The 57,671-nt window shown below is 36.3% G+C and carries 51 protein-coding genes, 1 tRNA gene and 1 riboswitch (1 of these 53 cut by a window edge); of the genes, 21 read left to right on the plus strand and 31 right to left on the minus strand.

Annotated elements, in window-relative coordinates; genetic code table 11:
- The 3 genes from CQ022_RS19355 to CQ022_RS23360 form a co-directional block, all read right to left on the minus strand.
- Window positions 1-872 carry the 5' end (the start) of a hypothetical protein gene (locus tag CQ022_RS19355; protein ID WP_105683931.1) on the minus strand. It extends 883 nt beyond the left edge of the window, so the window shows 872 of its 1,755 coding nt (coding positions 1-872); the start codon lies at window positions 870-872; its stop codon lies beyond the left edge, outside the window.
- 243 nt (window positions 873-1,115) lie between these two features.
- Window positions 1,116-1,227: transfer RNA gene (locus CQ022_RS23040), tRNA-OTHER, on the minus strand.
- A 106-nt stretch (window positions 1,228-1,333) separates the two neighbouring features.
- Window positions 1,334-2,134: an RtcB family protein gene (locus CQ022_RS23360; RefSeq protein WP_410492647.1), complete on the minus strand. Its 801-nt coding sequence runs from the start codon at window positions 2,132-2,134 to the stop codon at window positions 1,334-1,336.
- 740 nt (window positions 2,135-2,874) lie between these two features.
- Here CQ022_RS23360 and CQ022_RS19365 point away from each other — a divergent pair.
- The 3 genes from CQ022_RS19365 to CQ022_RS23045 all read left to right on the plus strand — a co-directional run bounded on the left by CQ022_RS19365 (window position 2,875) and on the right by CQ022_RS23045 (window position 4,492).
- Window positions 2,875-3,210: a HopJ type III effector protein gene (locus CQ022_RS19365; RefSeq protein ID WP_105683933.1), complete on the plus strand. Its 336-nt coding sequence runs from the start codon at window positions 2,875-2,877 to the stop codon at window positions 3,208-3,210.
- Between the two features lie 58 nt (window positions 3,211-3,268).
- The gene (locus CQ022_RS19370; RefSeq protein ID WP_105683934.1) at window positions 3,269-4,288 is read left to right on the plus strand and encodes a helix-turn-helix transcriptional regulator; all 1,020 of its coding nucleotides are present in this window, start codon (window positions 3,269-3,271) and stop codon (window positions 4,286-4,288) included.
- 66 nt (window positions 4,289-4,354) lie between these two features.
- Window positions 4,355-4,492 carry a hypothetical protein gene (locus CQ022_RS23045; RefSeq protein WP_165791691.1) on the plus strand — a complete coding sequence of 46 codons (138 nt, stop codon included), beginning with the start codon at window positions 4,355-4,357 and terminating at the stop codon, window positions 4,490-4,492.
- A 401-nt stretch (window positions 4,493-4,893) separates the two neighbouring features.
- Here CQ022_RS23045 and CQ022_RS19375 read toward each other — a convergent pair whose 3' ends face one another.
- Both CQ022_RS19375 and CQ022_RS19380 read right to left on the minus strand, forming a co-directional pair.
- Window positions 4,894-6,084: a DUF1501 domain-containing protein gene (locus CQ022_RS19375; RefSeq protein ID WP_105683935.1), complete on the minus strand. Its 1,191-nt coding sequence runs from the start codon at window positions 6,082-6,084 to the stop codon at window positions 4,894-4,896.
- Between the two features lie 186 nt (window positions 6,085-6,270).
- Window positions 6,271-7,653: a DUF1800 family protein gene (locus CQ022_RS19380; protein ID WP_105683936.1), complete on the minus strand. Its 1,383-nt coding sequence runs from the start codon at window positions 7,651-7,653 to the stop codon at window positions 6,271-6,273.
- A 362-nt stretch (window positions 7,654-8,015) separates the two neighbouring features.
- Between CQ022_RS19380 and CQ022_RS19385 the strand changes: the two genes are divergently transcribed.
- From CQ022_RS19385 to CQ022_RS19410, 6 genes are all read left to right on the plus strand, one after another.
- Window positions 8,016-8,579 carry a hypothetical protein gene (locus CQ022_RS19385; protein ID WP_105683937.1) on the plus strand — a complete coding sequence of 188 codons (564 nt, stop codon included), beginning with the start codon at window positions 8,016-8,018 and terminating at the stop codon, window positions 8,577-8,579.
- Window positions 8,580-8,695: 116 nt separating this feature from the next.
- A complete protein-coding gene (locus tag CQ022_RS19390) occupies window positions 8,696-9,745 on the plus strand; it encodes a glucokinase (protein WP_105684012.1) in 1,050 nt (349 codons plus the stop codon).
- 142 nt (window positions 9,746-9,887) lie between these two features.
- Window positions 9,888-10,454 carry a YceI family protein gene (locus tag CQ022_RS19395; RefSeq protein WP_047377096.1) on the plus strand — a complete coding sequence of 189 codons (567 nt, stop codon included), beginning with the start codon at window positions 9,888-9,890 and terminating at the stop codon, window positions 10,452-10,454.
- 78 nt (window positions 10,455-10,532) lie between these two features.
- Window positions 10,533-11,159 carry a YceI family protein gene (locus tag CQ022_RS19400; RefSeq protein WP_105683938.1) on the plus strand — a complete coding sequence of 209 codons (627 nt, stop codon included), beginning with the start codon at window positions 10,533-10,535 and terminating at the stop codon, window positions 11,157-11,159.
- A gap of 98 nt (window positions 11,160-11,257) precedes the next feature.
- The gene (locus CQ022_RS19405) at window positions 11,258-11,899 is read left to right on the plus strand and encodes an alpha/beta hydrolase (protein ID WP_105683939.1); all 642 of its coding nucleotides are present in this window, start codon (window positions 11,258-11,260) and stop codon (window positions 11,897-11,899) included.
- A 109-nt stretch (window positions 11,900-12,008) separates the two neighbouring features.
- Complete coding sequence (locus CQ022_RS19410) at window positions 12,009-13,352, plus strand: ammonium transporter (RefSeq protein ID WP_105683940.1); 1,344 nt, start codon at window positions 12,009-12,011, stop codon at window positions 13,350-13,352.
- 68 nt (window positions 13,353-13,420) lie between these two features.
- Here the strand turns inward: CQ022_RS19410 and CQ022_RS19415 are convergent, their stop codons facing one another.
- Together CQ022_RS19415 and CQ022_RS19420 are read right to left on the minus strand one after the other, a co-directional pair.
- A complete protein-coding gene (locus CQ022_RS19415; RefSeq protein ID WP_105683941.1) occupies window positions 13,421-14,044 on the minus strand; it encodes an FMN-dependent NADH-azoreductase in 624 nt (207 codons plus the stop codon).
- A 59-nt stretch (window positions 14,045-14,103) separates the two neighbouring features.
- Window positions 14,104-14,682, minus strand: coding sequence for a Crp/Fnr family transcriptional regulator (locus tag CQ022_RS19420; RefSeq protein ID WP_105683942.1), 579 nt, complete (start codon window positions 14,680-14,682; stop codon window positions 14,104-14,106).
- A 180-nt stretch (window positions 14,683-14,862) separates the two neighbouring features.
- Between CQ022_RS19420 and CQ022_RS19425 the strand changes: the two genes are divergently transcribed.
- Complete coding sequence (locus CQ022_RS19425) at window positions 14,863-16,281, plus strand: L-serine ammonia-lyase (protein ID WP_105683943.1); 1,419 nt, start codon at window positions 14,863-14,865, stop codon at window positions 16,279-16,281.
- 111 nt (window positions 16,282-16,392) lie between these two features.
- Here the strand turns inward: CQ022_RS19425 and CQ022_RS19430 are convergent, their stop codons facing one another.
- The 6 genes from CQ022_RS19430 to CQ022_RS19455 all read right to left on the minus strand — a co-directional run bounded on the left by CQ022_RS19430 (window position 16,393) and on the right by CQ022_RS19455 (window position 23,748).
- Window positions 16,393-17,235: a prephenate dehydrogenase gene (locus CQ022_RS19430; RefSeq protein WP_105683944.1), complete on the minus strand. Its 843-nt coding sequence runs from the start codon at window positions 17,233-17,235 to the stop codon at window positions 16,393-16,395.
- Between the two features lie 247 nt (window positions 17,236-17,482).
- Entirely contained in the window at window positions 17,483-18,037 is a 555-nt protein-coding gene (locus CQ022_RS19435; RefSeq protein ID WP_105683945.1) for a hypothetical protein, read from the minus strand.
- Between the two features lie 12 nt (window positions 18,038-18,049).
- On the minus strand, window positions 18,050-19,198 hold the full coding sequence (locus CQ022_RS19440; protein WP_123864459.1) for an SH3 domain-containing protein: 1,149 nt from the start codon (window positions 19,196-19,198) through the stop codon (window positions 18,050-18,052).
- A gap of 10 nt (window positions 19,199-19,208) precedes the next feature.
- The gene (locus tag CQ022_RS19445) at window positions 19,209-21,869 is read right to left on the minus strand and encodes a glycoside hydrolase family 19 protein (RefSeq protein WP_105683947.1); all 2,661 of its coding nucleotides are present in this window, start codon (window positions 21,867-21,869) and stop codon (window positions 19,209-19,211) included.
- 3 nt (window positions 21,870-21,872) lie between these two features.
- The gene (locus CQ022_RS19450; protein ID WP_105683948.1) at window positions 21,873-22,724 is read right to left on the minus strand and encodes a PAAR-like protein; all 852 of its coding nucleotides are present in this window, start codon (window positions 22,722-22,724) and stop codon (window positions 21,873-21,875) included.
- Window position 22,725: 1 nt separating this feature from the next.
- Window positions 22,726-23,748, minus strand: coding sequence for a LysM peptidoglycan-binding domain-containing protein (locus CQ022_RS19455; protein ID WP_105683949.1), 1,023 nt, complete (start codon window positions 23,746-23,748; stop codon window positions 22,726-22,728).
- 297 nt (window positions 23,749-24,045) lie between these two features.
- Between CQ022_RS19455 and CQ022_RS19460 the strand changes: the two genes are divergently transcribed.
- Window positions 24,046-24,693, plus strand: coding sequence for a hypothetical protein (locus tag CQ022_RS19460; RefSeq protein WP_105683950.1), 648 nt, complete (start codon window positions 24,046-24,048; stop codon window positions 24,691-24,693).
- A gap of 7 nt (window positions 24,694-24,700) precedes the next feature.
- Here CQ022_RS19460 and CQ022_RS19465 read toward each other — a convergent pair whose 3' ends face one another.
- The 8 genes from CQ022_RS19465 to tsaE all read right to left on the minus strand — a co-directional run bounded on the left by CQ022_RS19465 (window position 24,701) and on the right by tsaE (window position 31,932).
- A complete protein-coding gene (locus CQ022_RS19465; protein ID WP_317046957.1) occupies window positions 24,701-25,228 on the minus strand; it encodes a hypothetical protein in 528 nt (175 codons plus the stop codon).
- A 42-nt stretch (window positions 25,229-25,270) separates the two neighbouring features.
- Window positions 25,271-25,762 (minus strand): hypothetical protein, encoded by a 492-nt coding sequence (locus CQ022_RS19470; protein WP_105683952.1) that lies wholly within the window; start codon window positions 25,760-25,762, stop codon window positions 25,271-25,273.
- A 103-nt stretch (window positions 25,763-25,865) separates the two neighbouring features.
- Window positions 25,866-28,145 carry a cation:proton antiporter gene (locus tag CQ022_RS19475; RefSeq protein ID WP_228421811.1) on the minus strand — a complete coding sequence of 760 codons (2,280 nt, stop codon included), beginning with the start codon at window positions 28,143-28,145 and terminating at the stop codon, window positions 25,866-25,868.
- Window positions 28,146-28,417: 272 nt separating this feature from the next.
- On the minus strand, window positions 28,418-29,128 hold the full coding sequence (locus CQ022_RS19480; RefSeq protein WP_105683953.1) for a LytR/AlgR family response regulator transcription factor: 711 nt from the start codon (window positions 29,126-29,128) through the stop codon (window positions 28,418-28,420).
- Window positions 29,103-29,876 carry a histidine kinase gene (locus tag CQ022_RS19485; RefSeq protein ID WP_105683954.1) on the minus strand — a complete coding sequence of 258 codons (774 nt, stop codon included), beginning with the start codon at window positions 29,874-29,876 and terminating at the stop codon, window positions 29,103-29,105. The genes CQ022_RS19480 and CQ022_RS19485 overlap by 26 nt, the downstream gene beginning before the upstream one ends.
- 19 nt (window positions 29,877-29,895) lie before the next feature.
- Window positions 29,896-30,267: a DUF4258 domain-containing protein gene (locus tag CQ022_RS19490; protein ID WP_105683955.1), complete on the minus strand. Its 372-nt coding sequence runs from the start codon at window positions 30,265-30,267 to the stop codon at window positions 29,896-29,898.
- A complete protein-coding gene (locus CQ022_RS19495; protein ID WP_105683956.1) occupies window positions 30,267-31,457 on the minus strand; it encodes an alanine dehydrogenase in 1,191 nt (396 codons plus the stop codon). Before CQ022_RS19495 ends, CQ022_RS19490 begins: the two co-directional genes overlap by 1 nt.
- A 67-nt stretch (window positions 31,458-31,524) precedes the next feature.
- Window positions 31,525-31,932 (minus strand): tRNA (adenosine(37)-N6)-threonylcarbamoyltransferase complex ATPase subunit type 1 TsaE, encoded by a 408-nt coding sequence (tsaE, locus tag CQ022_RS19500; RefSeq protein WP_105683957.1) that lies wholly within the window; start codon window positions 31,930-31,932, stop codon window positions 31,525-31,527.
- 238 nt (window positions 31,933-32,170) lie between these two features.
- Here tsaE and dnaG point away from each other — a divergent pair, with 238 nt between their 5' ends.
- Both dnaG and clpP read left to right on the plus strand, forming a co-directional pair.
- Complete coding sequence (gene dnaG / locus CQ022_RS19505; RefSeq protein ID WP_105683958.1) at window positions 32,171-34,159, plus strand: DNA primase; 1,989 nt, start codon at window positions 32,171-32,173, stop codon at window positions 34,157-34,159.
- A gap of 110 nt (window positions 34,160-34,269) precedes the next feature.
- Entirely contained in the window at window positions 34,270-34,956 is a 687-nt protein-coding gene (clpP, locus tag CQ022_RS19510; RefSeq protein ID WP_105683959.1) for an ATP-dependent Clp endopeptidase proteolytic subunit ClpP, read from the plus strand.
- A gap of 232 nt (window positions 34,957-35,188) precedes the next feature.
- On the opposite strand, the gene CQ022_RS19515 is transcribed toward clpP, so the two are convergent.
- The gene (locus CQ022_RS19515) at window positions 35,189-36,259 is read right to left on the minus strand and encodes a T9SS type A sorting domain-containing protein (RefSeq protein WP_165791692.1); all 1,071 of its coding nucleotides are present in this window, start codon (window positions 36,257-36,259) and stop codon (window positions 35,189-35,191) included.
- A gap of 98 nt (window positions 36,260-36,357) precedes the next feature.
- Window positions 36,358-36,548: riboswitch (cobalamin riboswitch) on the minus strand.
- Window positions 36,549-36,781: 233 nt separating this feature from the next.
- Between CQ022_RS19515 and CQ022_RS19520 the strand changes: the two genes are divergently transcribed.
- On the plus strand, window positions 36,782-38,050 hold the full coding sequence (locus CQ022_RS19520; RefSeq protein WP_105683961.1) for an esterase-like activity of phytase family protein: 1,269 nt from the start codon (window positions 36,782-36,784) through the stop codon (window positions 38,048-38,050).
- Between the two features lie 548 nt (window positions 38,051-38,598).
- Here CQ022_RS19520 and CQ022_RS19530 read toward each other — a convergent pair.
- The 6 genes from CQ022_RS19530 to CQ022_RS19555 form a co-directional block, all read right to left on the minus strand.
- On the minus strand, window positions 38,599-39,162 hold the full coding sequence (locus CQ022_RS19530; protein WP_105683963.1) for a DUF6705 family protein: 564 nt from the start codon (window positions 39,160-39,162) through the stop codon (window positions 38,599-38,601).
- Between the two features lie 11 nt (window positions 39,163-39,173).
- Window positions 39,174-40,481 (minus strand): hypothetical protein, encoded by a 1,308-nt coding sequence (locus CQ022_RS19535; RefSeq protein WP_105683964.1) that lies wholly within the window; start codon window positions 40,479-40,481, stop codon window positions 39,174-39,176.
- A gap of 838 nt (window positions 40,482-41,319) precedes the next feature.
- Entirely contained in the window at window positions 41,320-42,078 is a 759-nt protein-coding gene (gene tpiA, locus CQ022_RS19540; RefSeq protein WP_105683965.1) for a triose-phosphate isomerase, read from the minus strand.
- Between the two features lie 37 nt (window positions 42,079-42,115).
- The gene (locus CQ022_RS19545) at window positions 42,116-42,463 is read right to left on the minus strand and encodes a TerB family tellurite resistance protein (RefSeq protein ID WP_105683966.1); all 348 of its coding nucleotides are present in this window, start codon (window positions 42,461-42,463) and stop codon (window positions 42,116-42,118) included.
- A gap of 122 nt (window positions 42,464-42,585) precedes the next feature.
- Window positions 42,586-43,695 (minus strand): BT_3928 family protein, encoded by a 1,110-nt coding sequence (locus tag CQ022_RS19550; RefSeq protein ID WP_105683967.1) that lies wholly within the window; start codon window positions 43,693-43,695, stop codon window positions 42,586-42,588.
- A 1-nt stretch (window position 43,696) separates the two neighbouring features.
- The gene (locus CQ022_RS19555; RefSeq protein ID WP_105683968.1) at window positions 43,697-44,263 is read right to left on the minus strand and encodes a DUF1599 domain-containing protein; all 567 of its coding nucleotides are present in this window, start codon (window positions 44,261-44,263) and stop codon (window positions 43,697-43,699) included.
- 418 nt (window positions 44,264-44,681) lie between these two features.
- Here CQ022_RS19555 and folP point away from each other — a divergent pair, with 418 nt between their 5' ends.
- From folP to ilvA, 7 genes are all read left to right on the plus strand, one after another.
- The gene (folP, locus tag CQ022_RS19560; protein ID WP_185126830.1) at window positions 44,682-45,452 is read left to right on the plus strand and encodes a dihydropteroate synthase; all 771 of its coding nucleotides are present in this window, start codon (window positions 44,682-44,684) and stop codon (window positions 45,450-45,452) included.
- A 369-nt stretch (window positions 45,453-45,821) separates the two neighbouring features.
- A complete protein-coding gene (gene ilvE / locus CQ022_RS19565; protein ID WP_105683970.1) occupies window positions 45,822-46,694 on the plus strand; it encodes a branched-chain-amino-acid transaminase in 873 nt (290 codons plus the stop codon).
- A 179-nt stretch (window positions 46,695-46,873) separates the two neighbouring features.
- Window positions 46,874-48,556, plus strand: a complete 1,683-nt coding sequence (gene ilvD, locus CQ022_RS19570) for a dihydroxy-acid dehydratase (RefSeq protein WP_228421797.1) — start codon at window positions 46,874-46,876, stop codon at window positions 48,554-48,556.
- A 6-nt stretch (window positions 48,557-48,562) separates the two neighbouring features.
- Window positions 48,563-50,287 carry a biosynthetic-type acetolactate synthase large subunit gene (ilvB, locus tag CQ022_RS19575; RefSeq protein ID WP_105683972.1) on the plus strand — a complete coding sequence of 575 codons (1,725 nt, stop codon included), beginning with the start codon at window positions 48,563-48,565 and terminating at the stop codon, window positions 50,285-50,287.
- A 10-nt stretch (window positions 50,288-50,297) separates the two neighbouring features.
- Window positions 50,298-50,579, plus strand: coding sequence for a hypothetical protein (locus tag CQ022_RS19580; RefSeq protein WP_062671248.1), 282 nt, complete (start codon window positions 50,298-50,300; stop codon window positions 50,577-50,579).
- A gap of 46 nt (window positions 50,580-50,625) precedes the next feature.
- Window positions 50,626-51,672, plus strand: coding sequence for a ketol-acid reductoisomerase (ilvC, locus tag CQ022_RS19585; protein WP_105683973.1), 1,047 nt, complete (start codon window positions 50,626-50,628; stop codon window positions 51,670-51,672).
- Window positions 51,673-51,683: 11 nt separating this feature from the next.
- Window positions 51,684-52,946, plus strand: a complete 1,263-nt coding sequence (gene ilvA, locus CQ022_RS19590; RefSeq protein ID WP_105683974.1) for a threonine ammonia-lyase — start codon at window positions 51,684-51,686, stop codon at window positions 52,944-52,946.
- 383 nt (window positions 52,947-53,329) lie between these two features.
- Here ilvA and CQ022_RS19595 read toward each other — a convergent pair whose 3' ends face one another.
- From CQ022_RS19595 to CQ022_RS19605, 3 genes are all read right to left on the minus strand, one after another.
- The gene (locus CQ022_RS19595) at window positions 53,330-54,799 is read right to left on the minus strand and encodes a M20/M25/M40 family metallo-hydrolase (RefSeq protein WP_105683975.1); all 1,470 of its coding nucleotides are present in this window, start codon (window positions 54,797-54,799) and stop codon (window positions 53,330-53,332) included.
- A gap of 8 nt (window positions 54,800-54,807) precedes the next feature.
- Complete coding sequence (locus CQ022_RS19600) at window positions 54,808-55,044, minus strand: hypothetical protein (RefSeq protein WP_105683976.1); 237 nt, start codon at window positions 55,042-55,044, stop codon at window positions 54,808-54,810.
- Window positions 55,045-55,119: 75 nt separating this feature from the next.
- A complete protein-coding gene (locus tag CQ022_RS19605; protein ID WP_228421799.1) occupies window positions 55,120-57,447 on the minus strand; it encodes a hypothetical protein in 2,328 nt (775 codons plus the stop codon).
- Window positions 57,448-57,671 lie beyond the last annotated feature (224 nt).

The raw sequence follows: 57,671 nt of genomic DNA on the forward strand, positions 1-57,671 counted from the left end.
AATAACGCAAAAGGTGTTGCATTTTCCAGCCAATGCCAATCACTGTTTTCCAGTAATGTATTGGTCGCATCATTCAATGGGTTTGAAATAAGTGGTTTATGATATGTTTTAGATAGCTTCGAAATTTTATTAATGGCTTTCGGAGCTCTGTTTTTATAAGCAAGGAATAAAGGCTTAAATCTATTGAAAATTTCCGCCATTTTCTCCTGCCCAAAACTTTCAAATAAATACGCTGGATTGAACTTACTTTGCTTGATTAAATCAATCAGTTCATCATTTTTAATTAAAAGCGTAGTATTCGTTGTTTTATAAATCACATAACGGAAAAACTCAACCGGATTTTCGGGATAGACATCATAGAGATCTGCTATTTTTATAACCGCTTCTTTGTTTCTGATGTTTTCTTTTCCTGTAAAATCGTATTCAAGTTCTGTATGTAAAATAGAAAGCAAGTCGTCAACGGTTTCTTCTTTCAAAGCAATTCCTGATCTCAAAAGAGAAAGGCATTTTTCCTGCATTTCTTCCACAGTATAAGCCTTGATGACTTTAAAAATCAACTTTGTACCAGGAACATTCAATATTTCTTCAGGAATATACATTTCACTTTGGAAATTACTTCCATATGTTGAAATATAATGGGTGAACTGTTCAAACAATAAGTCTATTCTGGATGTGTTTTTTATTTTCGCCCAGGACTTATGAAATGTTTTATTCAAATCATTTCCATTTAATTTTTCCTTTGCATAATAGGAGATGATTTCATTTTTTGCCCATAGAGCATCAGACTCAATGATAAAACCATCATCAGAAATAAATGGCTTTTCATCTGATTTTCTAGCCAATACAGCATTGAATAATTGTAGTGTTTTCATTGTTTTAAGTTTAAAAAATAAGTGAGGAGTATATTCATTAAAAGTGAAGGGTATAGGAACTCCTTTTACCTATAGTTTATAAAAGCGGGGAGTAGTTTATCAAAAAATATATAGGAACTCCCGTTGCTTAATAATGAGTGAAAAAGCGGAAAGTAGGTCCAAAATATAGGAACTTTCTTTGCCTTTAATTTTTTAACATATGAAAATGACTGATAGGTGAATATACACATTTTCATTGTTTTGAGGAGCAGACAGGACTCGAACCTGTGACCCACAAACCTGGTGATTTATAGGAACTTTATGTGCCTGCAGCGAAAAGTAATTCTTGTTGCTCTACCATCTGAGCTACTGCCCCTGCCGTTATGAAAAAAGTTTTCATGAACCTTACGGGCTTTTATACCCATAAGGTTTGGTTATTAGTTTTTTTGAAAACCTTTGAGGTTTATTAATTAAATTAAGAATTATGCTTTTCTAAATTTTTTCTTTCTTTTCCATGGAGCATTTTTCTCAACATCTCCGGCCATAATACATCCGTAAGGCATCACTTCATCAAGAACTTCGCAAAGTCCATATTCCTCAATCTGTGCTCTCACATTATTAGCACTTTTATAAGCGCTTGGAAGCTCAGAAATATCAACTTCATTAGAGTAGAAACGGATATCTAATCCTTCTGTTTCTTCATTGAAGATTTCCTCAGTTGTTTTATGAGCCAAAGATCTTTTATGCTGGCTTCTGCTGAAGTTTCTTCCCGCTCCGTGAGGCGCAAAACCCAGGTTTCTTTCATTAGTTTTTCCCTGAACAATCAATACCGGTTCTGCCATATTCAACGGAATCAGTCTTGGTCCCGTAATATCAGGCATGAATTTATCATCCAGTGGAGTGGCTCCTTTTGCATGATAGAAAAGATCTCCATCCTTGAAAACGAAGTTATGTTCATTCCAATATCTGTTTTCCTTTTCCATTTCCAGCTTATTCAGCACGGCATCATGAAGAGAAGTATGGTTTTCTTTTGTCCATTGTCTTATTAGCTGAAGGGCTTCCCAATAGGATTTACCTTCTTCAGTATCATAAGGGATCCAGGCATTTTCTTTCAATGTTTCAGGGGATATTTCCTGTCTGAAACGGTTGGCGACCTTCATTCCTTTATCGTATAAAGCAGCTCCTGGAGCTCTTGATCCATGGTGTGTCACCATCATGGTATTTCCAGTGTTTTTAGAAATCCCCACGAAAAGGAAATGATTTCCGTCTCCCTGAGTTCCCATATGAGAACGGGCAATGCTGATCAGTTTTTCATCATTTAAGAATTCATTTTCTCTGAAAGCGTCCATCAGTTCCTGAGACATCGGCATCTGTTCACCTCTTGGTCTTCCTCCATATCCGAAGTGGGTGATAGCATGTGCTGCATCCAGTACCTTTTTAGGATTTGTTTTTCCAAAATCGGTCAGCATCACAGAACAACAGATATCTGCACTATGGAATCCCGGGTGAATGGCATTTTGTGCTACTACCACACCTCCTACGGGAATATGACCTTCAGGACCTGTTGGGCAGGCATCAGGCATTAAAGCTCCGCCAACCAGAGTAGGGGTTTTCATCAGAACTTTCATCGTTTTGATTACTTTTTCCACATTATCATTTTCACTTTCATGCTCCGCTCGTATGTTGATCATAAAATCTTTAGCTGTTTCATGAAGCGGAATAATATCCGGCTGTTTGAACTGTACCAGATATTCTGCGATCTGATGTTCATCCAGATTATTCTCGTTGATATAGCTAATGGCATCTTTAAACCATTTTGCGGGTCTATATCCTAATTCGATTAAATGATTTCCATTAAATTCCATGTTGTTTCATTTTGATGATGCAAAGTAATATCATTATTGCGCAATAGTTTTGCGCAGATAAAGAAATTTTAATTATTTTTACAAAAAGTTTAATAACAAGACGAAAAGCAGCTTTGCAGATTCGTAAAAATACTCTATAACTTAAAAAAACAAGGCTCATGGTATTATTAGAACAATTAAAACATTTCCCGGAAACAATCCAGTTTAATGATGTTATCGCTCATATTGATGAACATTATGAATTTACTCCTACCGCTTTTCAGAACGGTGATACAACCAATCAGGCAGGGCAGAACAACGGTTCGTGTAAAGTGTTCAGCTTCGCAAGTATTCAGGATCTGACAAAAGAGGAGACCCTTTGGCTTTTTGGTGAGTATTACAGAGATGATGTTTTGAAACATCCTGATGGAACTGATCACCAGAATATCCGAAACTTCATGAAATCTGGCTGGGAAGGAATTACTTTTGACGAAAATGCTTTAAAAGAGAAGTAATTTTTAAGAAAAAAGTAAATTTCTTATTTAAAAACACCACATCATTAAACACTAAGGTATGTCATCCAATAAAAATGCTCTGATCCGGTATAAAACATTAGATAAATGTCTTAAAAACAAATACAGGAAATATACGCTGGAAGATCTCATTGATGAATGTTCAGAAGCATTATTTGAATTTGAGGGAAAAGAGTCCTATGTAAGTAAAAGAACCGTTCAGCTTGATCTTCAGAATATGCGGAGTGAAAAATTCGGATATGAAGCTCCTATTGAAGTCTACGAAAGAAAATACTACCGTTACAGTGATCCGGAATACAGTATTCATAATATCTCTGTGAATGAAAGTGACCTGAAGGCCATGAATAATGCGGTTCAGATTCTGAAACAGTTCAAGGATTTTTCTATGTTCAAAGAAATGAACGGTGTTATTCAGAAACTGGAAGACTCTATCCATGCTACCAACCAAAAATCTATCATTCATTTAGATAAAAATGAACAGTTAAAAGGGTTGGAACATATTGATATTCTGTATGAAAGTATTGCCAATAAAAAAGTCCTGAAGATTCTTTACAAAAGTTTTACGGCCAGAGAATCCAATATCTTTACGGTACATCCACAGCTGTTGAAGGAATTCAACAACCGTTGGTTTCTGATCTGCCTTTACAAGCAGAAAATGTACAATCTGGCGCTGGACAGAATGGAGCGTATTGAAACAGATGACAGCCTTCAGTATATTGATAAAGATCTGGATGGAGATGAATACTTTAAAGACATTGTAGGAGTTACCGTTTCAGAATCAATGGATCCGAGGAATGTGATTTTCTGGGTAGATGCAGGAAATGCACCCTATGTGAAAACAAAGCCGCTGCATAAAAGTCAGGAGATTATTAAGGAAGACGATGAAGGTACCCTCTTTAAAATTTGTGTTCAGATTAATTTTGAACTGGAAAGATTACTGCTTGGATTTGGGGATAGTCTGATTGTTCATAAACCCCGAAAATTAAGAGTGAAGATGGAAAAAAAATTCAGTGCCGGAAGTAAAAACTACCAGAGCCTGATTGTTCCGGATGAAAACTAAACTTTTTGTCCATTTTTATCTTGGCTTGGAAATTGTATTAATAACGTAACAATACCTAATAATATTATGAAATCAAGAATATTTAAAGCATTAATTGCCATCATAGCACCTATAGCAATAGAATATATTGTTAAAAAAATATCTGAGAAATTAGATAAAAAACAAGAAGAAAAAGAGAGCGAGAAAAAGCAGATTACAGCTTAAACGTACAAGTAGTTAAAATTTAAAATTATTGAAAAGAGATTGTCATCAAGATGTACAGTCTCTTTTTTTGTGGATGATGGAGAGGGATGATGTTTCGTGACCACCCGTCAAAAATTCTTTGAATTTTCGCCACCCCTCCAGAGAATGCGAATGATTACTTTTTCAACTCAAACATGTTTATGGATATAGCTTCGATACTTTTTTGATAGATAACATGGGCTAGATTCCTACGGAATGACAAACTGTACGGATAAACTATGATTACCATTGGGGCATTCCGTAGGAATCTAAACCCTTTTATTATAGTTTTAAGCTAAAAACTTAAGCGCAGTTCTTAAGCATTTAGTAGTTACTTTAAATAAACTCAAGCATTTAAATACTTTGTGACTTTTGTGGTTCAATTACGGTTTCACAAAATCGTAGACTCCATCTTTCCATCCCAATACTTTGGAGGAATCAGCTTTAAGCCAGTTTTTCAAAATGGTAGCATATACTTTTCTGAAATCTTCTTTATAAATAAGATCGCCTTCATTCAGGTTCTGTAAATCAGGAAGTGAATTCAACAGTCCTTTCTTGTTAAGGTTTCCGCTGATAAAAAACATCTGGTTGGCAGTTCCGTGATCCGTTCCATTGCTGGCATTCTGTGCAACACGGCGACCGAACTCTGAAAATGTCATCAGCAGGATATTTTTGAACAGTCCATTGCTTTTCATATCGGTAACAAATGATTTTACGGCTTCATTGATATCATCAAACAACTTTTTCTGTCGGTCATTCTGATTGACATGGGTATCAAAACTTCCTACAGAAAGATAGTACACCTGAGTATTGATATCAGATTTTATTAAAGAAGCTACCGTCTTAAAATCTTTTCCTAATGAGGAGTTGGGATAAATCTGTTCCGTCTTTTTAGCTTTGCTTTTTTCAAAAATATAATCGGCATTATTGATGGTAGAACCTAACGTCTGATAAAGATAAGATACCGTTTCATCATCGTGATGATGGTCGTAGAGTGATTTAAAATACTTTTCCTGACTGGTCTGGTAGAGTCTTTTAGGATCTTTAAACGCAAAAGCTTTATTGTTTTCTCCTTTTAAAGCAAGGCTGAGCATATCATCCACTTCCAGCGCCTGGGTAGGGTGGTCACAACGATAGCATTCTTCATCCAGAAAACGTCCAAGCCAGCCTGTTTCCAGAAATTGATCACTTCTGCTTGCCGACTGCCAGATATCCATACTTCGGAAATGGGATTTGTCCGGATTGGGATATCCTACATTATTCATTACAGAAAGTTCCCCATTATCAAAAAGCTCTTTAAAATAGGAGAGTGAAGGGTTGATGCCGGCTTCATCGGTAAGCGGTATTGAGTTTTGAATGGCCAGTGTTTTTCTTTCCCTGAAATAAATGTCATTTTTAGCCGGAATAATGGTATTCAAGCCATCATTTCCTCCTGTAAACTGGAGAACCACCAGAATGTTCTGATTAGGATTCAGAGCTTCATCCAGCGTCATTGCTTTTAAGAAATTGGGCATCAGCATAGAAGCGGTAGCCAATGAACTTATTTTGAGGAATTCTCTTCTTTTGATTAACATAATTTTGTTTTTAGGGTTTAAGGTGGCAGATGATAGGTGGCAGATGATAGGTAGCAGGTAGCAGGTTGTAGGTTGTAGGACTGAGCTGCATTTTTACTGGCATTAATTTTTATAACAGTAAAAGATAAATAAATGGTAATTAAGCTATACTACGACAGCTATTACCTGCTACCTAAGGACTGCAACCTACATTAACTGGTATTCCGGGGTAGACATCAGGTTGATGACATTCATTTTTATACTCTTATCGGAAAAATTCTTTACAGAGTTCATATCGAGGCTTTGAGTGCTCAGGAGAAGGTAGTCTTCACAGTTTTTATTGGCGAAAAGTTGCTCAATACGACCCCAGTCGATGGTAATATTCGGGTTTTTAAAACTTTTATTTAACGCAGTTTCACGGGATTTCATCCCCATGTCAATATCATCATCCTGTCGCGGACTGTATTCCAAAGGGCGAAGTCCGGACCAGATCTGCGGAACCTGAAGTCTCAACATCAGTGTAGAGCTGTCTATCCATGATTTTCCGCTAGGCCATCCCGCTACATTCGGTGGATAAAGCAGCATTTGTCCCAATAATTTCTGATATACAATAAGGTTTTCCGGATTCTGGATGTGCATAGGAAGAATCCGCATAATCCCTGCCATCAATTCTACAGGAGACTTTATACGGTTGCCGATATTTTTCTGATCATAAAACCATGTGCTTGAGAAGATCTCAGTCATCAGTTTTTTGATATCGTATCCTGAATTGTAGAAATTTGCACTCAATGTATTGACAATATCCTGATCTGGTTTTTCATTGACGAAAAACTTATAAATCTTTGTGGTAATGAACTGTGCGGTAGCTTTCTGTTCCAGAATGATATTGAGAACATCATTTCCATCGAAATTTCCGGTTTTTCCTAAAAAAGTTTTGGAGTCTTCATCATGAAGATTTTTTCTTTCTTTAAAATTCCCTTCTTTATCATAACTCCATCCTGTAAAGGCTCTGGCGCCTTCTCTTACATCTTTTTCAGTATAGTTTCCTCTGCCCATCGTAAACAGTTCCATCACTTCACGGGCAAAATTTTCATTAGGGTGATCCTTTTTATTCTGCTGATTATTCAGGAAATTAAGCATGGCTGGTGATTGACTTACTTCAAAAAGCAGATCTTTGAAATTTCCCAGTGCATTTTTCCTGATCGTATTCAAAAGCTGTTTGTTGAACCTTGGATTGATCACTCTTGAGGCAAAATGCCCATGCCAGAAGAACGCCATCTTTTCCCTCATCTGTTCCTTACTGTTAACAATGGAATTCAGAAAGTTCAGATTCAGTTCATTATTCTGCTCCCTGTTAATCCTTTGCATTTCTTTTTTCTTATCTGCAGGAGCGGTACTGCTCATGTAATCAGTCACCGAAACCGGATCAGGAGTATCATAAGTAATTTCGCTGAAGCGGTCTTCTTTAAATAATTCATTCATTAACGTTTTAATGTTTTTGTTTTTCAAATCATCAATTTGATGAATACCAACACCAAAACCTGCACGCCAAAGAAGATGCTTGTTTTTTAATAATGAATCAGCCATCATGAAGAATTTATTTTTTGATGTATTTCAAAGAAAAAGGTTAAAAATAATAACGGGTTAAGGTTTGTTAATATTGTTTTTAAGGCTGGAAGTTTGGGGTTGGAAAGTTTTGTATCGTAGAAATAGAGTTGAATTTATGAAGTTGTATTTCTTCCAGCATCCAGCTTCCTTTCTTCCATCCTTTAATTCACTTTTTAGCTATCATTTTTTGATAAATTTTGTTAAACAAATATTTAAATTTTGTTAAAAATAATCATTTGATATTCATTGTTTTATGGATTTTTTGAATGTTAAAATCAAAGAAAAACCCTTGCTTGGCATGATTTTTACATCCTCTTGTTTAGTAAAATTAAAAAATTAGAGTTATGAAAATGTTTAAACAAGCAATAGTACTGGCTGGTATTTTAACAGCAGGTATCGCAAGCGCCCAAAGTTCTCAAATGAATAATATGATCAAGGTAGGTGCAAATGTTGGTTTAGCAGTTCCCGCAGATAATCTTTCCGCAGCAGTAGGAGTGGATGTAGCTTACCAGAACCTGATTACACCAGGATTCGGATTAGGTATCGCATCAGGATATACTCACTATTTCGGTAAAGAAAACAACGGATATAAAAACAATGATGTAGGAGTAGTTCCTGTAGCAGCTTTAATCAGAATTTATCCTAAACAAACAGGTTTCTATTTCGGAACAGACTTAGGATATGGTTTCCTTGTTGGAGACAAAACAGTGGCATCAAACACCAATGTTGAAAGAGCAAACGGAGGTTTTTACCTTAAGCCGGAGATCGGATATCACAACAGAGACTGGAATTTCTTCGTACAATATCAAAAGGTTTTTGTAGGGACAAAAGGAGATTTGCCGGGTCAGGACTATAATGTGGGGAATATCGGTGTAGGATTCGGTTACAATATTCCATTAGGAAAGTAGTTAGATTTAATATATAAACAATTATTAACCAAAACCTTTTCACGAAAGTGGAAAGGTTTTTTTGTTCTGTGCAGGATTTACAAAAACAATTATTATATTTGGTAAAATTTGAGGTTATGATTCTGAATCCAAAATTTCCACTTTATTTACCAGGAGTAGAGAACAGTAATAATGATAATGTTTCTATCATTGGAGCAAGTCTTCGTGAAGATATAACAATCTTAGGCTATTTTGTTTCCGGTAACGGAGGTCTTGAGATAAAAGTAGAAAATAAATTTGCAACCAAAGAGTATGCTTCTTTTTCAGATATTTTAAAGAAGTTTATTCAGGATAATCAGCTGGAAAATGTAAAACGTCTGGGAATGGCTGTGCCAGGTCCTGTACTTGACGGGAAAAGCAGTCCTGCAAGGCTGGGCTGGAATTTAGATGTAGCAGAATATGCCCGCGATTTCGGGTTTGAAAAAGTTGACATGCTGAATGACCTTGAAGCCTCTGCCTATGGAATGGCTCTTCTTGAAGATAATCATCTTGAAGCTATTTATACCAGCGGACATCTTGAAAAAGGAAACGTAGCGGTTCTTGCTCCCGGAAACGGATTAGGAGAAGCGGGATATTTCTTTGACGGAAAATACCTGAGACCTTTCGCAACAGAAGGAGGACATTCGGAATTTTCACCAAGAACCAACGTAGAAGTTGAGTTTTACCAGTTCTTAAATAATATATATGGTATTGTAAGCTGGGAAAATGTACTTTCGAAATCAGGATTATTCAATATCTACAGATTCTTAAGAGATGTGAAAAGACATCCTGAACCGGAATGGCTGGGAGAACGTCTTGCACAGGGAAATTTCGTGGAGGAATTATATAAAGCTGCTGTAGAGGAAAATGTACTGATCTGCAGAATCGCTTTAGATACTTTCCTTGAGTTTTTGGCAAGAGAAGCGAATAACTTAACTTTAAAATTAAAAGCTACCGGAGGACTACTGATTGCCGGAGATATTCCACAGATGATCACGGAATATATCGATAAGGCTAAATTCTATGAGAAATTCAAGATCAGTGATAAAATGGAGGGAATGCTTAAAAATATCCCCATCTATCTGGTTAAGCAAAATCATACCGCATTAAATGGTATAGCGCTTTATACCGCTTACTATCAGTTATAAAATCAAACTCCGGGTTTCTCCGGAGTTTTTTTATGGGATGATATTATTCATGAAAATAATAAATTTTATTGATATACATCAATGAAATCTATTGAATAAGATGCTACCTTTGTACTGTTAAATAAGTAAACAACTCTATTCAATGAAAAAAATATTTTTATTAGCAGTTTTAGCTGGTGGTTTAGCTTTCGGACAGTCAAAAAAAGTAGTAGCGTCTGATGTGCACTGGTGGGGATATAAAGTAGCAAAATCTGAGGCTAGCTCTCACGATGGTACTGTAAAAGTAAAGTCTGGAGACATGGTAATGAAAGGAAACCAATTGGTAGGCGGAAGCTTCGTATTGGATATGACTTCTATCAGCTCAACTGACCTTACAGGAGAATATCAGCAAAAATTAAACGGACACCTTAAGAATGGTGACTTCTTTGAAGTTGAAAAATTCCCAACTGCAAGCTTCAAAATTACAGGAGTAAAGAAAAACAACGATAAAGTGTATAACTCTCTTGTAACAGGAAACCTTACTGTAAAAGGAAAAACAAGCCCAATCTCTTTCCCTGCTAAGATTTCTTACAGCAAAGGAGTAGTAAGTTTAGTATCAAACAAATTCTCTTTCGACAGACAAAAATTTGACGTAGCTTACAAGTCTACCATGCAGGATGTTTTTGTGAAAGATGATATTGATATGCTTGTAAAGGTAACTGCTCAATAAATTAATCAAAAAAAGATTATTAAAAGTGTAGAAGTTCTACACTTTTTTTTATTTTTGTTGAATTGTAAATAAAAAAGAATGAAAAGATTACTATTGTTTGCTATGGTGTGCGCAAGCATATCATTTGTTTCTGCCCAAAAGAAATTTGATAAGGTGGCTAAAGTGACTTCATCAGAGATCAGATGGTGGGGGTATAAAGTGGTAAAAACCGAAGAAACTTCCCACTCAGGAACAGTAAAGTTAAAAAGCGGAAAATTCAACTTTGACCATACGGTTCTGGTAGATGGAGAGTTTGTAATAGATATGAGAAGTATGATGGCGGGAGATGTTTCTGACGAAGATCAAATCAAGCTTACTAACGATTTGAAAAGCTCGAACTTCTTTGAAGTAAAAAAATTCCCTATTGCAAAATTCCATTTGACTAAAATTATTCCTTTAGCAAACAGTGAATACAATTCAACAGTATACGGTGACCTTACCCTTAAAGGAGTGAGAAAAACAATCTCTTTCCCTGCGAATGTATACGTTACTCAGTTTACCACATCTATTGAGTCTGCAAAGTTCTCTCTGAACAGAAGAGACTTTAAAGTATTCTATCAGTCTTCATTGAAAGATTATTTCATTAAGAACGAAATGGATATTCAGTTCAAAGTGACTACTGAAATGCTGGATAACGAAAATAGAATTCAGAAGAAGAAAAAATAAGATCCAATATGATCAATATAGAAATGAGATGTTCCTGGGAACGTCTCATTTTTTTTGCAGCTATTCTCTGTTTCCCGGTATTTTTATAAATTAGTAGTATGAAAATTTATATCGTAAGCGGTCTGGGAGCAGACTTCAAGGTACTTGAAAGAATAGAGTTTCCCAAACACTGTGAATTGATTTTTATAGACTGGCTTATTCCTGAAAAAAATGAGCCTTTCGATGCCTATGTTAAAAGAATGGCGGAGAAAGTAGATGACTCAGAGCCGTTCTGCCTGTTGGGTTATTCTTTTGGAGGAATTATTGTACAGGAGATTAATCAATTAAAACCGGCAGAGAAAGTGGTGATCCTTGGAAGTATAAAATCTGATAAGGAAAAGTCCAAATTCATAAAGACCGGAGAGGTGACCAAAATCCCGAGGATACTTCCTGTAGGTTTGTTCAATGATAAAGCAGCCAATGTATATGCTGTTGTCCGAAAGCTGTTTGATCCAAAAAATCCAAAACTGTTACAATATTTCAAAGTAAGAGATCCTTATTACCTGAAATGGTCTGTAGAAAAAGTTTCCGAGTGGAAGTTTGAAGAAAATCCTAATGTGATTCAGATTCTTGGTGATAAAGACATCGTTTTCCCTATCCGTTATTCCCATCCGGATTATGTGGTGAAGGGAGGAACGCATCTTTTTCCTGCTACAAAATCTAAAGAAGTTTCTAAAATACTGAAAGAGGTGTTTTGTTAGAATTTATAATATTATTTATTAAATAGTGTTTTTTTTAGGGGTGTTGTGATTTAAAATATGGTTTTTATGGAATTTATATTTAAATTTGATAGGGTTAAATATAAATTTTATGAAAATAGGATTAAAATGGATCGTTTCATTCTCAATTATCGCGCTCGTTGCAATTGGAGGTTTGTTCTGGAATCCGGTTGCCGATATTCCTAATACAGGAGAATTTTTAAGCGAAGATAAAATTGTAGGAGCCGATGTAGCCTGGATTCTGGCTGCAGCTGGACTTGTTTTGCTGATGACCCCTGGACTTTCCTTTTTTTATGGAGGAATGGTTGGGAAGAAAAATGTGATTTCTACGATGTTGCAGAGCTTTATTGCTTTAGGAGTCATCTCTATGGTCTGGGTAGTAGTCGGTTTTTCTTTATCCTTCGGTGAGTCTCTGGGAATTACTATTGCCGGAAAACATTATGGGATTGTCGGAAATCCATTAAGCTATCCTTTCTTTAGCGGAGTAGGAAATCTGCCTCATAAGTTGATGGCCCCTACGATTCCTTTTATCCTGTTTGCTTTGTTTCAGATGAAGTTTGCAGTTATTACTCCGGCTATTATTACCGGATCTTTTGCGGAAAGGGTTCGTTTTATCTCTTATTTACTGTTCATCATTCTTTTCAGCATCTTTATTTATACACCGCTTTGTCATATGGTGTGGCATCCTGATGGTCTTTTAAACAAATATTTTGGAGTAAAAGACTTTGCAGGCGGAACGGTGGTGCATATGAGTGCCGGTTTTGCTGCACTTGCAGGAGCTTTGGTAGTAGGAAACCGAAAAAATCCGCATCATGAGCCTTCCAATATTCCGTATGTACTTTTAGGAACAGGAATGTTGTGGTTCGGATGGTTTGGGTTTAATGCAGGATCTGCTTTGAGTGCTTCTGCCTCTGCTGCTACAGCCTTTGGAACAACTACTATTGCCTCTGCTTCAGCAATGATGACCTGGATCTTTTTTGACCGAATCAATGGGAGAAGTGTTTCGGCTTTGGGAGCCTGTATCGGGGCAGTAGTCGGACTGGTGGCCATTACTCCTGGATGTGGTTTTGTAAGCATTCAGGAAAGTCTTTTTATCGGGTTTATTACTGCTATCGTCTCAAATGTGATGGTCAACTGGAAAGGATTAAAGAAAATAGATGATACACTGGATGTTTTTGCCTGTCATGGAGTAGGAGGGATTATGGGAATGATTCTTACGGCTGTCTTTGCTCATGGGGAAAATGCCAGTCTGCTTCATGGAGGAATTGAAGTTTTTCTTCATCATATGGCCGCCTTGGTCTTGGTTTCTGTTTTTACATTTTTTGGATCATTCATTTTATATAAACTTACCGATTCAATAATTACCTTAAGAGTTTCTGAAGAGTCTGAAAATAAAGGGCTTGATTTGTCGCAGCATGAGGAAAGTTTCAGTTGATAAAAAACAGGGCATATTGATGACTTAATGCCCTGAAAACCTATAAAAGTTTAAAAAAATTCACGATCCTAATGAATAGAATGAATCGTTTCAAAGATTTTATTTTTTGAATTTTCAAAAATTTCACCTCCAAATTCTTCATTGTCTAAGGAATGAATGGTAACATCATTTACCCCCATAATTCCGAAAATATGTTTCAGATAAGTCGTTTGAAAATTGATGTGGCCATTTTTTTCATTTTCTCCATATCCTGTGTCTCCACGGGTGGAAAGGATAAACATTTTCTTGTGTTCTAGAAGCCCTACATAATCTCCATCCGGAACTCCTGATCTGAATTTCCAGGTTTCATTGATCCTCATTACCTGATCAATATAAGCTTTTAAACCGCCTGGAATAGACCAGTTATACATGGGAGTTCCAATGACATAGATATCATGTTCTTTGAGTTCTTGTACCAGTTCATTACTGAGTTGTAAAGCTTTTTGGCTGGTTTCCGTCCTGTCCAGAGGTTTTTTAAATGCTCCTGCAATCCAGGATTCATCGATATTGGGAATAGGATCAATTCCGGTTTCCCGCCAGGTAAATGTATCCTGAGGGTACTTGGTTTTCCAGTTTTCAACAAATAACTGGGTGAGCTTTCTGCTGTAAGATCTTTCGTTTCTTACACTTGCATTGATAATCAGTATTTTCATTTGCTATCATTTATACCAGCAAAATTTCTGATTATTTATGCCATGGAAATTGATCTAGTTCAAGAGGATTTATTTTTTTTCCGAATTCTGCTTATAAATTCTGCAGATACTCCCAGGTAAGAAGCAATGAGATATTGTGGAACTCTGGATGCAATATTGGGATAGGTCTCCAGGAAATCATAATATTTTTGCTCAGCTTTGTACATATGATTAAACACCACTCTTTTCTCGAGTGTTCCGAGATAGCCTTCCAAAATAATCCTGAAATATTTTTCTAAAGATGGAATTTCCTCCAGCATTTTTTGAAAAGACTGATGGCTGATCTGTAAAAGGCGGGTTTTTTCAACAGCCTGTATGTTGTAGATGGAAGTTTTTTGTTTTGAAAAGCTGGCAATATCTGTTGCCCACCAATGGTCAATCGCTAAAAAAAGAATTTCTTCATTTCCATTATCAGCATTGATGCAGAATGCTTTCAATACACCCGAAACAATATAGCTGTCATGGCGGCATACTTCCCCGTTCCTTAAAAGAAATTCTCCTTTTTCCAGTGTTCTTTCCGTCCAGAAACTTTTAAAAATGGAAATTTCTTCCGGGCTTAATTTAATGTGTTGTGAAATATTTTTAATTAATGTTTCCATTTAAAAAAATGATTAAAAAGAAAAATATAAAGATAGATTTGGCTGACATTTATACAACCTGCTCATTTACAAAAATACTTATTTTATGGAGTGTCAAAACCAAATAAATCTAAGATTTTGCTATGCATATATTAGGATTTATCATGTATCTTTGTTTTTGAGGAAAATGACGAATCATTTATGGAATCAATATCGGTTTTTGAAATTATTAAAGTAGGAATAGGTCCTTCCAGTTCGCATACGATGGGACCTTGGAATGCTGCAGCAGCATTTATCAGGATTATTAAAAGAGAAAGATCAATCGAAGAAGTTAAAGAGGTTTTTCTTGAATTTTTTGGCTCACTTGCCAAAACGGGGATTGGGCACGGAACTGATATTGCCGGAATGCTTGGGTTGAACGGAGAAGATTTTAAGACGATTAATACTTCAAAAATTGATGAGAAAATAGAGTATATCAAAAGTACTCAAACCCTTAATTTGGGAGGGGAGAAGGTGATTCCATTTGTTTACGGGCATCATTTGATTCTCAATATGAAAAAGAGCCTTGATTTTCATCCCAACGGAATGATTTTCAGAGCTGTTTTTGAAGACGGAACTGAGCTTGTACAGGATTTTTATTCTGTAGGAGGTGGTTTTATTGCCAGCCAGGAAAAAAACTCAATTCAAAAGCAGTGTGTTCGTACATTGTATCCTTGTCATAAAGCTTCGGATATTGCAAAATATTGTGAGAAACTGGGATTTGATAAAATTTCAGATTTGATTTTCATGAATGAAGAAAGCTGGAGGACTCAGGAAGAAACGAGACAGGAAGCGCTTTACATCTGGCAGCAGATTAAAGAATGTATTTACAAAGGAGTAAATAAGGAAGGAATTCTTCCGGGTGGACTGAATGTTACCCGAAGAGCTGCAGGAATCAACAGAAAACTGCTGGGAGACAAAATTTATAAAAATAAAGACGAATGGTTCCAGCAGGTGGTGGATGCTGAGGAGAACTTCACCAATATTAACAAATGGATTGCCTGTTTTGCTCTGGCAGTGAATGAAGAAAATGCAAGTTTCGGAAGGATTATTACTGCACCTACTAATGGAGCGAGTGGAGTAATTCCGGCGGTATTGATGTATTCTCAAGCATTTACACCATTTATCAGTGAAGATGATATCGTGAGATTCTTGCTTGTAGCTGGAGAAATCGGGACATTATTCAAGAAAAATGCAACCATTTCTGCTGCAATGGGAGGATGTCAGGCGGAAATTGGAGTTTCTTCTGCAATGGCAGCTGCCGGACTTACAGAAATTCTGGGAGGAAGCGTAGGCCAGGTATTGATGGCGGCAGAAATTGCCATGGAACATCACCTTGGATTAACATGTGATCCCATCAAAGGATTGGTGCAGATCCCATGTATTGAAAGAAATACGATGGGAGCTATGAAAGCCATTACTGCAGCCAATATTGCCTTGGAAAGTGATCCTACCAAAGCTAAAGTAACATTGGATGAGGTGATTCTGACAATGTGGGAAACCGCTCAGTCGATGAGTGACCGTTTTAAAGAAACTTCGGAAGGAGGATTAGCCATTGCGGTGAACGTTCCGGAATGTTAATAGAAATAACACCGTTTTAAAAATATAAAACCCTTAGACATTACTGACTAAGGGTTTCTTAATAAAATAAAAGTAAAAACCACTGGGCTTTTAGTATCGTATAAAGAGATTTTATCTTAAAATTCCTCTGATCCTGTTGGCATTGGTGATCAGTTCTTCAAGGTATTCATAGTTCTCTTTTTCAAGGGCAGATTTGAATTTTCTAAGCTGGGAGATATGTTCATTCAGTACATCCAACACATTTTCTTTGTTTTGCTTAAAAATTGGAACCCACATTTCAGGATGCGACTTGGCAAGACGTACTGTGCTTGAAAAACCGGAACTCGCAAGCTGGAAAATAGTTTCCTCTTCACGTTCTTTTTCCAATACGGTATTAGCAAGGGCATAAGATGTAATATGGGAGATATGAGAGATGTAAGCAGTGTGAACATCGTGATCTTGTGCATCCATGTAAATCATGTGCATGTCAAGGGCATTCACTACCTTTTCAACAGTACTCAATGCATCGTCCGCAGATTCTTCTTTGTTGCATATTACACCTGCTTTTCCAGAGAAACTTTCTGCAATGGCAGATTTTGGACCATTGTTTTCTGTTCCCCACATCGGGTGAAAGGCCACAAACCTTGAACGTTTCGGATGGTCTTTCACAGCATTTACAATTCCTGCTTTGGTAGAGCCTGCATCCATTACGGTCTGCTGATCAGACACAAGGTCTAAAACAGTTGGCAGTAATTTTCTGGCAGCATCTACAGGAATGGCAAGAATAATCAGATCCGAATTTTTAATTCCATGCTCCAGATCTACTCCGGCATCAATTATTTTCAGGTCTAATGCGTCACTGATATGCTGTGTATTGTTATCGATTCCGTAGATGAAGCTGGCCAGGTTTTTTTCTCTTAATTTCAAAGCCATCGAACCTCCGATTAATCCTACTCCAATAATACTTATTTTCATCTTTTTACATTTTTTAAAATAAAAAAAACCTCGTCCCTAGGACGAGGTTTTAAATTATATTCATAAGAATCCCTATCCCAGAGCTGAGGTAAAAATTCTATAATAATATGTTCCGTTGTTAAAATTCACAAGGCAAAGGTAAAAATATTTTTCAAATGAAACGAAATTTCTTTTCTAAATTATATATAGATGGCATTAATTGGTGGTGTGGGTTTAGGTTTTAGCCTTGTTATTCGGGGTTAACAGCTCATCTTTTATTAACTTGAGTTTGAAATTTCTGAATAAGCCTGGTTTCAAATGCTAAAATATCTTCTGGAATCTTTGAAGTCTCAATTTTTCCTATTTGTTTCCATTTATTCTTTTCATATAAATAGAATGTTGTTTTTGCATTTTGTTTTGGTTCAAATTCTCCATCTTCTCCACCTGTATAAGTGATGAATTCACTAGGTAAGTAAGAAGCAACTATATAATAATCATTTTCTTTAATGAGTTTTTTTATGGCTTTTGAATTTTGGGCATCATTTTCAGGATTAGTAGATTTAGAAAAAAAACCTTTCGAATTATTAGGGCTCCAAAAATATTGAGTTTCATTACTTTTCCCGATAAAATCTACACTGAAAACACCCATTTTTTTATCCGAATAAGTGTATGTTGGATAAGGATTGGAGATATCTGGAATGAAAAAACCGGTTGACTGATATTTAGTATCCAGAAAATTTATGTAATCATTTTTCTCTTTTTGACCTTTACAGCCATAAAAGAAAAAGATAAGAAGGAATAAAATTAAAAAAGGTTTCATCATTTGCTAGTGTATTTATTCTGATTTTATTCTGCTTTTGTGAACATATCCCTTTTTACCTTCTTTAGAAATTACTAGCCACCAATCTCCATTTTGATCTAAAACTTCAACTTGTTCACCTGTGTTTATTTTTTGTAGAGTTTGAGATGATGTATTTTTATCTTTTCTTAGATTGGTAAATCCATCACTATCTTGAATGATAAAATTGGTATTGTTCTCGTTTTGGTAAATATATTTCACATAGTTTTTTAAAGTAGGTAAATCATAAAAATTGTTTTTTTCAAGATTTGATTTATATTTTGGATTTTTATTTAAATAGCTTTCAATATTACCTTGTATTCCAATTCTTAATTCTCTCTCAAATAAGTAAGATATTGTTTTTTCAGGTTCAAAATATTCTTTTGGAGATGATGATATTTTACTTATAATATCACCTATTCTTAAATAACCATTACCTTCTTTAGCATAAGAAAAGTCTTCAACTTTACCTTTGTAAATAATGGTTTCTATATCGTCAAATATTTGTTTTTTCAATTTTTTATAGCCGCCAGAATCTATAAAGATTAACTGCTCCATATCGGAAAGGCTATTAAAATCGAATTTTTTAAATACTGATTCTACAAGCTTTTTATCCTTATTGTATCCATAGTAAACAACTAAATCGTATAAAAGATTGGAATTGTTTGTTTGCAGCCAAACATAGGATACGGGAGTATTATAAAATATATAAGAATTAAAATGATATAACATGTCAGGATTTATAAACTCTGGTTCGGTAGCACCAGCGTCCTGAATGAAAATAAATTTATTTTCTTTAATAGCTATCTCCGGAAACATTGCTGGACGCAAAGCAATTATGGAATTTTTGTAATCTTTTAAATTGAAAGAAAATATATCCAAAATTTTTTGATTAAAGGTATTTTCATCAGGAAATTGAAATTTTCTTTGCTCTAGTATTTTTTTCGCTTTATTGATAAATTCAGGAGACATGTCATCATAGTTTGATTTTGTGCCGTCCCCTTCATCTGTAATATTATAAGGTGCTGTTTTTAAAGAATTCATATCTTCTTTTGTTTCTTTAATTTTTTGTGATTTATTTTCTTGCCCATTACATGATATGAAAAGAGACAAGCCTGCTAATAAGTAAGGTGTAATATTTTTCATTTTCTTTTTTTTAAATTCCTGTCCATTTTTTAGTTCCAAAGCTGGAGTTGCTCCATGTAGATTCTTTCACCTTTCTTTCCTTAACAATAAAACGGACAGGTTTCTTATCATTTAAAGGCAAATCTGGTAAGTTGTCAATTAATTTCTGAACAGGACTTGTATCATTTCCTGAATTAAACGTAAAACATCCAACAGAAAAACGTGGAGTATAATGGTGTAAAGCTACTCCACCTCGTGTACCATCAGGTCCGTCAATACCATTTTCAGCAGCAGCAGACTTGCTTTCAGAATCAATTACATATATTTTATATTTTTGGCCGGAAACACCTGGTACAAGGTAGTATTCTCCTGGTGGAATTTCATTATAGGTACCAAATCTCTTATCCGAATGTTTTAAAATTTTTCCTTTACTAGTAGAAGTCTGATGTGTATCTCTACTTAAATAAGTTACATAGTCTGCCTCAGGTAATTTATTGTTTTTTTCTAAATTATAATATGTGCTTAAACTCATATTTTTGTAGACGCTTGTTTTATACATTTTCCATGAAAACTCTGTAGGTTTAAAGGTATCATTTTCTATTTTTGTATCTGTACCAGAAACAACAACAACAGTTCCATCTTCCTTACCATTATTTACTTTTCCTGTAGGTTTGCATTTATCTACTTGAAGAATTTCTACAGCTTTTTTAAAGAATCTTTTTCGTTCATCTAAACCCACTAAAGCAGGATTGACAAGAGAGGTGACATTTGTTACCGCCTTATCACTTATTTCTGTGGCCTTACCACTGATGTTACCTCGTTTCCAAAATGCTAGTGCAGATAGCATGGAGTCCTCAGAGGAATTCACTAATTTATATGGATTATCATTATCTACCCAGGTAACATTTTTTCCAAATATATTTTTTGCAGTTTTCTGTATATTTAAATAATTATCTCTCCAGGTAATTTGTTTGAATCCTTTTCCGCTATATCGCCAGCCATCATCTTTATCAGTGTTATTTTTACCATTTGGATGAGTTTTTCCATAAATTGCATTTGCTACAGTTTTCCAATTTTTAGAATCTAAAGATAAATCTGAAAGTCTTTTAGCTTCTGCACGTTGCTTTTCTAAACTACCAAACTGCTTAAAATAAGAGAAAAATAATGTTCTCATTCTTTCAGGATCTCTGTACCTGAAAGCTTCTTGTAAATCATAAAATTTAGATTCCTGGCATAGTTGGGCAATAAAATGTGCTTTGGTAATACAAGTATTTATATCAGCTTTTTTTCTATAAGTATTTAGGAATGGTAATGCAGCTTTAATAAGTGAATCATCTTTTATAAGACATGTTTCGCTACCATTTTTATTTTTTTTGCTTACACATATTGATTTAATTTGTTCTAATGTTATATCTTTCTCACAATTCGGACATTTCCCATCTGTTGGTTTTGGCTGCTTCTGCACCCCCGCTGCACTCTTCACCTTCTCCACTTCCATCAAGCCCTCCGAATTTACCCCAAATTTCTGAGATTCAGCGGATAGTTCTTTAGAGATAATTTCTATAAAATAATTTTGTTTATCCGCATCCGGATCGCCGATACGAGAGTCTATTGCTTTTCCAAAAATATCTTTGCTAATGACAAATCCTGAAGTATCACATACATCGGCAGGAATTTTAATATTTCCACTTCTGTAGACTTCATCGTTGGAAGTGGTGTCATATTCCCAAACTACATACTGAATGTGTTTCCCCACCATATTTTTGGAGTGAATTCTTACCCTCACTTTATCTCCTACAGCGACTTTGGAAAGCTCTTTTCCGGTATCATCAATAAAAACAGCTTCTATAATATTTCCCTTAGGATCGGGTTGTTTGGGTGCACCTCCTTGTCCTGACGGGAATTTTGGAGTGTCTTTCTGAGGCTGTGGTTTAGGCTTGGGTTGATTTTGAGGTTGTCCTTTATAATCCGGATTGGCAACATCTACATTCACCTGGCTGGCTCCCTGAATTTTCCCTGAGTAAGTTGCTGTAACATAGTATTCATGATGGGTTCCTTCATTTTTATCCCCTCTCATCATAAACTGATTGGCTACCTGACGAAGAATTTTTTCATCAGACATCAGAGGAATTGGCACTTCTGCAATCCCTTTTTCATTCACCCGTGCTTTGTAGCTGCGGGTATGACGGTTATTTTTATTGATGACCGGATCATGGCCTTTGCCTGGAGCATCATCTTCCCAAAGATGAAATTCTATTTCCTTATTGAACATGGCGATGCAGTGAGCCTGTGCAATAAGAGTATCACGATAGCTGGCTTTATTGACATCTTTTGCCCCTCTGTTAAAAAGGATTACTTTATCTATTTTTGAAACTTTATCACTGGTAGGAATCAGTATAAAAGTACCCACCAGTTCTTTGGTAGCAGGAAGTCCGGGTAAAATCCCTTTTTTATTTTCATAGACTTTCATCTGAAATTCTATTCCCAGTGCTATTTCTCCAAATTTGTAGGTTACTTTTTCGCCTTTTTTAGGCTGGCTGGTAATGTCTTTCCAGATTCCGTTTTTTTGTTTCTTATAAAGATGCCATTCATATTCTCCTTTCAACCCGAATGAAAGGCCGGAAGGTTGTATTTCGTAGGGATAGGTTTTCCCTACCATAGGATTCTGATTTCCGATAATATTTCCTGTCATGGCTTAGCTGTAATAAAGTTCGTCTGTACCTTTTGTATCCTCCTTGAATGCATCAAAATCTATAACAGGGTTGTAGACTTGCTGTTCTTGCGTATTTGCTTTCCCAACCTGGCTTTTGCTGGTTTCACTTTGCTGGCCATGTTTGAGAATGGTAATTTTCCCTCCTGTGCTGCACATGAGTTCTGAGATCTCTGTAAGGCAGCTTTTTTCCATGACTTTTACTTTCTCATACGTTTTCTGCCATTTTCCTGCAGGAGCATAGGCACAGGGAAGGTATCCGCCGGAAGTAGGCTTTAGTTTGCATTGTCCAAAGGGTTGTGCTGCCGGATCAAGCTGAAGATCATCCTCTGTTACTGCCAGATAATCGGCGTTTCCTTCTTCATCATTCCAGTAATGCTTTTGATGGCTGGTAACTTTAAATTTTGGAAATTTGAAACCCTGATTACACTTTACAGTTCCTTTTTGCACAATGAAATATTTTCCTTCATGAGGAGTGGATCCGCTGCCTTCTTTTGTATCTTTTTTTTCCTCTTTATCGGATTGCTGATTAGTTTTTTCAGAGGATTGCTCTTCGCTTTTTATTTGTTCTTCCGAAGGATTTTCTTCGCCGGAGCTTATCTCATCTGTAGTTTCTTCCTGTGAAGCGTCAGAAATATTCTGAGTCTGAGTTTCGTTTGCCATAAGCTGTGGATCTTCCGGAATACAAATTGTTTTTCCGGGAACAGGTTCCTGCATAACGTCTTCCGGCGGGCAGTGGAGATTATGATAGGTTTTTAAAACACCCTCATTTTTCAGCTTAAACTGCCGGGCCAGCGAACTGAATGTATCGCCTTTTTGTGTGACATAATTTTTCATATTATCCTTGTGTTATATTGATGTGATGTTGGTGTATCAACTCTTCTTCATGACTGAGTAACACCGAAGCTTTAGCCTGAAGAAGATTCTTATTTTTTTTGTGAGTGAGGTATTCCAGTATAATAGTTCCTGATGCAGGTTCAGAAGCAGGTTTCTGAAGTTTAATGCCCCGCATGAGCTCTTGGGGCGTACATAATTCAATGATTTTACCCTTTAAAATGGTCAAAATAGAGTCTGCATCTTCATTTTCCTGGTCAGTATTGATTTCACACTGTACAGGAAATGAATTCTGTAAAAGATAAAAAGGTTCTTTCCACTTTGTTTTCTTCTGAAACCAGTCTGTTTTCGGAAATAATGTCTGAAACAGGAGCGTATTCTTGAATTGTTGCAATAAAAATAATTCATCCTGAATACCTCTTTCAAACATATTCATATAGTTTTGAGCAACTTCACCTACGTAAAATTCTTCAAGTTCTTTGCGCTGTCCGGAAAATATTTCTACCATTTTCTTATGGTTTGCAAATCCTGTGATTGTGCCTTGTTTATTCATTGTAAATTCAAGAGGCATAATACTTTGCATACACGCAATAGAAAGACTGCTTACTTTATCATCGGGTGTATTTCCCTTGGAGGTAAAATCTTTCTGAAGATAGCTCAGGATGTACTGATCTGTATTTTTGTTTTTGTGAAGGTCAAGATGAACCGTATAATGAATGTTCACCGGAGATTCAAATGGACTTTCAAAAGTTTCCTGAACAGTATAGGTGTTAGCAAAAAAAGAATCTGACAACTGGGCAGGAAGATTTTCTTTCCTTTTCTTTTCCTTTTGCGCTTCGGTCTTGAAGTCAGTAGGAACATAGATTTTTTTAACATCATTAAGATTTTCAAACCAGACTGTATCCATCTTTTGACAATGAGAATTGTGAAAGAGCTTTAGTTCCTCACTGGTCATGCCCAGCCGGGAAGCGATAGAGGTCAGCGTGTCTCCATTTCGTACCTGATATTGTAAGAAATCAATTTCCATCCAATGTGAATTATCCTATAAAGCTATTAAAAAACTCAATTTGAAATTAATTTTAAGGGTTAAATTTTAGAAATTGTAGTAGAATTACGACATGGAAAAACGATGGAATTAACATTTAATAAACAGGCTGGATTTCAACGGAATGATAAGCTACATGGATAATCCATCATTTCAATTGTGTTATTCCGTAGGAATCTAAGCAATGATTATCATCCGCAGGTTAAAAATAAAAGTTTAGCAGTTGCTTAATATAAGTGAAGTATTTATTAGTAATTTTAAACTTGTAATAAAACAGCCATGAAGAATAGATTTTTATACGGAGTTTTCATCGTATTGACTGGTTTAAGTTTGGGAAATGCTCAGGAATTTAGAGAGCAGTCTTCTGTTTTTTTCACTACTAAAGCAAAAGATACGGTAAAAATTAAAGAAACATTTAACGAAAAGGATACTGCCAAAACTGAAGATTTAAAAGACCGATTGAAACCTATTCAGGCCAATTTTAAAAGAATCAACTCAATGACAAAATGGACTTCTGTTAAAAATAGAAGTATTGAAGGGGAGTCAGCAGAAGGTGGGGAAGCTGTATTTTATTACACCCATAAAAACCTGGAAAAAGTGATCGCTAGACATTACGGAGAAATGGGGCAGGTACTGATAGAATATTATCTGTTGAATGGACAACTATCTTTTGTTTTTGAGAAAGAATACAGGTATAACCGACCGCTTTTTTATGATACCAAAGCAATGAAAGAGAATAAGGATACGGAAGCCTTTGATTTTAAGAAGTCAGAAATTACTTTAACCCGGAATTATTTTGAAAACGGAAATATAATTCTGATCAATAATACTGCGGGGCGCGGATTTACTATCAGTGCGGACTATCCGGCTGAACAGGAGAAAAGTATAACAGAGGATTTTAAAAGACTCCTGAAACTGGCCGAATAATACTACCTTATTTCTGTTGATCAGCTTTGATAATATTAAGCCTTTCTTCAACCTCATTGATTCTTTTAAGCCAATAATTAATTCCTTCCTGATTGGTCACCGTTTCTTTAAAAGCATTCCGGCTGACCGCCCATAGGTGTGAGCTGTTTTTTTGATAATCCAGTTCGCGTTCTTTTTTATTTTCAGGTTCTATACGGTATCTCCAGAATACCAAAGCGTGCATATATTCTGAACGGATTTTTTCCAGATAGTTGATAATAGCCTTGCGATCCTGAGGAATATATCCCGGGCCAGAGCAACCACAAGAATGGAATGTGATTCCAACAGTATATAAGTCCTTGATATGAGCCCATTGTTTATCATCATTTTTTGCCGGCGATTTAAAATCAAGTCCCATATTGGCCATCAGATTTCCACATTCCGGACATTTAGCTTCTACCGAGGTTTTAGAATCTCGGTTCACATCTGCTAAGAGGCGTCGTTTGAATGTTTTCTGGCAGTTGAAACAGGCATAATGACCTTTGTAAACCATCATGGAGTATCGGCACATAGTATTATCTTATTCTTTGGTTATAAGTTATTTTTTATTTGTTTTCTCCTCTTCATTCCAATTGATTCCCATTAGGCTGCTGGCACTTCTCGGATCGTAGACCGACCATACATTTCCCCAGGGAAAGTTGAAGCTGCAGCTTGGGTAAGGTGTTTTCTTTTTTTGGGTGGGCGGCCTTTCAAGAATCTGTGTCAGAAATGTGTTGTTCCTGTGGAATACCTTCATTTCTTTTTCTTCTGTCCAATCCTTCCAGTCTTTTGCATCATTGCTTTCCCAGGTATTCATATGAATGAGATCCAGCTGTTCTCCGAAAAAACATACACTGAAAGATACCTGATAGCCTGTAATTTCTATACTTTTAAAATAATACCAAAAATATCCGGTTTTTACATCCCAAATCTTATGATACTTTTCTTTATAAAAATCAGTCTGTTTCAGCTGATCAAGACTCATCCCACGATAGAGCTTTGTATTGAAGGCTTCAAGCTCTATAACTCCATTTTCACTGTTAATCAGCATGTCCCAAAAAATTGAAGCTATAAATATACCCGTTTTTTCTTTACAGACAACGAATAATATTTACAGCTTCAAATAGAAATAGAAATATCGGTGTGTTATTGTGTTATGGATTTGATATTATTAAGGTGGATGGGATATCAGAAAGCCAGAGACTTTTTGTGTCTATCAGATTTTTCCAGCTTTTGCTGCTGATCAGCATCAGATCCTGAGAGTTTAAAAATTCTTTCTCAATCTTTTTCTCATTGTACAGGGTAATATGATTAGGAGCTACCTGTTCGATACTTCTGATCAGTTCTTTCACCTCGATATTGTTTCGGATCTGTCCCGCGGCATCCAGAATAATAATCTGAGAATTATTGTTATTGATAAGCCTTTTAGCATATTCAAGAAGATAAAAATCACTCAGATTAAAGATGGGAACAAATACTTTGTCTGCTGCTTTAAAATCTTTTTCTACCAAAATTCCCACAGGAATATTGGTTTTATCCAGGATCTGAAGGGTGAAATCGTCAAAAGGCGAATTGTTGAATATATTTCCTTTCCCTTTTACGGTATTCAGAAGCTTTTCCGGATTAATAATCTTGGTGGTAAAACCTAATAATCGTCCCAGTAAACTACCTTCATACATTGATTTTCCAAGCATGATCAGAAGGAGGTCATAATGTCCTTTATTGGTAATGCTCGTAAGATCACTTTCTATATCAGTAGAGGCTTTGAAGAGCGTGGTTACTTCCAGATTCAGATCATGAGAGGTTTCAATCACATTCTGGAATTGAGAATCCTCATACTCGTTGATGTCATAGGCATGCATTTCATCTACCGGAGCAATATTCATCGCGGTGATGGTTTTATTGCCATTCATTTTATGGGTAAAGTTGTGAGCCAGTTTTAAGAGAGTGCTTCCAGATTCCGGTTTATCGAAAGAGAGGAGAACACGGTACTTGGAATCATTTTCAGGAACCTTTTCATCCTGATTCTTTTTAGATTTAAAAATAAAATTAATAAAGTCAAGAGCTGGCCCCGTCATAAAAGTAGTGAATAACGCCATGATCACAAGCATTGCAAAAATCTCCGGACTTAAAACCCCAAGGTCGTATCCGATGTTCAGTACAATAAGTTCCATAAGCCCTCTTGTATTCATCAGAGCTCCGATCGTTAAGCTTTCTTTCCAGTTAATGCCCACAAACCTCGCTGTCAGGGCACTTCCTGCAAATTTTCCGAGTACGGCTGTCAGAATAATAAATCCTGCTGTCATCCAAAGATGGCTGTCATTTAAAAGTCCGATCTGGGTACGAAGTCCTGTAAATACGAAGAACAATGGAAGGAGAAGAACCAAAGCCACATCCTCTACTTTATCAATAAAGAGTGTACGGAACTTTGTATTTTCAGGCATAATCGCTCCTGCCATAAAAGCTCCGAATAAAGCGTGAATACCAATTACTTCAGTAGCATATGCAGATAAGATCAAGGTCAGGAAGAAAATGGCTACCATCGGTTTGCTGATCGTATTTTTTCCTGCCTGAAGATCTCCGATTCTTTTCAGGAATGGTCTGACAATTTTAATCATTAAAAATACATAGGCAATGGCCATGATGATCACATAGATGGAGCTTGCGAAAGAACCTGCTTTTACAATAGCAATTACTGCGGCAAGAATACACCATGCGGTAATATCATCTGCAGCGGCACAGGTAATAACAATGGTTCCCAGTTTGGTTTTCTGAAGATTTCTCTCCTGTACAATTCTTGCCAATACAGGGAAAGCCGTAATACTCATAGAAATCGCTATGAATAAAGCGAAGGAGGTAAACTGAATACCTTCCGGGGCAAATTCCTGATACACAAAATAAGAAAGGCCTATTCCCAGTGCAAAAGGAATAATAATACTGGCATGGCTGATCACCACGGCATCATGAGCTTTTTTTCTTAATACGCTCAGATCTAGTTCCATTCCTACGATATACATAAAAAGGATAAGCCCAATCTGACTTAGAAATTGCAGGTTGCCTAATGATTCTTTAGGAAAAAGAAAGGCTGAAAACTCGGGAAAGTACATTCCCACAAGTGATGGTCCCAGCACAATCCCTGCAATCATTTCTCCGATTACGGTTGGCTGTTTTATTTTCATACAAATCCATCCGAAAAGTCTTGCCGTCATAATAATGGTCACAATTTGAGCCAGTAATAAAGCAAGAGGATGATGAAGATTGGTTTTGAATGATTCCAGGAAATTTTCCCAGGTAGAGCCGCTGCTGGTATTGGCAACGATATTTTCTTTTACTTCCAGCGTCTGTCCTTCAATGATGAAATAATACATCAGAGTAGAAAAGACTGCGATGGTGGTAATGTAGAAAATTAAATTTTTATATTTCCCCAAATTCATGATTCCCATATTTTATGCAAAGTTGATAAGAATATCGTTATGTTAAATACTCCTTTTTTTAAAATGTAATGAATGTTCTAAAAAATGTAATAAAATCTATTGGTAAGGATCGTTGATTTCAATTCCTGTTTGCCGTTATGTTGTATTGCCAGGTTTTGGGATTATAAAATCAATTAATTCCGTGCAAAATTAAAAGGATTACCTACTGAAAAAGTGGAGTTGTAATGAAGGGAGTATATTCTGTAATGAAACCGGAAAGATTTGAAAAAGACCTATTTTCCGAAGAGTTCCATCAATGAGTTTTTATAAGCATCTCCAATCTGGAGTTTCAGAAAAGTATGATCTTCCGTAGGAATGGTGGTAATAATTTCGTTGGTTGAAAATACTTTAATAGAAGACAGTGCAATGATCTCTTTTTTGTTGACCTGAGCGAAGTCTTTTGCAGGAAGCATTTCCAGGAGGTTTTTAAAATTCAGGTTTTTTAATACGATCGTAGTGCCGTCGCTGAGGATAATATCTTTATCTCTGCTGTCTATCTCAGAGGTTTTGATATAAGAAATCTGCTCTGTGAATATAACCGTTTTCCCGATATTGGTATTCCATTCGATGAAAGTTTTTTTAGGTGCATTTTCCACCAGTTCTTTAGCTTTTTCGAAGGCCTGAATCAGTCTCTCTTTTTTGATCGGTTTTCTTACATAATCCACCACATTCAGGTCGAAAGCTTCGGCTGCATATTCTTTATAAGCGGTTGTAAAGATGATCTTTTTTGAACCTGAAATAATCTCAGCTACCTGAAGTCCTGTCATTCCAGGCATCTCGATATCCAGAATACACAAATTGCAGTCGAGGCTGTCGATTTCGTTCAGGAAAATTTTAGGATCATTGAATGCTTTTACCACTTCTACATTGTCGATTTGCTCGCATAGAAGTTTTAAATAGCTGATCGCCAGTAATTCATCATCCAGAATAACGCATTTTATCATAGAATTCTCCTAAATTGATTTTTAATTCTGCAGTAAAGATTCCGTTTTTTGAACTTTTTTCCAGCTGGTAATAAGTGCTGTAGATCATTTTAAGTCTCTGATCAAAAGACTGGCTTCCGAATCCGCTTTTTTCTTTTTCAAGAATATTTTTTAGTGAGGCTTTGTTGCTGACTTTCATGGTGAACATACCATTCTCAAGCTCCATATAGATGGAAATAAAAGAATCCTGAGCCAGGAAATCCGTATGTTTGAAAGCATTTTCAATAAGATCTACAGAGATCAGCGGAGCAAATACCTTTTCTTCATACAGAGCATCCGATTTATTAATTCTTGATTTGATTCTGAAATCAAAAAGGGGATTGATCTTGATTTTGTTGATCTCAATAAGGCTTAACGCAAAGTTCAGCTCTTCTTTCGGGCTGACGTACTTATTGTTGCTTTCATATAAAATATAATCCAGTACATTCGCCAGCTTATCCAGTGACATATAGGTCTGATAGGCATGAGACTGTACGGAATTGAGAATGTTTTTAAACAAATGCGGGTTCAGCTTTGTTCCGATGTGTTCCAAACGTACTTCATTCAGACGCTGTTCAATAAGTTTGTTGGTTTCCGATAGTTTGGTATTTCTCTGTTTCAGTTTCTGATTCTGGCTGAAGAGATAAATACTGGTGGTAAGAAAAAGGAAAATGGCAAAAACTCCGAAGAATATCAGATAATCATGAATCATGTAGTAATTGCCTTCCATAGCTTGTAGTTGCTGAAAACTATTTAAGTTTCTTAAGACCGTTTACCGTTACGGTTTCTTCACATTTTTCAAAAGTGATCTCGTAAGACGGATTTTTTTCAGGATAGATGATCAGATAATTCGGACATGGTTTTTTTTGTGCATGGCTGCGGTCAAAATCTACTTTTCCGTTGGTAATGATGCTGTCTTTTATAAATTTCTCATCAATCTTGTAGGCAGTCATTGCATTTTTAGCTTCTTCAGAATATTTGAATTCCTTGGAAAGACTTTCAGCAATCACACGGCTGTTGGGTAAATAACCGCTGCAGCTTGCGCCTTTTTTGTTTAAAATAAAAAATACGAGTAAAAGCCCCGGAACGAAGCCTATTGCATAAAATTTCAGTTTTTTCATTAGAAAATTAAAAGATTGATATCGTGGTACGTAAGTCCGAAACGGTCGCAGATGATTTTCTTGGTATGTCTTCCTTTGTACATATATAAGCTCTGCTTCATTTCGTTTTTGCGGATCAGCATATTTTCAAAGCCGCCCTCTTCGTCATAATTTAAAATATAGGAAAGGAAGAAATTCGAGATCGCTTTAGTCGTGGTTCTCGGCATTCTTGAAGTAAGGTTGGGAAGTCCGCAGTGGATAACACCGTGTTTGATAATGTAAGGATCTTCCATGGTAGTAAGTTCTGAAGTCTCAATAACTTTACCATTGTCTATGGTGATGTCAATAATGACACTGCCTTTTTTCATTTTCATGACCATATCTTCGGTAACGATAGGAGTCATATTTAATCTTGGTAACGCTCCAATCACTACATCAGCACGTCTTAAGCTTTTGCTGAGTTCTTTAGGATCTATAATGGAAGTAGGAACACGGCTGTCAACAATCGTATGAAGTCTTCTCAGTTTTGATAAAGAGTTGTCAAAAACCTTTACGCTGGCTCCTAAACCAATGGCTGCTTTTGTAGCAAATTCACCTACAATACCAGCTCCCAGGATTACGACTTCAGCAGGCCTTACTCCTGTAATTCCTCCAAGCATTAACCCGTTTGATAAGGCCAATAATTCCGAAGCATATAAAATAGAAACAGTTCCTGCAATTTCGCCTACTAATCTTACCAAAGCCAGCTGCTTATATTCATCAACGATAAATTCAAAAGCGATGGCATTTATTTTTTTCTCTGCAAGTTTTAAGAAATAATCCTTGTCTCGGAGATTGATCTGAAGTGCAGAAACAAGATATGTATTCGGTTTCATGTACTCAATTTCATCTTCTGTAGGAGGATTCACCTTCAGGATAAGATCCTGTCCGAAGGCTTCTTTAGGATCATTGGTGATCTTCGCCCCAGATTCGGAATACTGTAAATCTGTAAAAAATGAACCTTGTCCGGCCCCTGCTTCTATAATGATTTCATGGCCGTGCTCTACCAACACCTGTACGGCGTCCGGGGTGATGCAGGTTCTCCTTTCGTTGAGACAGGTCTCTTTAGGAATACCAATACTGAACTGTTTTCCTTTTTTTATAACATCCAATTTTTCCTCTTTCGGCATTAATTCTTCTTCTGTGAAAGGAGTAAAAATATTTGTACTCATCCTTAAATTAAATTATGTCTTACAGATTGTTTTTTACACTCAATTAATGAACAAAGATACATAATATTTAATCGAATGAAATTTCTCTTTTTTCACCTGTATTCACAATACTCATTGCGTGGTAGTTAAGGCCGTAAAGCTCCTCTTCATAGACTTCCGGCCATTCGATGATGCATAAAAAAGAATTGTCCAGGTATTCTTCAATTCCGATATCATACACTTCTTCAATGTTTTTCAAGCGGTAAAGATCAAAATGGTATACTTTTCCTTTTTCGGTATTGTATTCATTCACAATAGAGTAAGTGGGAGAGTTTACTTCATCTTTGCTGCCCATGTTTTTAAGCAGAAATTGTGTGAAAGTGGTTTTGCCTGCTCCCAGATTTCCTTTTAATAAAAGAATATTATGTTTTAATTGAGGAATGATGCTGTCAACAACTTCCTGCCAGTCTTCGATTGTATTTATAGTGAACTGCATATGCTAATTTGTTTTGCAAAAATAATGATTTATGAGTTTTTAATGAGAATTTAGAAGCTGGAAATTAGAAATTGCAAGCTGGAAGCCAGAAGCTGGAGGCTGGAAGTTAAAACAAAAACTTTTACATTCCCACTCTCAAACCAAACAGCATGACTTCCAAAACACGCAAACTCTCAAGCCCTCCGACTCTCTTACTAGAACTCTTCCAATTTCACCATAAAATACTTAATTTTACAGCATGATTTCCAAACAGACCATTGATAAGATATTCTCCACAATCCGCGTTGAAGAGATTGTGGGTGAATATGTGCAGTTGAAAAGAGCAGGGTCTAACTTTAAAGGACTCAGTCCGTTTCATGAAGAAAAGTCTCCAAGTTTTGTTGTGTCACCAAGCAAGCAGATCTGGAAAGATTTCTCAACAGGAAAAGGAGGAACTGCCATCTCTTTCCTTATGGAAATTGAGAACTTTACCTATCCTGAAGCACTTCGCCACGCTGCCAAGAAATACGGAATTGAAATTGAGGAAGATCAGCGTGAAATTTCTGAAGAAGCAAAAAATGCACAGACCGAAAAAGATCTGTTGTATAAGATTCATGAAGTTGCCAATACCTATTTTCAGGAGATTCTTTGGGATGATCATGAAGGGAGAAGTATAGGTCTTTCTTATTTTAAAGAAAGAGAGCTTAAGGACGATATTATCAAAAAATTCCAGCTGGGATATTCTCCGGAGAAAAAGAATGCTTTCACAGCATATGCACTGGAAAAAGGATATACGAAAGAAATTCTTGAAAGGTCAGGACTTTCTATTTTTCCTGAAAATACCCCTGCAGGGGTAGACCGTTTCAGGGAAAGGGTTATTTTCCCGATACATAGTTTTTCAGGAAGGGTTTTAGGTTTTGGAGCAAGGATTCTTAAGAATAATGTTAAAACGGCAAAATACCTCAACTCGCCGGAAACGGAGATCTATCATAAATCTAATGTTCTTTACGGATTAAACCAGAGTAAACAGGCCATTTCAAGAAAGAATGGCTGTCTTTTGGTGGAAGGATATATGGATGTGATTTCACTTCACATGTCCGGAATTGAAAATGTGGTGGCAAGTTCAGGAACGTCTTTGACTACTGAGCAGATCAAACTGATTAAGAGGCTTACCGAAAACGTAACCATTCTTTTTGATGGTGATAATGCTGGTATCAAAGCCAGTTTCCGAAGTATTGATATGCTTTTGACTGAAGGAATGAATATCCGTGTTTTACTTTTCCCTGATGGAGATGACCCGGATTCTTTTGCCAGAAAACATCCGCAGGAATATGTTGAAAAATATATTGAAAATGAAGCGATGGATTTCATCGACTTTAAAGCGGAAATTCTTTTAAAGGATATCGGAAATGATCCTATAAAAAAGGCTGAAGCCATCAGAGATATTGTAAAATCTGTTTCTTTTGTACAGAATGCCCTGAAAAGAGAGGTTTACCTTAAAGAGGTTTCCAACAAATTCGGACTTTCGGAGCAGAGTCTTTTCAATGAACTGGATGTTCAGAAGCAGATTACGCAGAATCAGACGCATCATGTACAGCAACAGCAGAAGGAGAAAACAGCAGCTCCAAAGATGGAGGTTGTTCCTTTAGATCAGGAAAAAGAAGATCCTTTTCTGTATGATGTATTGTTCATGGAGAATAAACTTGTTGAACACATGCTGGCATTTGGAGATATTATTCTGAAACGTAGAAATGAACAAGGTGAAGAATATCAGGTTACAGTAATTGAGGAAATCCTTCATCATTTTGAAGAAGAGCAGTATGTATTTTTAGTCAAAGGCAATGAAATCATCATCACTCAGGTGAGAGAAGGAATTCAAAAAGATGAGCTGAGAAGTGGAAACTTTTTTGTATCTTTTATGGATGAAGAGATTACCACGAAGGTTGTAGATGCTTTAATTCCGTTGGATGAGCTCGAAAACTGGGCTTCCAGAAATATTTATCCTCCTAATTACGGGGATAAGGTGGCAGATCAGATCAAAGGAGATATTCTATTGCATAAATACAGATATATTGATTATTTAATCAAAGAAACTGCTAAGGAGCTTGATCAGTACAGCAGTACAAATGAAGTAAAGTATTATGAGCTGATTAAAAAAATTACATTACTGAAACAGGCTTCCATTCGGTTGAGTAATATCATTGAGTATTCCCCTATCAAAGGAATTTATGTAGATCGAAATAGATAACCTGAAGTCAGATTTTTTTGTATTCTGTGACAAAAAGTCCTATAAAATTTTAGGAATAAATATTGTAATTTAAACTTCGAGAATAGTTAAAAATAATACATAATAGAAATATGGACATTAAAAAAGAATTCAGAGATTTCTCTGTAAAACATTTAGGAAACAACGGTTTGGTTACCGATCAGTATATGGGAATGTATGGCCCAACGAATCTTACTCCGTACATCATGGAAGAAAGAAGATTAAATGTTGCTCAAATGGACGTTTTCTCCCGTTTGATGATGGACAGAATTATCTTCCTTGGAACAGGGATTGATGATCAGGTAGCAAACATCGTTACAGCACAGCTTTTATTCTTAGAAAGTGCAGATCCTTCAAAAGATATTCAAATCTACATCAACTCTCCTGGCGGTAGCGTATATGCAGGTTTAGGTATTTATGACACCATGCAGATCATTAAACCGGATGTAGCAACAATTTGTACAGGGATGGCCGCTTCAATGGGAGCTGTATTATTGGTTGCCGGAGAAAAAGGAAAACGTTCTGCGCTTAAGCACTCAAGAGTAATGATTCACCAGCCTTCAGGAGGTGCTCAGGGAGTTGCTTCTGATATGGAGATCAACTTAAGAGAGATGTTGAAATTGAAACAGGAACTTTATGAAATCATTGGCCATCACTCAGGACAAACGTATGAGTGGGTTGAAAAATCTTCTGACAGAGATTACTGGATGACTTCTGAAGAAGCTAAAGGCTACGGAATGGTAGATGAGGTTCTACAAAGAGCTGTAGAGAAAAAATAATTGATTTTAATATCATAAGAAACCGTACCAAATAGGTGCGGTTTTTTTGTTGAATCATGAATTTTAAACTGTATTATCAGATGCTTAGATTCCTAAGAAATAAAACCATTGAAATGATCGTTTTACGGTACAGTTTGTCATTCAGAGGAGTTCATTCACCCTCATTTAAGAAGAAAAATTCTCGGGGTGGTTTTATTATACCCAAACAAAAAAGCGCCTCATGGCGCTTTTTCTATTTCTTAATAATTTTATGGAGTGTAGAACTATCATTTGTTTTAATCTCAACAAAATAAACTCCTGTCTGCAAGGCTTGAATATTAATCTTTGCCACCTGGGAAGTCTTTACTTTCTGTCCTGTAGCAGAATAAATATTCACTTCTTGCAGTTTCTCATCAGTTTCAACCTGAATAAAATCACTTGCCGGATTGGGATAAATACCGAATTTTTTCTTTGTAACTGATGAAGTACCTAATGTCAGTTGTGCTTCAGTTGGAGTAAATGGTCTTCTTTGTCCGAAGCTTAATCCCAACCAATCGTTATTGTTCAGCTGAACCTGAGAAAGACTTGCTTTCATTTGCCAGCTTGATAAATCTTTTCCTTTATACAATTTCCAGCTGTCTGATCCGGAAGTATTCCCGGTAAATGAATTTAATGATAAGTTAGAAATCTGATTGTTCGCTGATGTAAAATTAAAATAGGAAATCTGAGTCTGAACCAGCTGTAGAGCCTGCTCTGCAGTTATACTTCCATTATATTTAATTCCAAAAACAAAAGAATTGGCATTTCCATTGGCATTGTCTGTCCCAAAATCAATGACTATGAGGCTTTTATTATTTCCGGTTCCCACCCAATGAGTAACCTGAGAGGGAGTAAACCATGACGAACTATAAGCCGGAACGGGGGGAGAAGGAGGGATGTCATAATGATCAAGACCATATGAAACTCCATACCATTTTCCGTCCACTAAAGGAGTATAGCCTACACCATTGTTCCATGTCATGCCGGATGCGCTGGATCCGGACCATGTTATCCAGCTGTCGTCAATGGTGGATGTATGATGGTTATAATTCAGAATAGAAAGATATCCTGTGGGAATATCAACGTTCATTTGGGGTTCTGCTGCCACAATTGCATTGATAAGATCTTCCATCAATAAATCATTGCCATCAAAACGGTATCCCCATGCATAAGAATTAGGAGTACTGCTGTCATTAAAATCTGCAATGAAATAGGCCTTTTTAGAACCGGTTCCTACCCAAAATTTAATGTCGTTTTCTGTAAATTGGGCCGACAAGAGCTGCATACAAAGCAGTAAGAAAAAAAGATAAATCTTCCTCATGATATCATTAATTTAAAGTTTTATTCCCGAAACTTATCTTCAGGGGAGAAGTAATTCTTTCTCTGAAGTCAGTATTCTAAGGCAGGTCTCCTGGCTCACATCTTACAGCTTCCTTCCCGGATTTCCCTCCAGTGGATTATTATGCTATAAGTTTAAACAGTTTACAGTTGCGGGTACAGCTCAAGATTTGAATATTTTTCTCACCTGATTCCCTATTAATGAACATTGTTCAGCCTTAAAACGCTGCAAATATATCATATAAATTGATGAGTCTGTTTTGTGAATTATTTTTTTTTAAATATTCTTAATAAGTTGATTTTTAAATTATTAATTATTTGATTGTATTGTTATTGTATTGTTTTTAAATCCTGAATTTTTCTGTTTATATTCAATTCATTTTGTAGATTCTAATGTTAAAATACAATTATCATTATATTCAAGATGAGTTTACAATCAGTTTATACATTCGCAGCCATAAAATAGCATATGAAAAAATTACTATGGTCTGTTGGAGTACTGGCAGTATTGGCCTCATGTAAAAGTGATGATGACACAACAATCATTAATCAGGATATTAATTATTCCAAACTCCCTCAGGAATTTCCATTTACAAAACTGGCTACGATTAACGGAGTGGATGTTATCAACGGCGGATTTGGTTCCGGAGCAGCAGCTCACCCTACAAGAAAAGGTGAATTTTATGTCATTACAGACAGAGGGCCAAATACCGACTTCCAGAATGGGAAAAAGTTCTTAGCTCCTAACTTTACGCCAACGATTATGCATTTTAAAATTAATGCTGACGGGAATGTAGAGGTTATCAAATATATTAAGCTTAAAAATCCCTCAGGACAGCCAATTACAGGTCTTCCAAATCCTGTAGGAATGGGAAGTACAGGAGAAATCGCTTACGATGCTTCCGGAAATGTCTTAGGTACTGATCAGTACGGCCTTGACAGCGAAAGTATTGTTGCAGCTTCTGACGGCACATTCTGGGTTTCTGACGAATATGGCCCACACATCGTACATTATAGTGCTGACGGGATGGAGATGGAAAGAATAAGCCCGATTGGTGTAAATACAGGACCCAGAAAACTGCCTGCCGTTTTAGCCAAAAGAAGAGCCAACAGAGGGATGGAAGGACTATGCATTACTCCGGACGGAAGAACGCTTGTAGGAACCATACAGTCGATGATGTTGGTACCAAGCAAGGCATTGGCAACCAATACTACTTTAACGAGAATTGTCACATTTGATATTATTACAGGGCAGACCAAACAGTTTTTATATAAACAGGATGGAGGTGCTTCGGATTCGGTTTGCGATATTACGGCGTTAAGTAACAACGAATTTTTAGTGATCGAAAGAGACGGAAATTTTGGATCCCAGGGAGGAATTAAAAAAGTATACAGAATCAATCTGAGCAATGCAACGGATGTAAACGGACCAGATATTACTGCTGTGGACGGTATGAAAGTGAATGGAAAAGCTTTGGAACAATGCTCATGGGATGAAATTACCAATGCCGGAATAAAAGCTGTGACCAAAACATTGGCTGTTGATCTTGTTGCAAAACTGGGGTATGAGCATGATAAGTTTGAGGGGATCGTTTATTTGGGAAATAATAAACTGGCTGTTTTCAATGATGATGATTTTGGAGTAGTGGATAATGGAAGCGGAAATCCGAAAGCGAAAATTTTACCCAAAACAGGTAAAGTAGATAAAGGAACGATGTATGTTGTCGATATTCAATAATTAGATTTTTTAAACAGAAAACGGCGGAATCGAAGATACTGGTGCGCCTGAAATCAAATGAAAACCCTTAAAATGAGTTTCGTGTAATGATGGCTCTTTTCAGGGGTTTTCTGTTTAGTTACATTTCGTATTTACGTATTAAAACTTACTTTTTCATTGTTGAATTATTTTTCATTGTTTTAATAATATGTTTCAGTCTTAGCATAATGTAATAAAAATAAGCGATATGCATTTAGAACCCTCATTTTGGCGTGATTTAAAGGGTAAACCTAATCTTAATAGGGTTAAGCAAAAGTTTCAAAAGTTACTTGTAGATAATGATATGTTGCAAACAAAAGAGTATTTTAAAGACCTTTTAGATAGAAAATATGAACAGCTATTTTATGTGTGGTTGATGATGATATTCAAGATATAGAACAATGTATATATTGAAAAACTAATTGTTTGGATCACTGTAAAATTAAAATGATTGGCTTTACCATTCTGATATTACGGTAGAGCCAATCATTTGATTTTTTATTAGGAGCTACTAATAATTTAATCTGAATTTATTGCTTTGTCAAATGTATTACTTGATTAGTAGGCATAGTAGTTTGAAAATTGCTACAGTCCTGTGTTACAATATCATAATCTGGGCGAAAATTAATTGTCATTTTATTGGGGGCTTCAGGCTTAATGCCTATATAAACAAATCCAATATCAATGCAGCCTAATTTTCCTCCAGAGAAAGTCATTAAGTACAATTTTAAATCTTTTTGAAAATTATAACCCAAACTTGCATCATTATCAGATTTATTAAAATTATTGAATAAAACAGTTCCGTTAGAATTAGTTATTTTAAATCTTCCTATTAACATATCCCATTTGGTGTTTGAAAATTCTGTTGGTACATTTTCTTTTTTTATAATGTTAATTTCATAATTTTTTCCTTCATGAGTACCTTTCCAAGTTCCCACATATTTATTTAAATGCCCGTTAATATCTTTTACGGATGTATAGGGTGGACATGTTTCAAGATTATTTTGACATTGTGCTATCGTTTCTAATGATACTGTTTGTGCATTTAGATTAGCAGTAAATATTGTTAGTATAATAAAAAAAATATTTTTCATATGATTTAATTTTAGTTTGGACAATCACTTGTCGTTGTTGTTACTTTATTTCCGTTAAGCTTAATTTCTTCCGTTCCTCCGTCTGAATTTAGTCTGTATAAATTCGTAGCCTTAATGTTCATTTTCTCGCTTAAAAAATTTAAAAAAGCTGCTGCTTGATTGTTTGATTTTAACATTACGTTTTTATATCCTTCTTTAAATCCTTCAATTTGCTGTTGAGTAAAAGTTTTAATTTGATACTGGTTTCCTGTAAATCTTATTTCATAACTTCCATTGCTAGTAACCATTACTGCATAAACATCCATTAATGGCCTACCTGCTGTCTGCGCATTAGAAAGCATATCCATAAAATACCCCACATCAGCAGGAGAAAACATTTTTATGCCTTTTCTTGTTTCTTCAACACCTTCATTGTTTGTAAATGTAACATCATCAACATGAGTATGCATATAGCCCATTATATCTTTATTTTGTGTTAAATTTGAGTTAGGTAAACTTAAAGAATTAGAACTGCTGTTAGTGGATGCGTTTTCTTGATATGAATAGCTTCCATCTGCTTTTTGGGTATACCCTGTTTCTTTTTGTTGTCCTGTCTTTCCTTTTAAATCATTAATTTTCTGATTAAATTCGGGTTTGTTTTTTTGTTCTTTAATCCTTTCACAAGGATTCTTAGGGTCCTGAGGGTTTTGTGTTTGGCTTCCACCACCTGAACCTCCATAGGTCTCAGATCCGCCACTCATTCCACCACCATTGCTTCCGTAATCTACATAAGGTTGATAATAATGATTAACAGGTCCAGTAATATCTCCATAAACATTAATTATAACTGGTAGTATATCTTCTGTTTGCTCAGGCTCTCTACCTCTTGATGCTATTGAAGGTGAATTGTAAACGTTTTGAAAATTTGAAATTATACTCTGTACTTCGGGTGAATTATTTTTCAATACTATAAAGTTGACCCAATCTCTTTTGGGATTGACCAATCCTACCAATACTGCATTAACTGAGCCGTCTTTTATGATAGGGTAGGCAATTCCTTTTGTTGTTTCTCCGTAAGTAATACTTCTAAGATTAAAATAGATTTCTCCTACTTCATTCTGGAATTTCTGAGTGAAAACAGGATTACTGTTGAGGAATGTCTGAATAATTTCCTTAAAAGGTTCGTGATAACTGATGTATTCAGAGTTCTTTTGTCTGTTTTTTGGAGAATCTAAACTGTTCTCAAACCTGCTGAATGCTTCGATTTTTTCTCTTTCAGTTCTTTTTTCTTCTTGGGTAGTTTCATCGGTTCTACACGAATTGAAAAAAAATAGCGACACTGTTACTAATAGCAGTAACCGCAAAATAAATTTTTTGTTCATCGATTTGTATAATTTTTAGGATGGCTAATATATAAATATTTTTCATTTGATAACATGTGGTTTTCCCTATGTTTTGAAATATCTTTCCGCAAATTTATATATGTGGAGCGACAAAACGTGCCGTATTATTTTTAGGATTAGCTTTTCTTTGTTAAAATATTTTTTAAGTCTTTGGACTGTTAGTTTTTAGCCCACGCATAAGGCAATAAGAACAAGCAATATAAAGAATAAGGAATGCAAACAGTGTCAAAATAGATGATAGATCATCCCAAATACTATACTGTTTATATTCAAATGGTGGTATACAACCTGTCTGAAACTGCAATATCATTTTGCTTTTTACTTCAAATATTTAAAACGAAGATTACAATCACTTTAAATATAACCAAAATGAAGGGTAACCCACTCCAAGAAAATATAATTATCACTATCGAAAAATCAAAAATGATGTAAAACGAGCTGTTTTTATTATTGGTACGCTGGTAGTTGCTTTTATTATTCTATATAGTTAATATGGTACTCAATTTAGTTACCTGTTGATTTTTCAAAATAATAACATTCCGTAATTTTTAAGGTTTTGAACGATCATAAAAAGAGTCTGATTTTTATCGTTTCGAGCATAGTCTTTGTATCTTTGCAGTAGAGTTCTTTGAAAGGGGTTTGAGTTTTGATTGTTGGAAATATGTCGGAAAGTTTCCAAAAAGAAAAATCGCAATGCACGATGAATAGGTGCATTACGATTTTAAATAACGGCATCGAAGATTCCGCCGTTTTTCTTATGTATTATAATCAGATATTAATTAAAAGCTTCGATAATTTTAGAAAAATCTTCCAATTTCAAAGCTGCTCCTCCGATAAGACCTCCGTCAATATCCGGCTGAGAGAAAATCTCTTTAGCATTATCAGGCTTTACAGAACCTCCATAAAGGATAGAAATTTCGTCAGCAACTTCCTGTCCATATTTTGCAGCAATGATACTTCTGATATGAGCGTGGATTTCCTGAGCCTGCTCCGGACTTGCCGTTTCTCCTGTTCCGATAGCCCAAACCGGCTCGTAAGCAATCACTACTTTTTTGATCTCTTCAGCAGAAAGCGTAAAAAGAGCTGCTTCAGTCTGATTTTTTACCACTTCAAAGTGTTGTCCTGCTTTTCTTTGTTCAAGAGTTTCTCCATTACAGTAAACAGGAATAAGACCTTTGTCAAGCGCTAATTTGATTTTTTTGTTACACTGAGCATCTGTTTCTCCATGATACTGTCTTCTTTCAGAGTGCCCGATTAATGATCCGGCAGCATCGATAGATTCCAGCATATCTGCAGAAATTTCTCCCGTGTAAGCTCCGCTTTCATACTCGCTCATATCCTGAGAAAATACTCCTATTTCATCCTTTTCAAAGATGTCTTTTGCCATCATTAAATATAATGCTGGTGGAGCAATCCAAACCTCACAGTTCGTAGCATTATTGTTTTTATAGCTTAGTAACTGAATCATCAATTGTTGTGCATCAATTACATTTTTGTTCATTTTCCAGTTTCCTGCAACTATTTTTCTTCTCATAAGATTTATTATATTGATTTATTTACTTTTTTCGTGCTTATAATCCCCAAAGGTTCTTTAGTAAAACATAGAATGTATGTTCCTCTTCAGTTACTTTATTATCCGCTTTGATCAGTGACTTTGCAAACTGAACAAACTTTATACGTTCATCTTCTGTAGAATCTTCGTGGAAACATCTTGCATGGAATTCAAAATGATCTTTCCATTCTTCAGGCTGTAAAAGAGCAAGGGTCTCAAGCTCATTATCAAGATTCATTCTGAACGGGAATTCATCTGCCAGGTACTGCTGTACAAGCATTCCTTCCTCAGGAGCAAACTCTCCGTCCACAGAAGAAAGGATCATTGATAAGTGATAACCAGCGATTGATTTATTTGATTTTTGCATGAGTAGTTGTATGTTTAAGTTTAGTGTTTAAATTTGATAATTGATAATTGATAATTGATAATTGATAATTGATCTATGATTATCCCTTCTATCATTTATAATTCATCATTCATCATTTATAATTAATTAACGTAGTCCTTTGCAGGCTGTTTGTCAATGATTTTTCCATTTTCAAGAATCAGTACAAATGGGTTGCTTCTTGCTATCGTTTTGATGGCAGTTCCGTCCATCATTAGATTTTTGATGGTTTTAAAAGTATTGGGTTCTGTAGAAACACCATAGATAAGAGCTCCTTTCTGAGTTTTTACTTTCGCTTCCACTTTCTGAAGAAGATCTGCAGGAACATCTTTGGGATGGTAAGAGAACACCAAAACCGCTTTTGGAGCATTAATGATTTCATTGGTAGCGTCCATTCCTGTAGGGTCTTCAATCTTAAATTTCACAATTTCAGACTTGTAACCCTCTTTGGTTAGTACAGACTCATTCTTGCCTTCTTCAATTTTCCATGGAGAACCTTCTGCCCAATATTCTGTTTTTTTGATGTAATCATCCTGATTTACTTTTACAACAGCTCCGGTTTTCTGATTTTTCAGAGAATAGAAAGTCTTGTATTCAGAAGGGTTTTTTTCGATTTTTACTTTTTCACCTTTAATATCTGTTCCTATTTTATAATCACGGAAATCTATGATCGGTTCATGCATAATCCCTTGTGCCATCACGTAGATCATTCCCAGTGAAAAGACTGTTAAAAGGATATATTTAAATGTATTGGAAGGCTCTTTCTCCGTAACTCCATACTCATCTTTTTTGCGGAATTCTTTTCTGTAAAGAACAAATAGTATAATCAATCCTACAAGAAGTACAACATCTTTAAGGAAGCTCTGCCAAGGCGTGAATTTGATAGCATCACCAAAACATCCACAATCGGTTACTACATTGAAATACGCTGAATAAAATGTCAGAAATCCAAAGAAAATACACAGGGCAATTAATATGGATAAGGTAAATTTAAGCTTTAATTTAAGCAGCAGCATAAATCCTAGGAAAAGCTCCAGTACCACTACAATGATGGAAAAAAGCAGGGCAAACTTTTCTAAAAACGGCATATTGAAAACCGGAGGGGCAAAATATTCTTCCATTTTGAAAGAAAAACCTACCAGATCCACGGCTTTTACAAAGCCTGAAAGGATAAAAATAACAGCAATAATAAAGCGTAATAAACCTTTGAGCATATTAAATATTTTTGGGTTCGAATTGATTTCCTTGTTCTGAGAACTTAATCAGACAGAAGACTGCATAATTCAGCATATCGAAATAGTTGGCATCAAGACCTTCTGAAACGATTGTTTTCCCCTGATTGTCTTCAATCTGTTTGGTTCGTAATACTTTCTGATAAATAAGATCTGTGATGGAAGAGATTCTCATATCTCTCCATGCCTCCCCATAATCATGATTCTTTCTTTCCATTAAAGCTTTGGCTTCATTGGCATATTGATCATACAGACCTAAAATTTCTTCTTTATTTTCATTAAAATCATTGGAAAGACCTTTCTCTAGCTGAATAAGTCCAATGATAGAATAGTTTACAATTGCGATAAACTCACCTTCCTCACTCTCATCCACCATTTTTTTATCAGTCATCTGCAGTGTACGGATTCTATTGACCTTGATATAGATCTGATCTGTAATAGAGCTGGGTCTTAAAACCCTCCATGCTGCACCATAATCCTGTAATTTTTTACCGAAAAGATCACGGCATTCACTGATAATTTTCTCGAACTGTACTGATGTTTTTAGCATAAATTTTCTTAATCTTCCAAATATACGAATTCGGTTTTAGATTTTTGAATTTGACGACCTGAGTTTGTGAGTGAGAGGGGTTGAGAGGGGTTGAGCGTTGGAGAGTTTGAGAGTTTTAGGGTTAGAGAGTGTTTGAGGTAAGAATTTCAAGATTCAATTTACCGAGCTTTGGTTTGAAAGTACGAATTGAGCTTCCAGCCTCCAGCTTGCAATTTCTAATTTCCAGCTTCTAAATTCTTATTAAAAACTCACAAATCACTAATTTTGCAGGATATAAAATCATTCATCAATTATCATTTATCATTCATTAAATATAAACTCCATGTTCTCCAACTCCCAAACCCTCCAACCCTCAGACCCTAAAACCTACTCCATCAACTGCAATGGTCGTTTAGTACAACTCGACACTCCAAAGATCATGGGAATCCTCAACCTTACTCCGGATTCATTCTCTGACGGTGGAAAATTCAATAATGAAAATTCCGCTTTACAACATGCGGAAAAACTATTGAATGAAGGTGCTGAAATACTGGATATCGGTCCTCAGTCTACACGTCCCAATGCTGAGTTTTTAAGTGCTGATGATGAAATAAAACGAATTGGAAATCTTATTTCTCTGATCAAAAAAGAATTTCCGGAAGCCCTGATTTCTCTGGATACTTTTTATGCAGAAACCGTAAAATTCGGATTTAATGAAGGAATTGATCTGATCAACGATATTTCAGGAGGTCAGTATGATGAGGAGATGTTTGATACAGCGGCTCAGACAAAGCTTCCTTACATTCTGATGCATGTAAATCCTTCCTATAAAACCATGCACGATAAAATAAAGTTCGAAGATATTACGCTGGAAGTGAACCGGTATTTTTCAAAAAAAACAAAAGAACTTTTAGAAAAAGGAGTGAACGATATTATTCTTGATCCCGGCTTTGGGTTCGGAAAAACAGTAGAAGATCAGATGAAAATGATTCACGAAGTTGAATATCTGGGATTCGGAAAATTTCCTCTTTTAATAGGTATTTCCAGAAAATCATTTATCTACAAACCGCTGGGGAAATCCCCTTTGGATATCAATGAAGAAACACAGAAACTGCACCTAAAAGTTTTGGAACAGGGCGCAAAGATTCTAAGGGTTCACGATGTGGTTCAGGCAAAGGAAACATTGACTCATTTTTTACGAAAAAAATAAAAAGTGTGAAAAAAACTTGTGAGTAATTAAAAAGTTTATACATTTGCAATATGAATTTTACGAATCAGAAAAATATTATTGTCATTTCTATTATTGCTGTTGTCATTAACAACAGGAAGGAAACGGCATTTTAAATAGATTTTAATTTAAATTATATATAGAACCGTTTCAAATTATGAAACGGTTTTTTTTGTTTTAATTTTTTATAGTAAAAAATATGTATCAGTTATTATCAGTAATTATTATCGTCATTATTATTCCCTTGCGTTTGTGAGAAGGAAAATGTATGACTGTACATATATTGAGCCCTCTCACACTGTGAGAGGGCTTTTTTTATTCCCATTTGTTAATTTTTTTAAACCTTATAACATGTATTACAACGACGACACGATCATCTACTTTGACGGAAAATTTAGGAAAGCCAAAGATGCCGGAACAGACCTTTACGGACAATCTCTGCACTATGGTTACTCTGTTTTTGAAGGAATTAAATCCTACAGCACAGATCATGGAACCAAAATTTTCAAAGCAAAAGAACATTATGAAAGACTGAAAAGATCTGCAGAACTGATGCATATTCCCTTTGATTATTCCGTGAACAAGCTTACAGAGCTTACGTATGAGCTTCTGGACCGTAATGGTTTTACGGATGCTTATATCCGTCCATTGGTTACATGTTCGCCCAATATGTCACTTTCAAAAGGTCAAAAATCTTATCTGTCTCTTCTTGCCTGGGAATGGAATAACGGATATCTGGCAGATAAAATGAAGATTATGACTTCACCTTTTCAGCGTCCTAATCCTAAGGCTTTTAAGGTTGAAGCCAAAGTAGGAGGACATTATGTAAACTCGATACTTGCCTGTCAGGATGCCAAAGACAAAGGCTATGATGAAGCATTGGTATTGGATGAGGACGGAAATGTTGCAGAGAGCTCAGGTGCCAATGTTTTCTACGAAAAAGACGGAGTTTTATTTACTCCGGGCAAAGGAAGTATCCTTCCGGGAATCACAAGACAAACGGTCATGGAAATCTGTGATGAACTCAACATTCCTGTGAAAGAAACCTTCTTTAAACCGGAAGAAATGCGTGGTGCCGATGCAGGTTTTTTCTGTGGTACGGCTGCAGAGATTGTTGCCCTCGATTCCCTTGATGATGTTCCTTTTACCAAAAACTGGGAAAATACAGCAAGTGGTAAAGTACAGCAGGCATATTTGAAATTGGTGAGAGTTCTGTCATTGTAAATTTTTAAGATTTAAATTGTTAATTATCAAATAAATACATCTGTTTTTTAAACCATTGAATATTGTAATTTTCTGAAGAATTGAAAATGAAAAGAATATTACAAACAGTAGTTTTGGATCAGAATTTACTAAAAAAACTCATTCTAAGCAGATGAAAAGAACAGAAAATGCAGGATAATATGTTAAATAAATATTCAAAAACATTCACACAAAACAGTGAACAACCCGCTGCCAAAGCTATGTTGTACGGGATAGGATTTAAAGAAGAAGATATGCACAAGGCTCAGGTCGGAATTGCCAGTATGGGCTACGACGGGAATACCTGTAATATGCATCTGAATGATCTGGCTAAAATGGTAAAAAAAGGAACATGGGATCATGGATTAGCCGGATTGATTTTTAATACCATTGGGGTAAGTGACGGGATGAGCAACGGAACAGATGGAATGCGCTATTCTCTGGTAAGCCGTGATGTGATTGCAGACAGTATCGAAGCAATCTGTGGTGCACAATATTACGATGGGGTGATTGCTCTCCCAGGCTGCGACAAAAACATGCCGGGAACTATTATTGCAATGGGAAGGCTGAACAGGCCATCGATCATGGTGTACGGAGGGACTATTGCTCCTGGTTGCTACAAAGGCGAACAGCTCAATATCGTTTCTGCATTCGAAGCGCTGGGTAAAAAGATTGCTGGAGAAATCACAGAGGAAGATTTTGATGGAGTTGTAAAAAATTCCTGTCCCGGAGCCGGGGCATGTGGTGGAATGTATACAGCCAATACCATGGCCTCCGCCATAGAAGCATTAGGAATGAGTCTTCCATATTCTTCTTCCAATCCCGCTTTGAGCAAGGAAAAACATGAAGAATGCCATGAGGCAGGAAAATATCTCAAAGTATTACTGGAAAAGGACATCAAACCTTCAGATATCATGACCCGCAAAGCTTTTGAAAATGCCCTTCGCATGATTGTTATTCTAGGAGGAAGTACCAATGCTGTTTTACATTTTATAGCCATGGCAAAAAGTGTTGGAGTACCTCTTACTCAGGATGACTTCCAGAAGATGAGCGATGTAACTCCGGTATTGGCAGACCTGAAACCCAGCGGAAAATACCTGATGCAGGATTTGTATGAACACGGAGGAATACCATCAGTAATGAAATACCTTTTAAAACAAGGATTACTACATGGGGATTGCCTGACTGTAACCGGAAAAACACTGGCTGAAAATTTAGAAAATGTTCCCGATCTGGATTTTAATAAACAGAAAATCATAAAACCTCTGTCAGAACCTGTAAAAGCTACCGGACACCTGAGAATATTATACGGAAACCTTGCAGAGAAAGGAAGTGTAGCCAAAATTACAGGAAAAGAAGGTGAGCGTTTCGTAGGAAAAGCCCGTGTATTTGACGGCGAAAAAAATCTTATCAGAGGAATTCAGGATGGAACCGTACAGCATGGTGATGTCATTGTAATCCGCCATGAAGGTCCCAAAGGAGCTCCCGGAATGCCGGAAATGTTGAAACCTACCAGTGCTTTGATAGGAGCGGGGCTAGGAAGCAGCGTTGCCTTGATTACCGATGGAAGATTTAGCGGAGGAACCCACGGATTTGTGGTAGGACACATCACTCCCGAAGCTCACGAAGGAGGTTTGATAGCCTTTGTAAACAATGATGACCTGATTGAAATTGATGCCGTAAATAACACCATACAGCTCAAAGTTTCAGAAGAAGAAATAGAAAGAAGAAAAAAAGGATGGCAAAAACCACCGCTTAAAGTACAGAAAGGACTGCTTTATAAATATGCATTAACAGTATCATCAGCTGCAGAAGGCTGTGTAACGGACGAAATCACTCAATAAAAGTATATGGAAAACCTGAATTTATCAACAGAAATACAACTTAGCGGAAGCCGCATCATTCTTGAAGCTTTTCTTCAGGAAGGAGTGAAAACCGTTTTCGGATATCCTGGAGGTGCCATTATTCCTATCTATGACGCTCTTTATGATTATAAAGAAAACCTGAAACACATTCTTGTACGTCACGAGCAGGCAGCTGTACATGCAGCACAGGGTCTGGCAAGAGTATCGGGAGAAGTGGGTGTCGTTCTGGCTACCAGTGGTCCCGGAGCAACCAATCTTGTGACAGGACTGGCAGATGCTTTATTGGATAATACGCCTCTGGTATGCATTACGGGACAGGTTTTTGAACACCTTCTCGGAACGGATGCTTTTCAGGAAATAGATGTAATGAACGTCACTAGTCCGGTCACCAAATGGAATTATCAGGTGACTGATGCGAATGAACTTCCTGAAGTACTGGCAAAAGCATTTTACATTGCAAAATCAGGCCGTCCCGGTCCTGTATTGATAGATGTTAGCAAAAATGCCCAGCTCCAGTCTGTTGATTATAAAGGATATTCACCATGTCATTCATTGAGAAGTTATAAACCAGATCCTGATCCATGTAAGGAAAGCATAGGAAAAGCTGCAGAATTGATCAATAATGCAGAAAGACCATTTGTCATTGCAGGACAAGGAATCATGTTGGGGAAAGCTGAAAAAGAATTTTTGCAGTTTGCCGAAAAATCAGGAATTCCGGTAGCATGGACTGTTCTGGGAATGAGTGCCATTCCTACTCATCATCCTCAAGCTGTAGGCATGGTGGGAATGCACGGGAATTATGGCCCCAATATATTAACCAACGAATGTGATGTTCTTATTGCTATCGGAATGAGATTCGATGACCGCGTAACCGGAAGACTGGATCAGTATGCAAAACAGGCAAAAATTATTCACTTTGATATTGATAACGCAGAGATCAATAAAAATGTAAAAGTTGATGTTCCGGTTCTTGGAAACTGCAAACATACGCTTCCTCTTCTTACGGAAAGGATCATGAAAAGAGAACATCATGACTGGCATGATCGGTTTAAAAAATGTCATGAAGTGGAAAGTATCAATCTTATCAATACAGAGCTTTACCCTGAAGAAGGAGAGATCACAATGGGAGAAGTTATCCGTCATCTGAATGAGATGACAGATGGTGAGGCAGTGATTGTAACGGATGTGGGACAGCATCAGATGGCAACATGCCGCTATTCTCATTTTAAACATTCCCGAACGAATGTCACAAGCGGAGGACTGGGAACAATGGGGTTTTGTCTTCCCGCAGCCATCGGAGCATCATATGCAGGAACCAATCGTCCTGTGATTGCGGTGATGGGAGATGGCGGGGCTCAGATGAATATTCAGGAACTGGGAACCATTATGCAGTATCATCCCGAAGTGAAGATTCTGATCCTTAATAATTGCTATCTGGGAATGGTAAGGCAGTGGCAGGAGTTGTTTCACGAAGAAAGATATTCTTCAGTAGACATTCAGAGTCCTGATTTTGTTCAGGTTGCCAAAGGTTACAATATATCAGGGAATAAAGTGTCTGAGAGAGAAGATTTGCAATGGGCTCTCCGTGAAATGCTCGATCATAAAGGCTCTTTCCTCCTTGAAGTCATGACAGGAAAAGAACACAATGTATTTCCGATGATTCCGCAGGGAAAAAGTGTTTCGGAGATTGTATTAAATAATAAAGCTTAACAATAAAAAGATGAAAACAGATCATAAAGAATATACCATTACCGCGTATACAGAAGATTACTTAGGATTGATCAGCCGGATCAATGCTATTTTTTCAAGAAGAAGAATTTCTATGGTGACCTTCAATGTAGGGCCTTCCGAAATAGAAAAAGTAAAAAAGTTTGTCATTGTGATCAGAGAAACGGAAGATTCTGTTCAGAAGATTAGCAGACAAATGGAAAAACAGGTAGATGTTCTGGAAGTACATTATCATAGAAATCCATACCTGACGGCTGTAGAATATGCAAGCTAAACACAAAAATTAAACATCATAATCAATAATTATAAAATCAAAAAAAATGGCAAAATTGAATTTTGGAGGAGTAGAGGAGAACGTAGTAACAAGAGAAGAATTTCCGTTGGAAAAAGCTCAGGAAGTATTAAAAAATGAAGTCGTGGCAGTGATCGGATATGGAGTACAGGGACCCGGACAGGCTTTGAATCAGAAAGACAACGGAATTAATGTCATTGTAGGACAGAGAAAAAACTCCAAATCATGGGATAAAGCAGTAGCAGACGGATTTGTACCGGGAGAAACCTTATTTGAAATTGAAGAAGCTTTGGAAAAAGGAACTATTATCTGCTATCTTCTGAGTGATGCCGCACAGATTGAGTACTGGCCAAAAGTAAAACAGCATCTTACCCCAGGGAAAGCATTATATTTTTCTCATGGTTTCGGAATTACTTTCAGTGAGCGTACAGGAATTGTTCCTCCTGCCGATGTAGATGTATTTCTGGTAGCGCCAAAAGGTTCAGGAACCTCATTGAGAAGAATGTTTCTGCAGGACAGAGGTTTGAACAGCAGTTTTGCCGTGTACCAGGATGCTACAGGAAAAGCCAGAGAAAGAGTAACAGCATTAGGGATTGCGATAGGAAGCGGATATTTGTTCGAAACCGACTTTAAAAAAGAAGTATACAGTGATCTTGCCGGAGAACGAGGAACATTGATGGGCGCTGTACAGGGAATATTTGCCGCTCAGTACGATGTATTGCGGAAAAATGGACACAGCCCTTCAGAAGCGTTCAATGAAACGGTAGAAGAATTGACTCAGTCCCTAATGCCTTTAGTGGCAGAAAACGGAATGGACTGGATGTATGCCAACTGTAGTACTACTGCTCAGAGAGGGGCTCTGGATTGGTGGAAGCGTTTCAGAGATGCCACTTCACCTTTGTTTGAAGAATTGTATGACAACGTAGCGAAAGGAAACGAAGCTCAACGTTCCATAGACAGCAACAGTAAACCTGATTATCGTGAAAAATTGGAATTAGAGCTTACTGAGCTAAGAGAAAGTGAAATGTGGAAAGCGGGTAAGACGGTGCGAAGTCTGAGACCTGAAAACAATTAATAACTGAACAGATGATGAAAGAGGAAGTAGGTTCCTCCGTTTTAGAGAATGTTTATAAAGCGGAGGAGCGATTAAAAAATGTAGTGGTAAAAACACCTTTGGCTGTCAATAATAATTTGTCAGCCATTTATGAAGCGAACATCAGTTTTAAAAGAGAAGACCTTCAGAGAGTAAGATCCTATAAAATAAGAGGAGCGTATAATAAGATGGCAACGATGTCTCAGGAAGAACTCTCCAGAGGAGTAGTGTGTGCCAGTGCCGGAAATCATGCACAGGGAGTAGCGTTTGCATGTCAGAAAATGAAGGTGAAAGGAACTATTTTTATGCCTTTGCCAACCCCCGGACAAAAACTTGAACAGGTAAAAATGTTCGGTGGAAAATATATAGATGTGATTCTCTTCGGAGATACTTTCGATGCTGCTAAAGACGCTGCGATGAGGTTTTGCGAAGACCATAACAGTGTATTTATTCATCCTTTTGATGATCCGGCCATTATTGAAGGGCAGGCCACAACTGCACTCGAGATTTTGGAGCAGACAGAAGGTAGTGTTGATTATCTTTTTGTTCCGATTGGCGGTGGCGGATTAGCGGCAGGAATCTGTACAGTATTTCAACATTTGTCTCCCCAAACAAAGATCATTGGGGTAGAGCCTTCTGCTGCTGCAAGTATGAAAAAAGCTTTAGAAAAAGGAAGACCCATTCTTCTTGAAAAGATAAGCCGTTTTGTAGATGGGGCAGCAGTACAACAAGTGGGAGATCTTACTTTTGAACGCTGTAAAAATATCCTGTATGATATGGCTACTGTAGATGAAGGACTGGTCTGCGAAACCATATTGTCGTTATACAATAAAGATGCTATCGTGGTAGAACCGGCGGGAGCCCTTTCAGTGGCTGTATTGGAAAAATACAGAGAGGAAATAAAAGGTAAAAATGTAGTGTGTATTATCAGCGGAAGTAATAATGACATTACCCGTATGGAGGAGATCAAAGAGAAAGCATTACTGCATGCAGGATTAAAACACTATTTTCTGGTCAGATTTCCACAGCGTCCCGGAGCATTGAAGGCTTTTGTGATGGATGTTTTAGGTCCCGATGATGATATTACTTATTTCGAGTATACCCAGAAAAACTCAAAAGAAAAAGGAATTGCAGTCGTAGGAATTGCTCTGAAACAAAATAAAGACTTTACCCCTTTGATTGATAAGATGAAACAATATGATTTTTTTGTCAACTATCTGAATAATGATCCTTCCCTGATGAATTTACTTATTTAAAAAATGAACCATTAAGATTAATAAAGCTTTTAAGAATAGTGAAGAAGAATATCTTTCGATATTTAGTAAGCAGATTGCTTCATTCAAATTGATTTGAATCTTAACTTTCCTTACAATCTGAATTTTCCTTAATGGTTAAATACATATTCAATATTAAATTATTTCGTACACAATCAGATTCTAAAAACACAATGATGAAAAAAGCTTCACAATCTGTGAAGCTTTTATTTTTTGAACCATTAAGATCGATTAAAATTTTAAGAATAGTGAAGAAGAATATCTTTCGATATTTAGTAAGCAGATTGCTTCATTCAAATTGATTTGAATCTTAACTTTCCTTACAGCCTAAATCCTTCTTAATGGTTCAATTTTTTCAGTTTTGCTTATCTTTCAAGCGAAAAATTAGAAATCACTTTCGGCCTTTCAGTTTCATTCGCTACTTTCCAGGATGTTCTGTACATCCATTCGGTCATTTTATAAAGCTTTTTGTAATTGATATTCTCAGATTCATCCTGTGGTGTATGATACTGGTCGTGCAGTACACTGGTGAAAAATATAGCAGGAATCCCAATTTTAGCATAAGGAAGATGATCACTTCTGAAATAGAAATACTCAGCATGACTCGGAGAATCCCAATCCTTTAAGTATTTGAATTTTGTGCTTTCATTATTGGCTTCTTCAGCCATTTTTACCAATTCTTCAGAGTTTTTATGAGGAGCATTTCCTCCTAACAGTGCTGCTTCATTATTATCATTTCTTCCGATCATATCACCATTCAGTACAGCTACAATTTTCTCTTTCGGAACAACAGGGTGGGCTGCATGCCATCTTGACCCTAGCAAGCCTCTTTCTTCAGCTCCATGGAAAACAAACAGAATACTTCTTTTTCCCGGCTGTTTTTTATAAGCTCTAGCCATAGCCAGCATCGCAACACAGGTACTTGCGTTATCATCTGCTCCGTTATAGATGGTGTCATTCTTTACAGGATGCCTGATACCGTCATGATCCTGATGCCCGCTTAGCAAAACATATTCATTTTTCAGAACAGGATCTGTACCTTCTATTTTCCCGATAATATTAACTGACGGATATTTGTAGGTTTCAGTAATCAGATTCAGAGAAGCTTTAGGATTATTTTTTACCCAGCCGGCATTTTCTCTTTTGATCCATAAAACAGGTATATTATTCGTGATTTTCTCTCTTAGTCCTTCCACACCGTAGCTTCCTCTTGTCATTTGAGGCAGTACTTCTATCCAGCTTTGTTCAGAAGTATCATCGGTAATGAAGATGATTGCCTTAGCTCCCAGTTCCGCAGCTTTATTGTAGTATTTGTTTCTTACAAATCCGGGATATCTTCTCACAAAAAGAGTCATATCTTTTGAAATGTTTTTGTCTGAAGCATTCACCGCAAGAACTTTTCCTTTGATATTCAGTTTCGCAAGATCTTCAGGTTCTGCATTTCCTGCATACACAATTTCAGCATCTACAGAAGCATTCACAGGTTCAGCAACCAGAAAATCTTTCCATAATTTCAAACTTGTATCTCCAATTTTCAGGCTGCTTTGAGGAATAACCTGGTGTCTGTACATATCAAAAAACTGGAAAAAAGTACCATGGTCTCCGGCCGGTTTCATGCCTGCTTCTTTTGCTTTATCAGCAAGCCACATAGAAACTTTCAATTCATCCAGCGTTCCTGCTTCACGACCCCAGAACTGGTCTGCGGCAAGCTGATACATATCGGTACGAAGATCAGATTCTTTGATGGCTGAAACCAATGGTTTTTTATAATTCTGAGCATTTCCTATGGTAAATAAGAAAAGCCCCAGTAAAGAAAAAATATAATTTTTATTCATGGGAATTCTTAATTGAAGTGAGCCAGTTTATCTGAAAACTGTTTTGAAAATTCCTTTCTGTCTTCTTCCAGTTTTTCCTGTGTAGAAGGTAAAATATAATTAAAAAGGATCTTGTCTTCATGGTCTAAAAAGATAATTTCCTTTTCATTTCCATCAATCATCTGTGAGAAAATCTCCCACATCGGAGTGTCTTTTAATTTTAATAATTCAAAAAACTGTTCTGCTTTGATTTCGATTTTCTGCATGCTCTTTTTTATATATTATCGTTGGATATTTCTGAATTCTGATTCAAAAATAAAGAATTTGTATTTGCCGGGGTATTAAAACTCGAGAAACTTCAGTTTAAACTGGATGGCAAAATTTTCTTTAAAATGGGGTGTTGCATAATAACCCACTCTGTAGAATAGCCCCAGATTAAAATAGCTGGAAAGGAAATTGTTCCATTCCAAACCTACTTCCTGATACAGGTGATCCAATTTTCTGAACTTGAACTGATGATATTCCGGATGCTTCATATCTCCGATTGTCCCTCTCAGAACAAAATCAAAGCTAGAAACATTGTGCCCGAAACTTTTGAAATACCAAGGCAGTTTGTGGGTAAAGTAATAGGCTACGAATTTATCGTTATAGTATTTTCCGCCCTCCAGTGTTGCAAAACCAAGGTAAGAAGTAAGGTTGAAATTAAAATCTTTTCCCGGAGAGGCAAGTCCGTTCATGGTAAAGTTTTTCCAGATCGGTGCTCCTCCTAAAACGACTCCACCATACAATCTGAAACCGGTAGTTCCGATGGGTGTTTTGAAATTATGAACAAAAAGGGCATCAAAACGTGAATAACTGAAGTCTCCCTGCAGTATTTTGTAGCTCTGTTCATAATTAAAATAAAGCTCAGGGTATTTCTGGTCAATCAGTGATTTCCCTTGAGGAGTCATAATATTGGTAGAATTCGGAGAATATTTTAAGGTAAATAATGTATTAAAATTCCTGTATGAAGTTCCTCTGTCTCTGAACTGATAGTCGAACTCTGCAGCTTCTGTATTTCTTCTTACTGCCAGGGCAACGGTAAGTCCGTTAGTGACATCATTCAGATAGGATAATGAAAATCCTTTAAAGTGAAAATATCGGTCGTTGTTTAAGTTATTCCCGAAATTCATCATTCTCATTTTGAAATTCCAAAGCTTCCGGTTGAATTCTCCTGATGCGGTTACATCATCATAAACCTCAAACCTGAAAAATGAATTTTTTTCCAGTGTAGTTTTCATATCAAGGCCCATTCCGTATTTCCACCTTCTGTCTTTCACACCATATGCGAAATAATAATCGGGTGAAAAATAAGGATTGAAGTTTTCATTAAGCTTGGCTTTTAACCCTAATCTGAATCCTTCATAAGAGTTATAATTGACAATCTCATCTACAGCAAAATCTACAGAGCCCACTCTGATCTGTCCGTTCAGTAATCCTGATAAAATCTGTGCTTTACTGTCAATTTTATACTTTTTACCTAAACTGTCAATGGTTTTATAGGTATTCTGTTCCCTGTCGGTAAGAGGATCGGTTCTGTACTGATCCAGAGAATGCCCGTCAATATTTTTTACAGAGAAGGTATAGCCTTTGAAATCTTTTGGATTTTCCTCAATAGGTGCTTCAAAATCAAAATATTTTGAGGTCAGAAATGCATAGGTTCCAAAGCTTCTTTTGTCTTTCTTATCATCAGCATGTTCTTTGTCATCCATGGCCATTTTACCCATTTTAAGCTTGGCTTTTTCATGGGCAAGAAACCATTTGTTATTGTAAAATACCCAGGTACTGGTGATAATTCCTTCGTTTTTGTTTTTACTGAAATTTTCAATTTTTTTAACTCCGTACGTTTCAGTATCTACATAAATAGCTCCATTATATTTTCGCTTTCTGTCTGGCTTTTTATAATTTACTTCACGGAAGCGGATCACAAAGTTTTTTCTTCCGTCCAGGGTAACGGTATCTGAAAGGAAAAATCTGTACAATCCTCTGTTTTCCGGTTTCAACTGCTCGGGAACGACATCTCTGTTACTTTGCTGAAGAGCGATCATTTCATAGATAGGCTGCCTCAGACCGGAGATTCTGTTGTCCAGGATATTGATCTTTTCCCCATACTTTTTGGAATATAAAAACTCTTGTGCCCTTTCCCAAAGAAAAAGTTTGCTTTTTGAAAATATCTTTCTTGCGTTGATGTTATTCAATGAGTCCTTTTCTCTTTTTTTCTTGAAAAGATTTAAATCATTGAAGTACTGATTAAACTGGGAAAGACTGTCTTCGTCAATATCCAGAGATATTTTTTCGTAAGATTTATAAGAATAGGAACCTAAACTTTTTGGAGAATTCTCTTTAAATAATTTATTTACTTTTTTGAGGATTTCCAATGCTCTGGGATCACTTTTATCTTCAATAACTACCGCTTCAATATTGGTGGTTTTTGAAGTTTTTTTGAGGAGGGAAACCTCCATGCTGCTTTCTACTGTGATGGTTTCTTTCTGGTAAGAATCAGCGTCAATATCTATGTTTCTGCATCCTGTCTTAAACTCCAGAATGCCCTGTTCATTGGTGTATCCAATGATTGTATTGTCACATGACACTTTAGCATTAGAGACAGGTTTTTGACTGGCGTCATCCACAACCTTAATTTTTGATTGCGAATACCCCAACAAGCTGATTATAAAAAATAATAACAGTAAACCCCTTTTCATGTAAAAAAACTACGTCAAAATTAATAATATTTATGATGGTAAAAAAGTTTTTAACAGAGTATAACATTGATTTAATCTAATGTTTTCATGGGTCTTCCCTCTGATAAAATTAAATGACAAAATCATTCAGATAGTCTTTCTGTATTTTCTGG

Origin of the sequence: Chryseobacterium culicis (assembly GCF_002979755.1) — a bacterium.
Taxonomy (GTDB): domain Bacteria; phylum Bacteroidota; class Bacteroidia; order Flavobacteriales; family Weeksellaceae; genus Chryseobacterium; species Chryseobacterium culicis_A.

Coding starts and splice junctions, on each gene's coding strand:
- CQ022_RS19530 (WP_105683963.1), bottom strand. CDS start 39,162: ATGAAAAATATTTTTTTTATTATACTAACAATATTTACTGCTAATCTA.
- CQ022_RS19450 (WP_105683948.1), bottom strand. CDS start 22,724: ATGAAAAATTATGTCACACAAAAAGGCGATACATTCAGTTCGCTGGCC.
- ilvC (WP_105683973.1), top strand. CDS start 50,626: ATGGCAAAATTGAATTTTGGAGGAGTAGAGGAGAACGTAGTAACAAGA.
- CQ022_RS19550 (WP_105683967.1), bottom strand. CDS start 43,695: ATGCTCAAAGGTTTATTACGCTTTATTATTGCTGTTATTTTTATCCTT.
- CQ022_RS23360 (WP_410492647.1), bottom strand. CDS start 2,134: ATGGGAACTCAGGGAGACGGAAATCATTTCCTTTTCGTGGGGATTTCT.
- CQ022_RS19580 (WP_062671248.1), top strand. CDS start 50,298: ATGAAAACAGATCATAAAGAATATACCATTACCGCGTATACAGAAGAT.
- ilvB (WP_105683972.1), top strand. CDS start 48,563: ATGGAAAACCTGAATTTATCAACAGAAATACAACTTAGCGGAAGCCGC.
- clpP (WP_105683959.1), top strand. CDS start 34,270: ATGGACATTAAAAAAGAATTCAGAGATTTCTCTGTAAAACATTTAGGA.
- tsaE (WP_105683957.1), bottom strand. CDS start 31,932: ATGCAGTTCACTATAAATACAATCGAAGACTGGCAGGAAGTTGTTGAC.
- CQ022_RS19465 (WP_317046957.1), bottom strand. CDS start 25,228: ATGATGGTTTACAAAGGTCATTATGCCTGTTTCAACTGCCAGAAAACA.
- CQ022_RS19490 (WP_105683955.1), bottom strand. CDS start 30,267: ATGAAAAAACTGAAATTTTATGCAATAGGCTTCGTTCCGGGGCTTTTA.
- CQ022_RS19515 (WP_165791692.1), bottom strand. CDS start 36,259: ATGCAGCTCTTGTCGGCCCAATTTACAGAAAACGACATTAAATTTTGG.
- CQ022_RS19595 (WP_105683975.1), bottom strand. CDS start 54,799: ATGAATAAAAATTATATTTTTTCTTTACTGGGGCTTTTCTTATTTACC.
- ilvA (WP_105683974.1), top strand. CDS start 51,684: ATGATGAAAGAGGAAGTAGGTTCCTCCGTTTTAGAGAATGTTTATAAA.
- CQ022_RS23045 (WP_165791691.1), top strand. CDS start 4,355: ATGAAATCAAGAATATTTAAAGCATTAATTGCCATCATAGCACCTATA.
- CQ022_RS19520 (WP_105683961.1), top strand. CDS start 36,782: ATGAAAAAATTACTATGGTCTGTTGGAGTACTGGCAGTATTGGCCTCA.
- CQ022_RS19485 (WP_105683954.1), bottom strand. CDS start 29,876: ATGGAAGGCAATTACTACATGATTCATGATTATCTGATATTCTTCGGA.
- CQ022_RS19430 (WP_105683944.1), bottom strand. CDS start 17,235: ATGAAAATAAGTATTATTGGAGTAGGATTAATCGGAGGTTCGATGGCT.
- CQ022_RS19600 (WP_105683976.1), bottom strand. CDS start 55,044: ATGCAGAAAATCGAAATCAAAGCAGAACAGTTTTTTGAATTATTAAAA.
- CQ022_RS19410 (WP_105683940.1), top strand. CDS start 12,009: ATGAAAATAGGATTAAAATGGATCGTTTCATTCTCAATTATCGCGCTC.
- CQ022_RS19475 (WP_228421811.1), bottom strand. CDS start 28,145: ATGAATTTGGGGAAATATAAAAATTTAATTTTCTACATTACCACCATC.
- tpiA (WP_105683965.1), bottom strand. CDS start 42,078: ATGAGAAGAAAAATAGTTGCAGGAAACTGGAAAATGAACAAAAATGTA.
- CQ022_RS19455 (WP_105683949.1), bottom strand. CDS start 23,748: ATGGAAATTGATTTCTTACAATATCAGGTACGAAATGGAGACACGCTG.
- ilvE (WP_105683970.1), top strand. CDS start 45,822: ATGTATTACAACGACGACACGATCATCTACTTTGACGGAAAATTTAGG.
- CQ022_RS19460 (WP_105683950.1), top strand. CDS start 24,046: ATGAAGAATAGATTTTTATACGGAGTTTTCATCGTATTGACTGGTTTA.
- CQ022_RS19395 (WP_047377096.1), top strand. CDS start 9,888: ATGAAAAAAATATTTTTATTAGCAGTTTTAGCTGGTGGTTTAGCTTTC.
- CQ022_RS19495 (WP_105683956.1), bottom strand. CDS start 31,457: ATGAGTACAAATATTTTTACTCCTTTCACAGAAGAAGAATTAATGCCG.
- CQ022_RS19425 (WP_105683943.1), top strand. CDS start 14,863: ATGGAATCAATATCGGTTTTTGAAATTATTAAAGTAGGAATAGGTCCT.
- CQ022_RS19545 (WP_105683966.1), bottom strand. CDS start 42,463: ATGCAAAAATCAAATAAATCAATCGCTGGTTATCACTTATCAATGATC.
- CQ022_RS19370 (WP_105683934.1), top strand. CDS start 3,269: ATGTCATCCAATAAAAATGCTCTGATCCGGTATAAAACATTAGATAAA.
- CQ022_RS19435 (WP_105683945.1), bottom strand. CDS start 18,037: ATGATGAAACCTTTTTTAATTTTATTCCTTCTTATCTTTTTCTTTTAT.
- CQ022_RS19380 (WP_105683936.1), bottom strand. CDS start 7,653: ATGATGGCTGATTCATTATTAAAAAACAAGCATCTTCTTTGGCGTGCA.
- CQ022_RS19420 (WP_105683942.1), bottom strand. CDS start 14,682: ATGGAAACATTAATTAAAAATATTTCACAACACATTAAATTAAGCCCG.
- CQ022_RS19440 (WP_123864459.1), bottom strand. CDS start 19,198: ATGAAAAATATTACACCTTACTTATTAGCAGGCTTGTCTCTTTTCATA.
- CQ022_RS19375 (WP_105683935.1), bottom strand. CDS start 6,084: ATGTTAATCAAAAGAAGAGAATTCCTCAAAATAAGTTCATTGGCTACC.
- CQ022_RS19415 (WP_105683941.1), bottom strand. CDS start 14,044: ATGAAAATACTGATTATCAATGCAAGTGTAAGAAACGAAAGATCTTAC.
- CQ022_RS19480 (WP_105683953.1), bottom strand. CDS start 29,128: ATGATAAAATGCGTTATTCTGGATGATGAATTACTGGCGATCAGCTAT.
- dnaG (WP_105683958.1), top strand. CDS start 32,171: ATGATTTCCAAACAGACCATTGATAAGATATTCTCCACAATCCGCGTT.
- CQ022_RS19385 (WP_105683937.1), top strand. CDS start 8,016: ATGAAAATGTTTAAACAAGCAATAGTACTGGCTGGTATTTTAACAGCA.
- CQ022_RS19470 (WP_105683952.1), bottom strand. CDS start 25,762: ATGCTGATTAACAGTGAAAATGGAGTTATAGAGCTTGAAGCCTTCAAT.
- ilvD (WP_228421797.1), top strand. CDS start 46,874: ATGTTAAATAAATATTCAAAAACATTCACACAAAACAGTGAACAACCC.
- CQ022_RS19400 (WP_105683938.1), top strand. CDS start 10,533: ATGAAAAGATTACTATTGTTTGCTATGGTGTGCGCAAGCATATCATTT.
- folP (WP_185126830.1), top strand. CDS start 44,682: ATGGGAATCCTCAACCTTACTCCGGATTCATTCTCTGACGGTGGAAAA.
- CQ022_RS19555 (WP_105683968.1), bottom strand. CDS start 44,263: ATGCTAAAAACATCAGTACAGTTCGAGAAAATTATCAGTGAATGCCGT.
- CQ022_RS19405 (WP_105683939.1), top strand. CDS start 11,258: ATGAAAATTTATATCGTAAGCGGTCTGGGAGCAGACTTCAAGGTACTT.
- CQ022_RS19390 (WP_105684012.1), top strand. CDS start 8,696: ATGATTCTGAATCCAAAATTTCCACTTTATTTACCAGGAGTAGAGAAC.
- CQ022_RS19445 (WP_105683947.1), bottom strand. CDS start 21,869: ATGACAGGAAATATTATCGGAAATCAGAATCCTATGGTAGGGAAAACC.
- CQ022_RS19365 (WP_105683933.1), top strand. CDS start 2,875: ATGGTATTATTAGAACAATTAAAACATTTCCCGGAAACAATCCAGTTT.